This window comes from Falsiroseomonas sp. (assembly GCF_041690465.1).
Classification (GTDB): domain Bacteria; phylum Pseudomonadota; class Alphaproteobacteria; order Acetobacterales; family Acetobacteraceae; genus Falsiroseomonas.
Genome location: NZ_JAWLHG010000002.1, coordinates 334070 through 378277, shown reverse-complemented (window position 1 = coordinate 378277; position 44208 = coordinate 334070). Strand labels below are relative to the sequence as shown.

Below are 44208 nucleotides of genomic sequence, written 5' to 3'. Positions count from 1 at the left end.
CTGCCTGGGCTGGGGCGGGATGACGCGGTGGCTCGGGTTGTTGGCGGGGGCGCTGCCGCCGCGCCCCCGCCGGGGAGCTTGAAGCTCCCCGGACCCCCACGCTCGTTTATGCCCGGAAGGGAGGGGGGCACTTCGGCCCCCCTCCCTTCCGGGCATGAAAGGAATGCAGGTCCAGGAGCCTCAGGCTCCTGGCAGGGGGTGCAGGGGGACAGCGTCCCCCTGCAGGCAGCTCGCGCCAACCGCCGTCATCTCGCCCTCGCCTTGCCGCGGCTGGCCGTGGAGCGGCTGGGTGGGCGCGGGCCGGTGCTGGTCTGGCGTGGTGTCGGGTCGCGGCGGGAGGTGGTGGCCGTCGGCGGCGTCGCGGGCGTGCGGGTCGGCCAGGCCTTGTCGGATGCGCGGGCGGTGGCGCCGGAGGCCGCGGTGGTGGAGGCCGATCCGGCGGCGGATGCGGCGATGCTGGAGCGGCTGGCGCTCTGGGCGATGCGCTTCTCTCCGTTGGTGGCGGTGTCCGGTGGCGATGCGCTGGTGGTGGATGTGACGGGCGTGCCGCATCTCTTCGGCGGCGAGGATGCGCTGTTGCGGCGCACGGTGGAGGGCCTGGCGCGGCTGGGCGTGACGGCCTGCGGGGTGGTGGCGGGCGCGCCGGGCGCGGCGTTGGCGCTGGCGCGGGCGGGTGTCGCGGGCGTGGTGCCGGCGGGCGGCGAGGCGGCGGCGGTGGAAGGGCTGGGGCTGTCGGTCCTGCCGGTGGCGCCGGAGGTGGTGGCCGCGCTTTCCCGCATGGGCCTGCGGCGGGTGGGCGAGGTGCGGCGGCAGCCGCGCGGTCCCCTGGCGCGACGCTTCGGCGCGGCGCTGCTGCGTGCGCTGGACGAGGCAGCGGGCGAGGTGTCGGCGCCGATCTCGCCGATCCGCCCGCCGCCCGATCTCTGGGCGGCCCGCGAATTCCTGGACCCGCTGGTCACGCGGGAGGGCCTGGACCGCGCGGTCGAGGGGCTGCTGCGCGCGCTCTGCCGCAAGCTGGTGGAGGCGGGGCGCGGTGCGCGGCGGGTGGTGCTGCGCGCGCACCGGGTGGATGGCGCGGTGCAGGAGGTGGCGGTCGGCACCGGCCTGGCCTCGCGCGACCCGGCGCATCTCGGCCGGCTCTTCGCGGAGCGGCTGGAGAGGCTGGAACCCGGCTTCGGCTTCGAGCGGCTCATGCTCGGTGCCGAGGTGACGGAGGAGATGGCCGGCGCCCAAGGGGCGTATCTCGGCGGCGTCATGGGCGGCGTCCGGCAGACGGAGGAGCTGGCCCGGCTGTTCGACCGGCTCGGACAGCGCGTGCAGGTCTGGCGGCTCGCCCCGGCAGCGAGCCACTGGCCGGAGCGCGAGGCGGTGCGGGTCTCGGCGACGACGACGGTGGAGGTCCCGCCGGGCTGGCCGCGCGCGCCGCGTCCCCTGCGGCTGCTGCGGCGGCCGCTGGAGGTGGGTGCGATGGCCTTGCTGCCCGATGCGCCGCCTTCGCTGCTGCGGCTTGGGCCAAGGGGATATGAGACGGGCCATCGGGTGCGCGCCGCCGAGGGGCCGGAGCGGCTGGAAGCCGAATGGTGGCGCGACCGGCCGGACCGGCCCGGTCGCGACTATTACCGGGTGGAACTGGCCTCCGGCGCGCGGCTCTGGGTCTGCCGCTCCGGCTTCGGGGCGGCGGCGCGGTGGTATGTGCATGGGCGGCTGTGATGTCCGCCGGGCACGCTTTTGTGGAGTTGGGGGCCCTCTCGAACTTCACCTTCCTCGAAGGTGCCTCGCATCCGCGCGAGATCGTGGTGGCGGCGAAGGCGCTCGGCATGCCGGCGGTGGGCATCGCGGACCGCAATTCCGTCGCCGGCCTGGTGCGCGGGATGGTGGCGGCGAAGCAGGCCGGCATCCGATACGTGCCGGGCATCCGGCTGTGCCTGGACGACGGCGCGGAGTATCTCGCCTGGCCCACCGACCGCCCCGCCTGGTCGCGGCTGACCCGCATGCTCTCCGAAGCGCGCATGGCGGGCGAGAAGGGCGAGACGCGCCTCAGCCGCGATATGCTGATCGCGCAGGCCGAGGGCAGCGTGATGGCGTGCATCCCGCCCGCGCAGGTCACGCCGGATTTCGCGCGGCGGCTGCGCGCCGATGCGCTGGCGCTGAAGCACCGGCTCGCGATGCCGCTGTTCTGCGCCGTGGACCATCGCTGCCGCGGCGACGACCAGGCCAGGCTGGATGCGCTGGCCGCGATCGGCCTGCCGCTGATCGCCGCAGGCGGCACGCGCTACCACGTCGCGTCGCGCCGGCGCGTCGCCGATGTGCTGAGCGCGATCCGGCTTGGCTGCACGGTGGAGGAGCTCGGCTACCACGCCGAAGCGAATGCCGAGGCGCATCTGCTGCCGCCCGAGGAGGTCGCGCGCCGCCTGCCCCGCCATCCCGAGGCACTCCAGGCGACGCTGCGCGTGGTGAAGGCCTGCCGCTTCTCGCTGGAGGATCTCTCCTACGAATATCCCGACGAGATCCTCGATCCCGGCCGCACGCCGCAGCAGACGCTGGAAGCGCGCGTCGAAGCGGCCTGCGCGGAACGTTGGCCGGATGGCGTGGCCCCGAAGGTCGCGCGCCAGATCGCGCATGAGCTGCGCCTCATCGCGCAGATGGACTATGCCGCGTATTTCCTGACGGTGCATGAGATCGTGCGCTTCGCGCAGTCGCAGGGGATCCTCTGCCAGGGGCGCGGCTCGGCGGCGAATTCGGCGGTGTGCTACGTGCTCGGCATCACCGCCGTCGCACCCGACAAGCACGACCTGCTGTTCGAGCGATTCATCTCCGCCGCGCGCGACGAGCCGCCCGACATCGACGTGGATTTCGAGCACGAACGCCGCGAGGAGGTGATCCAGCACATCTATGCCCGCTACGGCCGCGACCGAGCCGCGATCACCGCGACGCTGATCCGCTTCCGCGAGCGCAGCGCGATCCGCGAGGTCGGCAAGGCGATGGGCCTGACGGAGGACGTCACCGCGCGCATCGCCAAATCCGTCTGGGGGGCGGGCGAGAAGTCGCTCGCCGAGATCGCCGCCGACAACGGCCTGCGCCCCGATGCCGATCCGCGCATCCGCTTTGCGATGGAGATCGCCGAGGAGATCCAGGATTTCCCGCGCCACCTCGCCACCCATGTCGGCGGCTTCGTCATCACGCGCGGCCCCCTGGTGGAGCACACGGTGGTGGTGAAGGCGGCGATGGAGGGCCGCACCACCATCGAATGGGACAAGGACGACATCGAGGCGCTGCGCATCATGAAGGTGGATGTGCTGGGGCTCGGCATGCTCACCTGCATCCGCCGCGGCTTCGACCTGATCGCCGGCGCCGGCGGCCCGCTTCTCGCGCTGCACACGGTGCCGCAGGACGACCGCGAGACCTACCGCATGTTGAGCCGCGCGGATTCGCTCGGCGTCTTCCAGGTGGAGAGCCGCGCGCAGATGAACATGCTGCCGCGGCTGCGGCCGCGCGAATTCTACGACCTGGTGATCCAGGTCGCGATCGTGCGGCCCGGCCCGATCCAGGGCGACATGGTGCATCCCTATCTGCGCCGCCGGAACGGCGAGGAGGAGGTGTCGTATCCCTCGGAGGAGCTGAAGGGCGTGCTGGGCAAGACGCTCGGCGTGCCGCTGTTCCAGGAGCAGGCGATGCAGATCGCCATCGTCGGCGCCGGCTTCTCGCCCGCCCGCGCGGACCAGCTGCGGCGCGCCATGGCGACCTTCCGCAATACCGGCGAGATCTGGAAGTTCCGCGAGGATTTCTGCGGCGGCATGGTGTCGCGCGGCTACAGCCAGGACTTCGCCGAGCGCTGCTTCCGCCAGATCGAGGGCTTCGGGACGTACGGCTTCCCCGAGAGCCACGCGGCGAGCTTCGCGGGCCTCGTCTATGTCTCGGCCTGGATCAAGCGCCACCACCCCGCCGCCTTCGCCGCCGCGCTGCTCAACAGCCAGCCGATGGGCTTCTACGCGCCGGCGCAGATCGTGCGCGATGCGAAGGAGCACGGCGTGGAGGTGCGGGCGGTGGATGCCGTGTGGTCGGACTGGGACTGCACGCTGGAGGTCGCGCCCTCCCCCGCGCTGCGCCTCGGCCTCCGCCTCATCGCCGGCCTGAAGCAGGAGGATGGCGAGGCGATCATGCGCGCCCGCGCCGAAGCCCCCTTCCGCGACATCCCCGACCTGGCCCGCCGCGCGCGGCTCGACCGCGGCGCGATGGATGCGCTGGCCCGCGCCGATGCGCTGCGCAGCCTCGCCCCCGGCCGCCGCCACGCGCTGTGGGAGGCCGCCGGCGTCGAGGCCCCGCTGCCGCTCTCCGAGGCGCAGGACAACGCGCAACCGCAACTGCCACCCGAAACCGCCGGCGAGGAAACCGTGCTGGACTACGCCGCCACCGGCCTCTCGCTGCGCCGCCATCCGCTCGCGCTGCTGCGGCCACGCCTGCGTGAGCTCGGCGGCGTGGATACGCGCGCGCTGGACGCGGCGCGGCAGGGGCGCTGGGTCAGGGTGCCTGGGCTCGTCCTGGTGCGGCAGCGGCCGGGCAGCGCCAAGGGCGTGGTGTTCTTCACCGTCGAGGACGAGTTCGGCACCGCCAACCTCGTCCTCTACCCCGACATCGTCACGCGCGACCGCGCCGCCGTGATCGGCGCCCGCCTAGTGCTGGCCGAGGGCCGCGTCGAGCGGATGGAAACCAGCGAGGTGCCGATCATCCACCTGGTCGTGCGAAGGCTGCACGACTGGTCGAAGCTGCTCGACGGCTTGCATGCGCTGGAGGATGCCAATTGGGACCGCGTGCTGGCCAATGCCGACGAGGTGCGCAGCCCCAACCTGCACGACCCGCGCGATCCGACCGTGCGTGCCGGCAAGAAGAGCGCCGCCGCGATGCCGCCTTCGCGCGACTTCCGATGAGAAGCTCAGCCCGACCGGCGCACCAGCACCTCCACCGATGTCAGTCGGCCGGCGAGATAGCTGCGCGCCGTATTGGCCTGCAGCTCCACCGACCGCTCCGCACCCATGAAGACATGCCAGCCGAGCGCCGGCAGGCCGTTGCGTTCCAGCCCTTCCAACAGCTTGCGCTGCGAGGCCAGCGCCGCCTCAGTGCGATCCTCGAACCGCAGAATCTCGAAGCCCGCCGCCAGCACGTCCTGCCTGGTCTCCTCCGGCGACGAGAGGAAGCTTGCAGCCGGCGTGCTGGCCCAGGGCAGCGGATAGAAGGGCGCGCCCTCCGGCCCCGCACCGAGGCAGGAGACGGCGAAAAGCCCGCCAGGCTTCAGCACGCGCAGCGCCTCGTGGAAGAAACGCGCCTTGTCGGCGATGTTCATCAGCACGTTCTGCGAATAGGCGCGGTCGAAGCTCGCCGCCGCGAAGGGCAGGTCGATCGCGCTGCCCTCAAGGATGCGCACGCGCGCGCCGAGGCCAGTCGCGGCATTCAGCGCCTCCGCGGCGCGGCAGAAGGCCGGCATTAGGTCGATACCCGTCACATGGCAGCCGAAGCGCGCGGCCATCCAGCGGGCCGGGCCGCCGATGCCAGAGCCGATGTCGAGGATGCGCTCACCCTCCTGCGGATCGAGCCGCGTGGCCATCTCCGTCGTCGCGGCCGGGCCGCGGCCATGGAAGTGGTCGAGCGGCGCGAGCGCCTCCGCCGTGACCGGGACATCGGCGCCCTGCGCGGCCCGCAGCGCCGCGAGGATACGGCCCGCGATATCCTCGCTGTCGTAGTGCGACGACAGGGGATCCTGCGACATCGTCCATGCCCTCCGAACGGACACATGTAGCCAGACTGGCCGAAGGACCAGCAAGGATCGAGAACCCGCGGAGCGCGCACGCCAGATTTGCGAATCATTCGCACTTGCAGTAATCTCCCGCTACGGCACAGGGAGACCCCTTTCATGGCGACACGCGGCCTGCCCGCCTGGCCCTATATCGGCGCCGATCCCGAGGATCTGCCCCAGGCCGAGCGCCTGCTGGTCGACGCCGCCCGTGCCTGGGCGGCCGCCTGCCGCCGGCGCGAGCCGACCGTGCCGGCGCTGCGCCGCCTGCTCTCCACCGAATCGGCCGAAACCGCCGCGCCGGCCCTGGACGCGATGCTGCGGGCCCTGGCCGAGGCGCATCCGCTCACCCTTGGCTGCCCGCTCTGCCCGCGCCTGGTCGGCGAGGAGCCGCCGATGCTGCTGATCGCCGCCCTGGCCCAGCGCGGGCCGCGGCGCGAGGCGCTGGCCTGCCTGCTGAACCGCATGCCCGGCACGCTCGGCTACACCGCCATGGCGTCGGCCATCCATCTCGGTTGCGCCTTCCGCCAGGCCGGCCTGCGCTTCGCCGATCCCTGGGACGCGGCGAAGACTGCATGACAGCCGGCGCCACGCCCGCCTATGCGGGCGCATGGACCGACGCATTTGGCTGCTGACCTGGGCGCAGTTCGCCTCCGCCACCGGCGCCTATGCCTTCACCGGCTTGCTGGCGCCGCTCGCCTCGGACCTCAGCGTCTCGCTGGCGACGGCAGGGCAGCTCACCGCGGCCTATGCGCTGACCTATGCGCTGGCGGGCGCGCCGGCCGCGGCGCTGACCGCACGCTGGGACCGGCGCGGCCTGCTGGTGCTCGGCCTCGGCCTGGTCGGCGTGCTGAACCTGGCGACGGCGCTGGCGCCGGACTTCGCCACCATGCTCGGGCTGCGCGTCGCGGCCGGGCTGGCGGTGACCATCGTGCTGCCCGGCGTCGCCGCCTCGATGATCGCGCCGCCGTCGCAGCGCGCGAAGGCGATGGCCACCGTGCTGGCCGGCCTCACCCTCGCCTTCTCCTTCGGCATCCCGCTCGGCACCGCGATCGGCGGCTGGTTCGGCTGGCGCGCCTGCTTCGTGTTCGGCGGCGCGATCTCGCTGCTCGCCGCCGTCGCGGTGCGTGTCGGCCTGCCGCCGCTGCCCTCCACCGACCGCGGCGGCGCGGGATCGGTGGGGCGGATCCTGCGGGCGGACATCCTGATGGTGCTGGCGACCAGCCTGCTGGCCTTCTCGGGCCTGTTCTGCGTCGCCGCCTATCTCGGCCCGATCGTGACCGCGACCACCGGCATCGAGGGCAGCGGGATCGGCGCGATCCAGATCTTCATCGGGCTGGGCAGCATCCTCGGCATCCTGGTCGGCGGCCGCGCGGCCTCGGGCGGGCCGGGGCTGGCGAGCGGGCTGATGCTGCTGCTGGCCGGGGCGCTCGGTGGCTATTCGCTGCTGCTCGCCTTCCCGCCGGCCGGCTGGCACGCGGTGCCGCTGGCGCTGGTCGTGTTCTCCGGCTCGACGGCGCTGTTCGCGCTGGCGCCGATCATGCAGATGCGGCTGGTGGACCTAGCGCCGCAGGATCGGGCCGTGGCGCTGGCCCTCAACGGCGCGGTGGCGCTCGGCGGCCAGGGCATCGGCGCGGCCTATGGCGGGGCGGTGATCGCCGCGGCGGGGCTGGCCTGGACCGGGGTGGCGGGCAGCGTGCTGGCGCTGGCCGGCGCCGCGCTCGCGGCGCGGGCGTTCAGCCGACGCTGAGCACTACCAGCGCCGGACCGGCCCGCAATCCAGGTGCACGAAGCCGTCGCGGCGATAGAGGCCGACGCCGCCAAGCTGCAGGTCCGCCGCCTGCCGCGCCACCTCCATCGTCACCCGCCCCGGCAGCCGGCAATCGGCGGCCATGCCCGACATGTGCAGCGACACCTCGGAGACGCGACGGCTGCGCCGCGCGTTGCGCTGGTTGGTCTCGGGCGTGCGGTAGCCGCTGATCACCTCGTAGGGCTCGTCGCTGCCCACCGTCTCGGCGACCGTCGCCATCACGTCGAACAGCCGCGGATCCATCGGCGTGAGCTCGGCCGCCGAGAGGTCGCGGAACACATGGTCGAGCTGGCGCAGCGCCTCCTTGTCGTACTGGCCGTCGCGCCAGTAGACGCCGGAGAAGCTGTCATTGGTGAAGTTGCGCCTGACCCGCAGCACGCGCTCGCTGCGCTGCGCCAGCGCCGGCGGCGCAGCAACAAGGGCGGCCGCGCCCACCGCCGCGGCGAGGAAGCCGCGCCTCGGCAGGACCTGCTCGGCGCCGCAGCACGGGCAGAGCGCGCCATGCCCAGGAGCCCCGGCCATCAGCGCAGCACCCCGGCATCGGCCATTCGCGCCGCCGGCGGCGTGTCCAGCGCGCGGACATAGGCGGCATCCAGCCGGTAGATGTCGGGGCGAACCCGCACGGTGCCGCCCGCCTCGACGGCGACCGTGGCGTAGCGCAGCAGCACCGGCACGGTCTGACGCAGCCCCACCGCGCCGGTCACCCGGCTGGCGATCGCGCGCTCCGCGCGCGGCACGTCCCAGCCCGGCGTGCCCTCCAGCAGCATTGCCATCAGTTCCATCGGCCGTTCCAGCCGAATGCAGCCGGAGGAGAAGGCGCGGTCGGGGCGGCGGAACAGATGGCGATCCGGCGTGTCGTGCATGAAGATCGCGTCGTTGTTGGGCATCACGAACTTGATGCGGCCGAGCGCATTGGCATCGCCGGAATCCTGGCGGACGAAGAAGGGGAAGCGCTGGCGGTTGACCTGGCTCCAATCCACCTCGCGCGGGTCCACCTCCACCCGCTCGCCGGCGACCACCTGGAACAGGCGGAAGCCGCGCTCCATCATCGCCTGCGGGTCACGGCGGAAGCGCGGCAGCAGATCCTCCCGCGCGTTGCGCTCGGGCACGCCCCAGGGCGGGTTGAACTGGATCGCCGTCATCCGCACGCGCAGCATCGGCGTCTGCCGGTCGCCGCGGCCGACCACCACTGCCATGCCGAGGATCTCGCGGCCCTCCTCCAGCACCGAGAGGCGGTAGGTCGGGATGTTGACCTCGATGCGACGCCCGCCGGGCTCGGGCGCGGCGGCGCGACGCATGTCGAGCGCGACGCGGAGCTGGTTCACGCGCTCCGTCGCCGGCCGGTTCAGCAGGCCGAGGGAGATGCGGCCGACGCGCCCATCCACCTCGATCCCGTTCGCCGCCTGCCAGCGGCGCACCGCACCCTCGAGCGCCGGGTCGTAGAGCGCGCCGGCATCGGGCGCCGCGGCCAGCGCCGCATCCTCGGCGGCCAGGCGGGCACGCAGCGCCGGCACCCGCGCTGGGTCGGTGCTGCCGGGCTCGATCGTCGCCTCCCCCGGGATGGTGGCCCAGCCGCGCCGCGCCAACTGCTTCGCCCGCGCCAGCTCGGCCTTCAGCACGGCGGCCTCCGGCGGCAGCAGGGACGCACGCTCGATCACCGCGGCGGGCTCGGCGGCGGTGGCGAGTTCGGCCTGCCAGCGCTCGATCCCGAGCGCGGCGGCGTCCCGCCGCAGGTCGGGCCGCCCCGGCAACTCCTGCACCCGGCCGGCGAGCAGATCGTGCAGCGCCAGCGCGGCGGAGCGGTGCAGCGCGACGCGGTAGGCTTCCGGCGCGGCGGCGGCCAGCGTCTGGTCGGGAATGGCGTAGTGCGCCGGGTCGAGCCCGTCCGCGTCCAGCCGGCGCAGCCGGTCGGCGAGGCGCGCCTCCGCATCCGGCGGGGCGCCGCCGGCGGCTGCGCGCGCATCGGGAATGAACCGCGCGGCGGCGAGGCCGAGGGCGGCGGCGAGCAGGGGTCGGCGGGCCGTGGGCATCCGCGCGAGATAGCCGGCGGCTGCCCCGCTTGCCAAGCTTTTAGCGCCCTCCGGAGACGTCGAGCACCGCTCCGGTGACGTAGGAGGCTGCGTCGGAGGCCAGCCAGAGCACCGCCTCCGCCACCTCCTCCGGCGTGCCGAGCCGCTTCATCGGCACTGTCGGCACGATGCGCTCCACCCGTTCCGGGACGCCGGCGGAGGCATGGATGGCGGTGTCGATCATGCCCGGCGCGACGGCGTTCACGCGGATGCCTTCGCCGGCGAGTTCCTTGGCCAGGCCGCGCACCATGGCATCCACCGCGCCCTTGCTGGCGGCGTAGTGGATGAACTCGAAGGGCGCACCGAAGGCCGGCGCGCGGGAGGAGATGCAGACGATGTTGCCGCCGCGCCCGCCGCGCGAGCCCGCCATCCGCCGCGCCGCTTCCCGGCAGGCGGTGGCCAGGCCGAGCGTGTTGATGGCGAAGACGCGCTGCCAGGTGGCGTCGGTGCTGTCGAGGAAGCTGGAGGCCGGGCCGGTGGTGCCGGCATTGCCGATGAAGGCGTCCAGCCGACCGAAGCGGGCATCGCAGGCGGCGAAGGCGAACGCGGTGGCCTCGGGGTCGGCGGCATCCGCCTGCACCAGCTCCACCGCGGCGCCGGCGGCCCGGCAGACGGCGGCGGTCGCCTCTGCGGCGGTGCGGTCGCTGCCCCAGGTGAGCAGCAGGTCATGGCCCCGCGCGGCGGCGAGCCGGGCCACCGCGGCGCCGATCCCCTTGCCTGCGCCGGTCACCAGCATCACGGATCGGCTCATCCTCATCCCCCTCCGCGCCCCCCGGCGCCATGTCGGAATTCTTTACAACGGCCAGCGGCGCCAGGGGGAGCTTTCCGGCAAAGCCTTGAAAAACAAGCTCCCGGTTTCGTGGCACCAAGTTTGCTTCGCTCTCAACCGACGATAGAATCGGCGTTGCGAGACGCCTCGAACGACAAAGGCAAAAAGGCATGCTCCGTTCGCTCATTATGGCCCTGCCACTGGCCCTCGGCCTCGCTGCCAATGCGTCCGCGGCGAATTTCAGCTTCAGCTACCAGACCAGCCAGGGCCTGATCGAGGTCGACCTCGTCGGGGACCTGCAGCCCGACAACAACACCTTCATCGTCAGCGGCCTGACCAGCGTGATGTTGGGGGGCAGCTTCGCCTTTCCGGCGACCTTCGTCGGTTCGAGCGACGTGGCGATCCTCGGCGAGCCACAGGGGCTGAGTGGAAGCATCGCCGCGCTCGTCACCCTCGACGGCAGCGCGATGGATATCTCGATCTGCGAGGATGCCAGCTGCTTCGACGGCTTCCAGATCTCGGCCGGCAACCTGGTCGAGGGCTTCTTCGGCTTCGGCTATCCTATCGTCTCCGCCTCGGGCAATGCCGGCGACGTCTTCGAGCCTTTCACCGTCGGTCGCAGCACCTTCACCGCCGAAACCGACGCGGTCGCCGTGCCGGCACCGGGCGGCGTGGCGCTGTTCGGTCTCGCCCTGGTCGGCTTCGGCCTGGCCACGCGCCGCCGGGCCTGAGCCGGCCCGACCCGCTGCGGGCCGCCCGGCCCGCATCCCGACATATCCGAAAGCCGGCGCGGCCCCCGCGCCGGCTTCTTGCATTCGGCGAAGGGCGCTAGGCTGGACGCACAAACTGCGCTTCCGGGAACCGTCCGATGCCTGACCCGAGCCTCCGCCGCGCCCTCGATGCCGGCGAGTTCATCCTCGCCCCCGGCGTGTTCGACATGATCTCGGCCAGGGTGGCCGATGGGATGGGCTTCAAGGCGCTCTACGCCACCGGCTTCGGCACCGTCGCGTCGCATCTGGGCGTCGCCGATGCGGGGATCGCCACCTACACGGACATGGTGGGGCGCATGGGCACCATCGCCCGCGGCTGTCGCACGCCGCTGATCGCCGATGCCGATACCGGCTACGGGGGTTTGCTGAACGTGCGACACACCGTCGCCGGCTATGAGGCCGCCGGCGTCACCGCGATCCAGCTCGAAGACCAGGAAATGCCGAAGAAATGCGGCCACACCCCCGGCCGCCGCGTCATCCCCGCCGAGGAGATGGCGCTGAAGATCCGCGTCGCGGTGGAGACCCGCAAGAGCCCGGACTTCCTGGTGATCGCGCGGACCGATGCGCGCACCTCGCTCGGACTGGAGGAGGCGATCCGCCGCGGCAAGATCTTCGCCGAGGCCGGCGCCGACGTGATCTTCATCGAAAGCCCGGAATCCGAGGCCGAGATGGCCGAGGTCGGGAAGCAGATCAGCAAGCCGCTGTTTGCCAACATGGTGGAGGGCGGCCGCACGCCGATCCTGCCGGCCGAGAAGCTGCACGCCATGGGCTACCGCATCGCGATCTACCCCGCGGTCGGCTTCCTCGCCGTCGCCGCGGCGCTGGAACGCGCCTACGGGCAGCTCAAGCAGGACGGACATTCCAACAACCTGCCGGCCGAGGCCTCCTACGGCTTCGGCCGCATGTGCGAGCTGATGGGCTTCCCCGAAGTCTGGGAATTCGACCGCAAATGGGCGGAGATCGCCGGCAACCTGCCGAAGGCGGCGGAGTGAGCGGCGTGCGGCAGGTCAAGGCACTGCTGTTCGACACCTTCGGCACGGTGGTGGACTGGCGCAGCGGCGTGGCGCGGGAATCGGCGCCGTTCCTGGCGAAGCATGGCGTCGCGATGGACCCGGTCGCCTTCGCGGTGGCCTGGCGCAAGCGCTACCAGCCCGCGATGGAAGCCGTCCGCACCGGCCAGCGCCCCTTCGAGCGGCTCGACGTGCTGCACCGGGAGAACCTGGAGGCGACGCTGCGCGACGCCGGCGCCGACCCCGCCGCCATCCCGGAGGCCGACCTCGCCGCATGGAACCGCGCCTGGCACCGGCTGGACCCCTGGCCGGACGGCATCGCCGGCCTCGCGCGGCTGAAGACGCGCTTCATCATCGCGCCGCTGTCCAACGGCAACATCGCGCTGCTGCTGAACATGGCCAAGCGCGCCGGCATCCCCTGGGACACGGTGCTGGGCTCGGAGGTCGCGCAGGCCTTCAAGCCGACGCCGCAGGCCTATCTGCGCACCGCAGAGGTGCTGGGGCTCGAGCCGGCCGAATGCATGATGGTCGCCGCCCACAACCGCGACCTCGCCGCCGCAAGGCGCTGCGGCCTGATGACCGGCTTCGTCGCGCGCCCGACCGAGCACGGGCCGGGACAGACCACCGACCTGGCCGCCGAACAGGATTGGGAGGTGGTGGCCACCGACTTCATGGACATGGCCGACAAGCTCGGCTGCCCGGCTTGATCCGGGGGCACGGCGGCGCGTAAGTGCCGCCATGTCCTTCCCGCACGACGACAAGGCCTGGGCCGACACCGCCGACTTCCTGCGGGCGCGGCTCGATGCCACCGACCGGATGGTGGCGCCCGACCCCTTCCGCTTCGCCTTTCCCCGCGCCATCCGCTTCTCCCAGACCCGCGGCGAGGCGCCGAAGGGCTTCGACTGGGTGGTGGTGCACAAGGGCGAGCTGGCGCGCATCCCGCGTCCCTTCCTGCTCGCCCTGGCCACCGCCACGGTGCCGGTCTTCGCCAACGAGGTCTTCGTCGTCTTCTCCGCCGCGCCGCCCGGCGACCTTATCGACCTGACCGAAAGCGACCACGTCCGCGCCTTCATGGCGGGCGTGGAGGCGCTGCCACCCGACCTCACCCCCGGCCCGGCGAGCTTCGCCGGCGGCGGCGCCGTCACCTCCGTGCGGGTGCCCTCGGGCGAGGCTGCGGCGCCGGTGGTGCGCGCCCCGCGCAGCCCGCGCCCGGCGCGCGAGCCGGGCGAGGCTCCGCCGCGCCCCTGGCTCGCCGCGGGTGGCGTTCCCGGCACGCTGCGCGAGCGCGCCTTCCAGGAGGAGCTGGACCGGCTGGTCGCCGACTACTTCGGCGATGGCGCCGGGCTTTCGGTGCTCGATATCGGCTGTGGCGGCGGACGCCTGGCGCCAGTGCTGACCGCGGCGACGCAGCTGGTCGGCGTGGACATCGCCGCCGCCCCGCTGGCCCGCGCGCGGGCGCGGCACGCGACGGTGCCCGGCTGCGCCTTTGCGCGGATGGACGCCGCCCGGCTCGGCTTCCCCGAGGCGAGCTTCGACGCCGCGCTGATGCTCGACATGCTGGATGCACTGCCCGACCCGGCGGCGGCCCTGGCCGAGGCGGCGCGGGTGCTGGCGCGCGGGGGGCGGCTGATGGTGACCGCCACCAACAAGGACAGCCTGCCGCTGCGCGCGCTGCGGCGCCTGGCACTGCCGGTGCCGACGAGCGGTGTCAGCGTGCAGGAACTGGCCGGGATGCTGCGCGCGGCGGGGCTGGCGCCCACGCGGATGGACGGCATATTCCTCTCGCTCGGCTGGGCGATGCCCGGCGCCGGCAGCGCGCTCGGCCCGCTGGAGGAGGATCCGGAATTCGTCGAGGCCGCGCGCGTGCTCGGCCGCCGCTGCGGGCCGGACCATGCGCTGGCCATCTGCATGATGGCGCGGAAGGGGTAGTGCATATTGCGAGCGAGAAAAGGTTTCCGCTATGCGCGGATGAGGCCCGCTATCGCGGAACGGCGCTCAGCGCCATCCACCTGCTCGGCGATTGAGGCGCCCCATGCTTGACGCGCTTCGGTATGGTCGAAGCCGGGTTCGTCGGGGTCCTTCCCCGCTTCGCGCGCCAGCAGTCTTACCCCTAGCATAATCGGAAGCGTCTGCAGCCGCCCCCGGTAAACGTAGTCAAGGGTGAGTCCTGGCAGTTGCTCGCACAACTCGACCATTGCTTCCTCGGCTGGAAAGTTCGGCTTCTTCGCAGACGAACCTTGTTCCCAGACGTAATAGGCGCCCCGACCAACGCTGAGCGCCTCCGCCATCTGTGGCTTCGTCAGCCCCAACTCAGCGCGCACCGCCCGCAATCGGCGGGCGATGTCGTCCACGGATAGCCTCGCCATCGGCCGGTTCCCGAACGCTCCCTACTCCGTGCGAATGCCGCCGGCGCGGATGATCGGCGCCCAGCGATCGAACTCGCTGCGGATATGCGCGGCGAATTGCTCGGGCGTGCCGCCGACCACCGTGCCGGCCTGGGTCTCGAAGATGCGCTGCTTCACCGCCTCCATCGCGGCGATCCGGCCGAACACCTCGTTGATCCGCCGCACCAGCGCCGGGTCCATGCCGGCCGGCGCCACGATGCCGTGCCAGACCGCCACCCGGAAGCCAGGCAGCACGGTCGAGATCGCGGGCGCATCGGGCAGCAGCGGCGTGCCTTCCGGATTGCCGATCCCGAGCGCCTTGGCATTGCCCTGCCGGATCTGCCCGATCCCGGAGGAGACGGTGGGGAAGCCGAACTGCGCATCGCCGCGGATCAGCGCCGTCACCATCTCAGCACCCGAACGGTAGGGCACATGCACCATCTGGATGCCGGCCTCCTTCAGGAACAGCGCCATGAAGAGGTGGCTGCCATTGCCGTTGCCGGCCGAGGAATAGGTGAAGCGGTCGGGCTGCGCCTTGGCCTGCGCAATCACCTCGCGCATGTCCTTCGCCGTCACCGAGGGATGCGCCATCAGCACCGCCGGCAGGTTCACCAGGTGGATGATCGGGGTGAAGGCGGTCATCGGATCATAGGCGAGGTTGGGATTCAGCTCCTTGCCGATCGTGTTGGCCCCCACATCGGCCATCATCAGCACCGACCCGTCCGGCCGCTCGCGCGAGGCGGCGAGGCCGGCGATGGTGCCGCCGGCGCCGGGGCGGTTCTCCACCACCAGCGTCTGGCCGCCGGTCACCTCCGGAAAGCGGGCCGCGACGGTGCGGGAGAGCGTGTCGATCGCGCCGCCGGCGCCGAAGGGCACGATCAGGCGGATCGGCCGGTCCGGCCAGCTGGCCTGGGCGCGGCTGCCGGCCGGCCAGAGCGCAGGCGCGGCCAGGCCGCCTGCCAGCGCGAGCAGATGGCGGCGGCGAAACGGATGAATCACGGAAATGTCCTCTCGACGTGGACGTCGGCTGCAAAATGCTTCGGCAGGCGCTTGCGCGCAACCGAGGCTGCCGGTGTAGTACCAGTTGGTCGCGGGATTCGTAACGGCGGATGACCTGGTCGATTGTTGCGCACGAGCCGTCCACCGGTGCCTTCGCGGTCGCCGTGACGACCTGCGCCTTCGCGGTCGGCGCGTCCTGTCCCTTCGTGCGGGCGGGCGTGGGCGCGGTCTCCACCCAATCCATCACCAACCGCTACCTCGGCCCCGCGGTGCTGGACGGCATGGCGCGCGGCCTCTCCCCCGCCGCCGCGATCGAGGCGGCGCTGGTGGGTGACGAGGGCAAGGGGCTCCGCCAGGTCCATGCGGTGGACCGGCACGGCCGCAGCGCCGCCTATACGGGGGCGAATTGCGTGGAGTGGTGCGGCGAGATCACCTCGCCGGGCGTCTCCTTCGCCGGGAACATGCTGGCCGGGCCGGCCGTGCTGGCCGACACCTATGCCTCCTTCGTCACCCATGCCGAGCTTCCGCTGGCAGAGCGGATGCTGCTTGCGCTCGATGCCGGCGATGCGGCGGGCGGCGACCGGCGGGGCCGGCAATCGGCCGCGCTGGTGCTCGCGACCACCGAGGATTTCCCCGACATCTCGATCCGGGTGGACGACCACAGCCATCCGCTCGACGAGCTCCGGCGCCTGTACGAGATCTGGCTGCGCCAGCGCGCGCCCTATCTGCGGGACCAGCCCAGCAAGGCGCGCCCCTCCGGTACGCATGACCTGGACGTGCTGGAGGCGCGCTGGGCACGGCAGGGCAGCAGCCTGAAGTTCCGCCGGTAGAGCAGATCGCCGGAGGGCGGCCTCGCCCGGAGGCGTGAATCTGCTCTACAAGCAACAGGCCAGGGCCGGCTGGACGCGGCCGCGCGGCCGCCGCAGGCTGCGCCCTTCCATGCGCGCCCCCTGGATCGCCCCGCTCGCCGCCGCGCTGCTGATGCAGACGGTCGGCTCCTTCATGAACCAGGTGGTGCCCGTGGTGGCGCCCCGCATGACCGCCGATCTCGGGCTGCCGGCGGCCATGGTGGGCAATTTCTCCTCGCTGACCATCCTCGGCTCGATCCTGTTCCTGCTGTTCGGCACGCCGCTGGTGGCCGCCTTCGGGCCGGCGCGGCTGCTGCAATGCGGGGTGCTGACGGGCGCCTCGGCGCTGGCGCTGGCCGCGCTGGGCGAGATCTGGCTGCTGCCGGTGGCGGCGCTGCTGCTCGGCATCGGCTATGGGCCGAGCGGGCCGGCGGGCAGCCGCATCCTGCAGGCGACGGCACCGCCGCGGCACCGGGTGCTGATCTTCTCCATCAAGCAGGCCGGGGCGCCGGCGGGCGGGGCGCTGGCCGGGGTGGTCGCGGCGCAGGTCGCGGCCCAATGGGGCTGGCAGCCGGCGTTGCTGACGGGAATGGTGCTGGCCACCGGCGCGGCGCTGATCATCCAGCCCATGCGCGCGCAGCTGGACGCCGAGCGCAACCCGCGCTTCCGCATCCGCGAGGCCTTCACCCTGCGCCGGCTGGCGGCACCGGTGACGACGCTGCGCCTGCATCCGGTGCTGCCGCCGCTGACATTGCAGGCGTTTGCGTTTGCCGCGCTGCAGGGCAGCCTGTTCTCCTTCACCGTCACCTGGCTGGTGGAGGCGCATGGCTTCGCGCTGACGACGGCGGGCGCGCTGTTCGCCACCATGCAGGTCGCCGGCGTGGTCGGGCGCCTGGTGCTGGGCTGGGCCGCCGACCGGCTGGGCGATGCGGTGCGCAGCCTGACGATCCACGGGCTCTGCGCCGCCGGGCTCGCGGCGCTGTTCGTGCTGGCGGCACCGGCCTCTCCCTGGCCGGTCGCGCTGGGGCTGGCGATGCTCTGCGGCTTCACCTCGGCCTCCTGGAACGGGATCTTCCTGGCCGAGGTGGCGCGCGTCTCGCCGCCCGACCGCGTGGCGGAGGCCTCCTCCGGCGCGATCATGCTGTGCTTCCTGGGCTACCTCTCGGCGCCGAGCGCCTTTGCGCTGGCGGTGATGACGACCGGCAGCTGGACGCTGCCCTTCCTCGGCGCGGCCGGGCTGCTGGCGGCGGTTTCGCTGTTCGTGCTCGCCTGGCGGGCTGCGCGCGGCGGCGCGGCGGGGTAAAGCCCCGCCATGGCAAGGGAGGGTTCCATGGCGGTCGCGCTCGGCATCGTCGGCTTCGGCATCATGGGGGAGCGGCTGCTGCGCGCGGCGCTGAACCACGACCCCGCGGTGATCCGCCTCTCGGGCGTGTGGGATCCGTCGCCGGAAGCCGCCGCGCGGCTGGCCGAAATCGCGCCGGGGGTGCCGATGCTGGGCAGCGCCGCGGCCGTCATCGAGGCCTGCGATGCGCTCTACGTCGCCTCGCCGCCATCCTCGCACATCGCCCATGCCGAGGCCGCCTTTGCCGCCGGCAAGGCCGCCTTCCTGGAGAAGCCGCTGGCCGCCGACCTCGCCGCCGCGCGGCGCTTCGTGGCCGAGGCGGAGCGGCGCGGCGCGCGCGCGGCGGTGAACTTCCCGATGGCGTCCTCGCCGGCCGTGGCACAGCTCTCCGCCTGGCGGGAGGGGATGGGGGCGCCGCGGTCGCTTTCCATCCGGCTCGCCTTCGCCACCTGGCCGCGCGGCTGGCAGCAGGGCGCGGCGGGGTGGCTCGCGAAGCGCGCGGAGGGCGGCTTCACGCGCGAGGTGCTCTCCCACTTCCTGTTCCTGACGCGCCGGCAGCTCGGCCCCATCACGGTGGTGACGCGCGACGCCACCTTCCCGGGGGGCGACGGCGCCGAGACCGCGATCCGCGCCACGCTCTCGGCCGGCGGCATCCCGGTGGAGGTGGAAGGCGCTGTCGGCACCACCACGGCCGACGACCACAACGAGTGGAAGCTGGAGAGCGAGGGCGGCGCGGTGCGGCTGCGCGACTGGTCCTTCGCCGAGAAGCTCGCGGTGGATGTCGGCTGGCACGCCGCGCCGGATGCGCTGCCGAACGAGAAGATGCGGCCGATGGTGCTGAAGGGGCAGCTCGACAAGGTGGCGGCGCTGACCCGCGGCGAGGCGCAGAACCTGGCGACGCTGCGCGAGGCGCTGGAGGTGCAGGAGGTCGTCGAGGAGATCCTCGCGGGATGAGGTTGGAGATCCTCGCGGGATGAAGTTGGAGATCCTCGGCGGATGAGGCTGCGCCGGCGCGACCTTCTGCCGCTGCTGCTGCTCGCCGCGCCGGCCGCGGCGCAGGACCGGCTGGCGCCCGTCACGCCGGACACACCCGAAGGCGCGGCGCTGGTGGAACGGCTGCGGGGCGGCGGGCTGGTGCTGTTCTTCCGCCACGCCGACACGCGCGGCGAGCCCTGCGATTCCAGCTACCGCATCGGCGACCGCGCCGGCCAGCGCAACATCTCGCCCGAGGGCGTCGCGCAGTCGCGCCGGATCGGGGAGCGGCTGGCCGCGCTCGGCATCCCGGTGGCGCGGCCGGTACTGGCCGGGCCGGTCTTCCGCGCGCGCGACACGGCGGAGCAGGCCTTCGGCGCGGCAGATGTGCTCGTCACCGACAGCCTGCTGGCCGACGACTACGCCGGCGGCCGCCTGGCCTGGGTGCTGGCGGAGCATCGCCGCCTGTTCTCCGAACCGGTGCCGCGCGGGGCGAACCGCGTGCTGGTCGGCCACCGCACTCCGGCGATCATGGTCGCCGGCCAGGCGGTGGGCGGCCGCGCCTTCCCGGAGGGCGCGGCGCTGGTGATCGAGCCGGCCGGCGGCGGCTTCCGCGTGCTCGGCGTGTTGGACCTCGCACCGCTGCCGGGGGGCGGCTTCCATGCCTGCGGCTGAGCCGCAGGCGCGCCGGCGCTATTCCGGCCGCATCATCAGCGCATTGAATCGACGCTCCGGCCGCGGCGTGATGTGGATGCCGCGCCGCGCCGCGTAATCCCAGGACGGATGGAAGACCGGGATGATCGCCACATCCTCGAACGCCGCCTCGATCGCCGCATGCAGCTTGGTCTGCCGCTTCTCCGGGTCGATCTCGCTCAGCGCCGCCTGGATCAGCGCGTCCACCTCGGGGTTGGAGTAGCGCGTGCGGTTGGCCGCGCCATAGCCGCGCCCGGCCTCGAAGCTGTGCACCACGGCGCGCGGGCCCTCGCCGGCCTCGTTGGTGCCGTACTGCGCGATGAAGGCCGAGTAGGTCTGGCGCGAGGCCTGGCCGAAGAACACCTGGCCGGCAACGCCGGCCACCTCCGCCTGCAGGCCGATACGCGTCCACATCTGCGCCACCGCCTGGGCGATCTGCGCATCCTTCGGGTAGCGGTCGGTCGTCGCATGCAGCGTCAGGCGGAAGCCCTGCGGCACGCCGGCCTCGGCCAGCAGGGCGCGGGCGCGGTTCGGGTCGAAGGGGGTCGGGCGCAGATTGGGGCTGGTGCCCTGGATGCTGCTCGGCAGGAACTGGCTGGCCGGCGTGGCGCTGCCTTCCATCAGCCGCTGGGTGATCGCCTCGCGGTCGATCGCCATGGAGAGCGCCTGGCGCACCCGGCGGTCGCGCAGCGGGTTCGGCAGCGGCTGGCCGTCGCGGCCGGCAACGAAGGGGCTCTCGGCGCGCGCCGAATCCAGCGCGATGTAGTGCACCACCGCCGCCGGGCCGCTGAACAGCTGGAAGCGCTGGTCTCCGGTGATGCGCGCCTTGTCGGCGGTGGGCACCAGGTCGATCGCGTCCACGTCGCCGGCCAGCAGCGCGGCGACGCGCGAAGGGTCGCGGGTGATGGTGCGCAGCTCCACCCGCTCCCATGGGGCGCGGTCGCCCCAGTAGGTGTCGTTGCGCGTGATCGCCAGGTTCTCGATGTTCCGCCAGCCGTCGAAGCGGTAGGGGCCGGTGCCGTTGACGCGGCCGGCGTTGAAATCCGCCGTGGTCTGGTTCGCATCCTTCTCCGCCAGCAGCAGCACGCGCGCGACGTCGAGCGGCAGCGTCGCGGTCGGCGTGTTGGTGATGATGCGGATGCGGTGCTCGCCGAGGATCTGCACTTCCTTGATCGGGCGGATGAAGGGCGTGAACAGCGCCGGGCTGTTCGGCACCGTCGGCACCCGCGCATAGGTCGCGGTGATGTCGCGCGCGGTGAAGGGCGTGCCGTCGTGGAAGCGGACGCCCTGGCGCAGGTCGAATTCCCAGGTGTTGGCGTCCACCAGGCGCCAGGCGGTGGCCAGCGCCGGGCGCACCTGCAACTGCTCGTCGATCTGGGTGAGGCCCTCGAAGATCTGCGGATGGGCGGAGCCGGCGGGGAAGCCGTTGAAGAAATGCGGGTCCATGGTGTTGAGCTGCAGCGCCGTGCCGAGGGTCAGCGTCTGCGCCCCAGCCCCGCCCGCCGTCAGCGCCAGCGCGGCCGCCATCAGGATGCGCTTCATCCGTCCTCTCCCTGTCTCGTCATGCGCATCCTGCCGCAGGCCGGATGGACGCGCCACCCTCTCCGATCCTAGGCTTGCCGGCAGGGGGAACAGGCATGGCGAAGGCACCACGGATCGCGCTCGGCGGCTTCATGCTGGAGAGCAACGGCCACGCGCCTGTGGCGACCAAGGCGGAGTTCCAGGCTGCCTGCTGGCTTGAGGGCGCCGAGCTTGCAGCCGACCTGGCGACACCCGCGCCACGTGGTCCCACCGGTCTCTCGGGCTTCGTCAAGGCGATGGATGCCGGCCGGCCGTGGGAGCCCGTGTACACCTTCGCCGCCACCGCCGGCGCCTCCGGCAACATGGAGCAATCGGCCTTCGACGAGGTGTGCGAGCGCATCACCGCAGGCATCCGCGCGGCGATGCCGGTGGATGGCGTGTTCCTGGCGCTGCATGGCGCCGCGACCGCAACCGTGGACCGCGACCCCGACGGCACGCTGCTGCGCCTGGTGCGGGAGATCGTCGGGCCCGATGTGCCGGTGCTGGCAACGCTCGACCTGCACACCAACGTCTCCTGGGAGATGGTGAAGCAGTCCGACATGCTCTGCGGCTACATCACCAACCCGCATGTGGACCAGGCCGAGCGCGGCGCGGAATGTGCCGCGGTCATGCGCGCGATGCTCGGCGGCATGCGGCCGCACATGGCCTTCGTGAAGCTGCCCTTCATTCCGCCCGCGACCAGCCAGAACACCGCCTTCGGCCCCTATGCGGAGGCGATCGCGTACGGGCAGCGCTTCCTCGACCATGAGGTGCTGAACGTCTCCATCGTATCGGGCTTCTCGCTGGGCGACACGCCGAAGAACGGGCTGTCGGTGATGGTGACCACGCGCACCGATGCGCAGCGCGCGCAGCAGGTCGCGAGCGACATCGCCGCCTGGATCTGGTCCACCCGCGCGAAGTGGGTGACCAATCTCACCAGCCTTGAGGACGCCACGCGCATGGCGCTGGAGGCCGGGCGCGATGCGTCGAAGCCTTCGCTGCTGTTCGCCGATGTCGCCGACAATCCAGGCGGCGGGGGGCGTGGCAACACCACCTACATCCTGGAAGCCTTCGTGAAGGCGGGCGTCGAGGGCGCGGTCTTCGGCATCCACAACGACCCGGCACTCGCCGCGGAGGCACATGCGAAGGGGCTCGGCGCACGTTTCCTCGCCCGCTTCAACCGCGACGAGACCAACGCCTTCTCCAAGCCCTTCGAGGCGGAAGCGGTGGTCGAGGCGCTGTCCGACGGCACCATCGTCGGACGGCGAGGCATCTATGCCGGGCGCAGCGTCTCCACCGGGCCGACGGCACTGCTGCGCATCGGCGGCGTGCGGGTGGCGGTGGTCACGCAACGCCGGCAGCTGGCGGAGCCGCGCATGGTGGAATCGCTCGGCGTGGACCTGCGTGCGGTGCGCGCGCTGGTGGTGAAGTCGCGCGGGCATTTCCGCGCCGGCTTCGACGACATCTGGAGCAACGACCGTATCATCGAGGTGGACGTGCCCGGCCTGACGACCGTGGTGCTGACACGCGTGCCCTGGCGTGAGGTGCCGCGGCCGATCTACCCGCTCGACCCCGAGATGCAATGGACGCCGCCCACCCCGGCGGAGGTGCAGGTGCGCGGCTGACGCCCGCCACGAAATCGCCAAGCTGGTGCCAGCCATGCGCCCGGATTCCACCGTTGCCTCGCCAGAAGGCACGGATGGAAGGATCTCCATGCTCCAGTCACACGCCCCGGACCGCGAAAGTTGCAACGCCCTGCAGGACCGCGTGATGCGGCAGAGCTTCGTCGTCGCGAAGCTGCAGCAGGATGGCTTCCCCGGCGAGGTCCAGGCCGCGAGGCGCATGCTGCGGATGCTGGAAGCGAAGCTGGCGATGGCGCAGCGGCGCTGCGAACCGCGCCGGACACCGTGAGCCAGCGCGACCCGGCCTTCGACCCAAGCGCCCATCGCATGCTGCGGGAGCAGCGATGGTTCGAGGATTTCCGGCTCGGCGAACGTTTCCCGCTGCCCAGCCGGACCATGACGGAGGCGATCTTCCTCGCCTTCCAGGCGGCGAGCGGCGACAACCACCCGATCCACTACGACCGCGAATACTGCCGCGCGCGCGGGCTGCCGGACATGCTGGCGCATGGCTACCAGGTGGCGATCCAGACCGCGGCGGGCGCCGGGATCTTCCCGCATCTGGTGGAGGACTCGCTGAAAGCCTTCCTGGAACAGTCCAGCCGCTTCCTGCATCCGGTCTTCGCGGGCGACACGCTCTATCCGTGCCTCGAAGTGGATGAGCTCACGCCCAACCGCACCACCGGCGTGGTGGGGCTGCGCAGCACCGTCCACAACCAGGGCGGCGTGCTGGTGCTGGAGGGCCGGCATCGCTACCTGCTGCGCCGACGTGCGGGGTGACGTGGGGGCGCATGGCGCGTTAGCCTCTCCCGCATGCCGACCATCGCCTCGATCCAGGCCTTCCCGATCCGCAGCGACCTGGTCGGCGGCCCGCCGCGGACGAAGCCGCGGCGGCCGAGCTGGAACGGCACGGCCGAGGTCGCAGGACCGATGGCGCGGCATGCGCGGTTCAAGGTGGATCGCACCATCTGGCGCCCCTCCTGGCCCGGCGTCGGCTGCCTGGTGACCGCCAGCGACGGCACATGGGGCTTCGGCATCACGCGCTATGCCGGCCCGGTGATCCCGACCATCGAAGGCCACCTCGCGCCGCTGCTGATCGGCGAAGACGCGATGGCGACCGAGACGCTGTGGGACATGATGGCGCGCATGGCCTCGCCCTACAGCGCGGCGGGCCTGGCTGCCTATGCGATCAGCGCGGTGGATCTGGCGCTGTGGGACCTCAAGGGCAAGCTGCTGAACCAGCCGGTGTGGCGCCTGATCGGCGGGCCGGCGCGGCCGCATATCCCGGTCTATGCAACGGGCGGTGACACCGACTGGCACATGGAACTCGGCTTTCGCGCCACCAAGCTGCCACTGCCGCACGGTCCGGCCGACGGGCTGCCGGGGCTGAACGCGAACGAGGACCTCGTCGCCCGCACGCGCGAACTCATCGGCCGCGATGTCGAGCTGATGCTGGATTGCTGGATGGCGCTCGACGTCGAATACGCGGTGCGGCTGGCCGAGCGCCTGCGCCCCTACGGGCTGCGCTGGATCGAGGACTGCCTGATCCCGGAGGATCTGGACGGGCAGGAGGCGCTGCGCCGGCGCCTGCCCTGGATGGGTCTCGCCACCGGCGAGCACTGGTACATGCCGCCGCCCTTCCTGCACGCCGCCGCACGGCGCGTGGCGGATGTGCTGCAGCCCGACATCGCCTGGGCCGGTGGCCTCACCGCGCTGCTGCGCATCCACGCCATCGCGGATGCGGCGGGCATCGCGGTGATCCCGCATGCGGGAATGAACACGCCATACGGCCAGCATTTCGGCTTCGCCGTGCCCGGCGCGCCGATGGGCGAGATGTTCATCGGCACCGCGCCCGGCATCCCGCTGGAGGAAACGCGCCTGTTCCCCGGCATGTCCGTGCCGCGGGACGGCATGCTGGTGCCGAGCGACGCGCCGGGCTTCGGCCTCGGCGCCACGCTCGACGATATAGCGGCGATGAAGCCGTGACGGAGGAAGAGCCATGCACATGACACGACGCGGATTGCTCGCGGCCGGCGGCGCGCTCGCGCTGCCCGCCCTGGCGCGAGCGCAGGACGGGCCGGTACGGATCGTCGTGCCCGCCCCGCCGGGCGCCTTCAACGACGGCTTGGCGCGACTGCTGGCGGATCGGCTGCCCGCGGGGCTTGGGCAGAACGTCGTGGTGGACAACAAGGCCGGCGCCGGTGGCATGATCGGCACGCGGGAGGTGGTGCAGGCGCGGCCGGACGGGCGGACCATCGGCATCGCCAACACCGCGACCATGGCGATCAACCCACATCTGTTCAGCAATGCCGGCTATGACCCGCTGACGGACCTGACCCCGATCTGCGGCAGCGCCGAGATCATGATCGTGATGGTGGCGACGCAGCGCGTGCCGGTCTCCACCGTGGCGGAGCTGGTGGCGGCGGCGAAGGCGCGGCCCGGCGCGCTGAACTACGCCTCCGCCGGCATCGGCGGCAGCACCCACCTGGCGTTCGAGCTGTTCAAGCTGCGCGCCGGCGTGGACCTGACGCATGTGCCCTATCGCGGCGCCGCGCCGGTCGCCACTGCGCTGCTGGCGCGCGAGATCGACGTCGCCTTCGAGGGCGTGCCGCTGATGCTGCCGCACATCCAGAACGGCACGCTGAAGCCGCTCGCGGTCTCCGGCTCGTCGCGGCATCCGGCGCTGCCGAACGTGCCGACGATGAAGGAGGCGGGGATCAACTACGAGATGGCGATCTGGTTCGGCCTGATCGCGCCGAACGGCGTGCCGGCACCGATCCTGGCGAAGCTGGAGGCGGAGACGCTGAAGGTGATGCGCGACCCGGCGATGGCCGAGCGCGTGGCGAGCCAGGGCGCACGCGTGACGCCCCGCAGCGCGGCGGAGTTCGGCGCCTTCATGCGGGCGGAGAACGCGAAGTTCGGCGAGGTCGTGCGCACCGCGAACATCCGGGCGCAGTAGCCGCCCGCACCAGCCCCTCGGGCGCAACAAACGCGGCATGGGGCGGCGCGTTGCCGCCCCATGCCGCGGCCGCTACGCACCCCCGCCTTCCTGGTCGGCTTCGCGCTGGGGGGCTTCTTCGACGGGATCCTGTTCCACCAGATCCTGCAATGGCATCACCTGCTCTCGCTCTGGGCGCCGGCGGAGACGCTGGAGTTCCAGGTGCTGTGGGACGGGCTGTTCCACGCCGCGCACTACGCCATCGCCGCGGCCGGGCTGTGGCTGCTCTGGCTCCGGCGCGGGGTGGCGGGCGAGGCCGGTGCGGGACGTCTGCTCGCCGGCTGGGCCGCGCTCGGCTTTGGCGCCTGGCACCTGCTGGATGTTGGGCTCATCCACTGGGTGCTGGAGATGCACCGCGCGCGGATCGACGTGGCGAACCCGCTCGCCTGGGACATGATCTTCGTGGCGCTCGGCATCGCCGGTCTGGCGATCGGCTGGCTGTTCCTGCGCCGGCCGGGTGGCAGCGCGGGCGGCGCCGTCGCCGCGGCGCTGGCCGGGCTGCTGCTGGTCTCGGCGCCGGTGGCGGCGCTGCCGCCGCGCGAGCCCGACCCTGCCGTCGCGGCGCTGCTCGAAGGCCGGATGCTGCCGGCCTTCTGCGCGGGCTGGACGATCTACGCCGCGAGGTAGCGCGCCGCGCCCTCGGCCAGCACCTCGGCGCCAAGCGCGAGGTCTTCCTCCTTGGTGTCCTCCGCCCAATGGTGGCTGATGCCGCCGATGGAGGGCGTGAACAGCATCGCAGCCGGCATGATGCGCGCGAGATACTGCGCATCGTGCCCGGCGCCGGACGGCATGGATTGCCAGGCGCCGGGCGCCTTGGCTTCCGCCGCCTCGCAAAGCGCCTGCTGCATCGTCGGGTCGCAGAGTGCAGGGGTGGAGAGGCTCACCGCCTCCAGTGCGCAGGGGCATTTCTCGCGGCGGTTGCTCTCCTGCACCAGCGCGCGCAGGCGGTCCTCCATGCGCGCGATGATCGGCTCCTCCACGTCGCGCAGCTGGAACAGCACCTCGGCGCGGCCGGGAATGATGGAGGCGGCGCCGGGCTCCAGCGTCATGCGTCCGGTCGTCCAGGTGCTGCGCGGGCCGCAGACCAGCGGGAAGTTGCGGTCGATCTCGGCGAGCAGCCGCACGGCGGAGAGACCGGCATCCCTGCGCTCGGCCATGGTGGTGCCGCCGGCATGGTCCTGCATGCCGGTGAAGACCAGCTTCCACTGGCGGATGGCGACGATGCCCGTCACCACGCCGACGCGCAGGCCCGCGCTTTCCAGCTGCGTGCCCTGCTCGATATGGATCTCGAGGAAGCCCTTGTGGCGCCCCTTCTCCCACTGGATGCGCGGCCGCCCTTCCAGCCCGGCCTCGCGCAGCGCCTGGCGGAGCGGCTTGCCGTGGTAGCGGTTGGCGAGGCGGTCGATCTCCGCCTCCTCCAGCTCGCCGATGAAGCTGCGGCTACCGATGAAGCCGCCGTAATGGCCCTCCTCATCCGCCCAGGCGGCGACATCCACCGGCAGGCCGGCGCGCGCCAGCGCCAGCCCCGCGACAACGCCAAGCGCGCCGTCCAGCCAGCCGGCCTCGTTCTGGCTCTCGATATGGCTGCCGACCAGCAGATGCGGGCCGGGGCCCTTGTGGCGCCCGATGACGTTGCCGACGCCATCCATCACCGGCTCCAGCCCGATCTCCTGCATCTTCGCCATCAGCCAGCGGCGGCTTTCCATGTCCTCGGGCGAGTAGGTCGGGCGATGCACGCCGGTCTTGAAGGTGCCGATCTTCCGCAGCTCATGCAGGTCGGCGAGGAAGCGGGCGGTGTCCACTTGCGGCATCAGGGTGAATCTCCGGCTTCTGGGCGGCGGCGCGCGGCACGCGCGACGATGGCGCGCCGCGCCGCCGCATCGGCGTAGGGCCAGGCGGCGATCTCGTCCAGCGTGCGGAAGCAGCCGGTGCAAAGCGCGCCAGCGGCATCCAGCGCGCAACGCTTCACGCAGGGCGAGGCGATGTCGCTCAGGTGGTCAGGCCCCCATCCACCACCACGGTCTGCCCCGTCACCATTGCCGCGCCGGCCAACAGGAACACCACCACTTCCGCGATGTCCTCCGGCGTGCAGCGGCGCTTGAGCAGGGCGTTCTCGATGCTGTGCTTCCGCTGCTCCGGCGTCCATTCGATCATCCAGGTGGAATCCACGGCGCCGGGCGCGACGGCGTTCACCCGCACCTCCGGCGACAGGCCGCGGGCGAGGTTCTTGGTCAGGCTGATCACGCCCGCCTTGGTCGCGCCATAGGCCATGGAGGAGCCGGGCGAATTGATGCCGGCGATGGAGGCGATGTTCACCACCGCGCCATGCGCCGCCTTCAGCGCCGGCGCCGCAGCCTTGGCGCAGCGGAACACGCCGAGCAGGTTCACCTCGATCACGGTGTGCCACAGCGCTTCCGTCAAGCGATCCAGCTCGTGCGGCGCGACGCTGGTGCTGGTGCCGGGCGTGCCGGCATTGTTCACGAGGTAGTCGAGCCGGCCGAGATCGGCGGCGGCCTTCTCCACCATCCGCGCGCAATCGGTGGCATCGGCGACGTTGCCGGGTGCGGGGAGGATGCGCGCGCCGGTCATCGCATGCAGCTTCGCCACCGCCTCCGGCCCGCGCGGATCGTCGGCGAGAAAATTGATCGCCACCGCCGCGCCGCTCTTCGCCAGCATGGTGGCGGTGGCGAGCCCGATGCCCGAGGCGCCGCCGGTGACCAGCGCAGCCTTGCCCTTCAGGTCGTAAGTCAGCATTCCGGACTACTCCTGCACCCGCGTGGAACCCGCCATCGTGCCGATCTCGCGCAGCGCCTTCTTCAGCGCCATCAGGCGCCGGTCGCGCGCGGCCATCAGCTTCGCGGTGTCCTTGTCCCAGTCGTAGTAGCCCGCACCCGCCATCACGCCGGTGCGCCCCGCCGCCAGCAGCTTGTCGAGCGTGTCGCTGTTGCTGCGCGGCGGCGGCGGCTGGTAGGTCGCGTTGCGCAGCGCGTGCTGCAGCAGCGGCAGGCCGGTGAAGTCCGCCTTCGCCATGATGGCGACGATCGGCAACCGCAGCGCCAGGCCGTGCACCACGGCAGTGTCGATCTCCTCGGGCGTCGCCACGCCCTCGTCCAGCAGGCGATAGACCTCGGCGGCGATGGCGGACTGGATGCGGTTGGCGATGTAGCCGGGGACGAATTTCTGCATCACCAGCGGCACCTTGCCCATCGCGGCGACGAGTTCCGCAGCCCAGTCCACGATCGCCTTCTCGCATCGCGGGCCGCCGACGATGTCCACCAGGTCCACCAGGTAGGGCGGCGTGTACCAGTGCATGACCAGCGATCGCGACTGCCGCCGCTCCGGGATCAGCGGGAAGGGATCGAGGTAGGAGGTGTTGGAGGCGATCACCGCGTCGCGTGGCGCGATGCGATCCACCTCCTCGAACAGGGTGCGCTTGGCGTCAGGGTTCTCGACGATCGCCTCGACGATCAGGTCCGCGTCCTCCAGCGTCTCGGCCAGCACCGGCAGGCGCGTCACCTGGCCGTGCAGCCATTCCGCGGTGCAGCCCGAAGGCGCCTCCCCGGCCTCGACCAGCGAAGCGAGCGCCGTCTCCATCAGCTCGCCGGCCTTGTCGAGCATCGCCATGGAATTGTCGGTCAGCCGCACCTCATGCCCGCCCAGCGCATAGACCAGCGCCAGCGCGTGCCCCATCGTGCCGGCGCCGAGCACCGCGACCTTGATGGCCATCTCTCACTTCTCCCCAGGGATGGAGGCTTCGGGCGCGCGCGCCTCGATGTCGGTGCGCACATCGAGCACGACGGTACGATTGGCGGCGAGTGCCGCGCGCAGCGCGGGAGCGATCTGATCCGGCGTCTCCACCGTCACGCCTTCCACGCCGAAGCCACGCGCGATGGCGGCGAAATCCGCCGTCTCGCCGAAGCGCAGCAGCTCCGCGGCGGCGGCGTTGTCGTTGCCGGCCATGCGCCGGACATTCGGCCAGCCCTGGCCGAAGCCGCGGTTGTTGTTGATGACGACGACCACGGCGAGGCTGAGGCGCCGCGCCGTCTCCAGCTCCGCCAGGTGGTAGTGGAAGGCGCCGTCGCCGGTGAAGCAGACCACCGGGCGGTCCGGGGCGGCGCATTTGGCGCCGAGTGCCGCGGGGAAGGACCAGCCGAGCGAGCCGGCGGCGCGCAGGTAGGTCTGGCCTGCGCCGTCGAACTCCACCAGCGTGCCGGTCCAGATGCCGGAATAGCCGGTGTCGGCCACCAGGATCGCATCGGGCGGCAGCGCGGCCGAGAGCTCCGCGCAGAGCCGCGCGGGGTCCATCGGCACCGCCGCCGAGGCGAGGCGTGGCGCCACCTCGTCACGCCAGGCGGCGATCAGCGCCTGCGATTCCGCCAGGAAGGAGCGGTCGCGCCGCTTCTCGACCAGCTTCGCCATCGCCGCCAACACGGCGCGCGGATCGCCGAGCACGGCGTGCTCCGCGGCGTAGCTGCGATCGAACTCCAGCGGATCGGCATCCACCTGCACGATGCGCGTGCCGGGCGCCGGCACCCGCCAGTGATGCGTCATCTGGTCGCCGGTGTCGCAGCCCACCATCAGCACAAGATCGGCCGCGTGCGCGATGCGATTGGCCGGCGGCGCGGAGTAGCTGCCCACGACGCCGCAATGCAGCGGATGCGTGGTTGGCACGAGGCCGCGCGCACCGAGCGTGGTGAGGATCGGCGCGCCCAGCGCATCGGCCACCGCCAGCAGCTCCGCGCCGCAGCCGGACTGCGCCGCACCGTCGCCGGCAACCACCACGATCCGCTTCGCGCCGGCGAGCGCCGCCGCCGCGGCCGCGACCGCCTGCGGATCGCCTTCCGGCCGATGCCGCGGCACGCGCATCGCCGAGAGGTCGGCGGGCGGCGCCGCCACGCTGCCCTGCTCGATCACCTCCGCTTGCAGGCCGGCGAGGTCCAGATGCACTGGGCGCGTCGGCACCGAGGCCGCCGCCGCCCAGGCCTGGCGCAGCAGCCGCGGCAGGTCGGCGGCGTCGGCGACCTCGGCGGCGAACTTGGTCACCGGCTGGAACAGCGGCGCATGCGCCACTTCCTGGTAGGCATTGCGGTGCTGATGCGCCGTCACCTTGCGCCCGGTCATCGCGATCACCGGCGTGCGCGCCAGGAAGGCATCCTGCAGCCCGGAGGCGAGGTTCGCCGCGCCCACCGACTGCGCCGCCACGATCCCCGGCCGGCCGGCGATCCGGGCATAGGCATCGGCCATGTAGACCGCCGCCTTCTCGGTATGCGCCAGCACCGGCTTCACGCCATGGCGCGACAGCGCCAGAAGCGTCGGACGCAGCACCGCATCGACGAAGAACACATGGGTCTGGCCTGATGCGGCAAGGCTTGCCGCCAGCCAGTCGGCGCCGGTCACCGGCATTGCAACGTTCCCTCCGCTGAACCAGGCCGCGATGGACGGGCGGCCAGTGTGGCCGTTAGCCTGCCCGCCGGCGCCCGGGCGGACAAGCCGGGCCGAAGGGAGAGACGTTCATGTTGCGCACAGCCATGGCGGCCGCGCTCGCCGCCACCTTCGCGCTTGCCACGCCCGCCGCGGCGCAGACGACGCTGGTCATCGGGTTCCCGGCCGGTGGCGCCACCGACATCATCGCCCGGCTGATGCAGCCGGTGCTGGCGGAGGCGCTCGGCACCAATGTCGTGATCCACAACCAGGGCGGCGCCGCCGGCACCATCGGCGCCAACAACGTCGCCCGCGCCCGACCGGATGGCAACACCATCCTGCTGACGCCGGCCGGGCCGGTGGCGATCCAGCCGCATTTCCGCAGCAACCTGCCCTATCGCACCGCCGATCTCGCGCCGGTCTGCCAGGTGGCGGACAGCCCGGTGGTGCTGATGACCCAGGCCAGTTCGCCCTTCCGCACCGTGGCGGACGTGATCGGCGCGGCGCGGGCGAAGCCGGGCGAGGTGCCCTTCGCCTCCACCGGCCCCGGCACCATCCCGCACATCGTGATGGTGGCGCTGACGCAGAGCGCGGGGGTGCGGATGAACCACATCCCGTTCCGCGGCTCGGGCGACGTGATGCTGGCCTTCCAGCAGGGCCAGGTGCAGCTGTTCGCCGACCAGACGCCGCTGATCCGCCAATACGACCTGCACCCGATCGCCACCTTCACCGAGGAGCGCCTGTCGGACTTCCCCCGGACGCCGACGCTGCGGGAGAGCGGGCACGACATCGTCTATTCGATCTGGTCCGGCCTCTACGCGCCGGCCGGCACGCCGGATGCGACGCTGGCACGGCTGGAGCAGGCCTGCGCGCGCACCATGCAGGCGCAGCCGGTAGTGGAGGGCTTCGCACGGGTGAACCAGCGCATCCGCTATCGCGACCGCGCCGCCTTCACCGCCTTCACCAATGCCGAGAGCGCGAAGTTCCGCGACCTGGTGCAGAGCACCGGCATCCGCGCCGCGGAATAGGCCTGCATCTTGCGGGCCGATTCAGACCTGCGGGCCTGGCGGCCCTCCGGTCATCGGACCGCCTCAACTCCCGCGATAGGTCGCGTAGGACCAGGGCGAGCAGAGCAGGGGCACGTGGTAATGCCCCTGCCCGGCCTCCAGCCGCACTGCGATCGGCACCACGTCCAGGAAGCCGCCGCCGCCGAAATAGGCGCCGATATGGAAACGCAGCTCGTAGCGGCCGGGGAGGAAATCGTCGGGCGTCAGCAGCGGCGTGTCGGTGCGGCCATCGGCATTGGTGCGCCGCTCCGTCACCTTCACCGCGCCGGCGGGATCGATGCGCCACAGCTCCACCTTCACCCCCTGGGCGGGCGCGCCGGCGGCGGTGTCGAGGATGTGCGTGGTCAGCGCCGAGGGCCTCGCCATGGTCAATCCGTCCTCGCTCCGGCGGCGATCCAGGCAAGCAGCTTCGCGCGCTCATCCTCGGTGATCTCGGTCACGTTCCCGGGCGGCATCGCCTCGGTCGCCACCTGCTGGCGCATGGAGGGCGCCCAGCGACGGAGCTGCTGCGGCGTCTCGAGCATCACGCCCTTCGGCGGCGCGGCGAAGGCCTCGTCGGTCGGCCGCGCGGCGTGGCAGGCGGCGCAGCGCGCCGCGGTGATCGCATGCACCTCGGCGAAGGTCGGCGCATCGCCCTCGGCGAGCTGCGGCCCGCGCGCGGGGGCGAGGGCCAGGATCATCCCGACCACCACCACCGCCGCCACCGCCGGCAGCGCCAGCTGGTTGCGGCCGAGTTGGCGGGCGACGAAGAACTGCCGCACCAGCGCGCCGGCCAGCGTGATGGCCAGCAGCGCCACCCAGTTCCACTCGCCGCCCCAGGTCATGGGGTAGTGCGGGCTGATCATCAGGAACAGCACCGGCAGCGTCAGGTAGGTGTTGTGCACGCTGCGCTGCTTGCCCCAGCGGCCGTATTTCGGATCGGGCTCGCGGCCCGCCTGCATCGCCGCCACCATCTTCCGCTGGCCGGGGATGATCACCATGGCGACGTTCGCCACCATGATGGTGCCGGTCATCGCACCCACCTGCAGGAAGGCGCCGCGGCCGGAAAAGATCTTGCATGCGATGAAGGCCGACGCCACCAGCAACGCCACCATCGCCAGCGACAGGCCCTTCTCGTTCTCGCCGAACTTCGACCGGCAGAGCAGGTCGTAGATCACCCAGCCGCCCACCAGCATCGCCGCGCTGATCGCCACCGCCGCCCAGGCGGGAATGTCCAGCACCGCCGGGTCCACCAGGTAGGTCGAGGCATTCGCCCAGTAGATCAGCACGAACAGCGAGAAGCCGCTGATCCAGGTCCAGTAGGCCTCCCACTTGAACCAGTGCAGCTTCTCAGGCAGGCGCTCCGGCGCCACCGCGTATTTCTGCTTGTGATAGAAGCCGCCGCCATGGATGGACCATTGCTCGCCCTTCACGCGCGGGTTGCCGTTGCGCGGCGGGTCGAGCTGGTTGTCGAGGCCGATGAAGTAGAAGCTGGTGCCGATCCAGGCGATGCCGGTGATCAGGTGCAGCCAGCGGATCAGCAGGTTGGCCCAGTCGGCCAGGTAGGCGAGGTCCATCCGGGTCCCGGTCCTTCGGCGCGGCGGGCGCCCGCGCGGCGTGGCAGGTTGCGCTGCAACAATCGCCTCCCGGCCCGCCCGCCACAAGGGCGGCATGGCACGCCAGGTTGATGCGCGGCGCGCGGGGCGATTCGACGCCGGACGCGGCCGACCCTAGGATGCCCGCCTCAACCATGGAGCGAATCATGCGCACCCGCCTGCCAGGCCTTGCCCTCGTGGGAGTCCTCTCGGTCGTCGGCGCCGGCGCGCTCGCGCAGGCCGAGGCCGAGCGGCGGCTGGACTCGGCCATCGCGCGGCTGCGTGCCGCACTCGGCCCGGACAGCCGGCTGGAGATCGGCGGTCGCAGCGTGGACCCCGTGAGCGGCCACGCCACGCTGACGAATGTCGTGCTCACCCAGGGCCCCAACCAGCTCACCGTGCCCGAACTGCGGCTGGCCGAGGTCAGCGAGGCGCGGATCGGCCGGGCGGAGCTGCTGCGCAGCGTCTATCGCGGCGCCGAGGGCGCCACCGGCCAGGTGGCACGCGTGCTGCTGGCGGGCATGCCGGTGCCGGTGGAAGGCAAGGCGCTCGACATGACCAACCTCAGCTTCGAGGCGCTGGAGGTCGAGGCGGTGCGGATGGACGACCCCGCCAAGGGCGCGCTGCGGCTGGAGCGGCTGGAGGTGCGGGACTTCACGCCGCAGGCTGTCGGCGCCGGGCTGCTCAACGGCTTCGAGTTCCGCGACCGTGCGGCGGATGGCCAGATGATGCGCCTCGGCCGGGTGGAGCTGGCGTCGGTGACGCTGCCGATGCGCGCCGGCGATTTCGACGCCGTGGCCTTCCGCGCCGGCCGCATCGCGGTGGAAGACGCCGCGCTGCGCGATCCCGGCAGTTCGGTCAACATGGGGGTCGGCCGCCTGGCCTTGCGGGATTGGGTGCCGGGCCGCGTGACCTCGCTGGCGGTGGAGCGGCTGCAGCTTGCCACGCCGGCGGGCAGCCTGGGTGCGGTGGAGTTCAGCCTCGCCCGCTTCGATGCCTCCGGCATGGATGCGGCGCGCACGCTGGAGGCGGTGATGGGCGGCGTGCAGGTGCCGGACCCGCAGCCGGGGACGCCGCAGCGCGTGCTTCTCGAAGGGCTGGAGGCCAGCTGGGAGGGGCAGCCCGTGCTCACCCTCGCCCGGCTGCTGACCGAAGGGAGTCTGCAGGAGGGTATCGCCCGCGGCGGAATGGCGGCCGAGGGCCTGCGCGTGGTCCCGCCCGCCGGCAGTGCCGACTGGCTGGAGGCCCTCGGCTACCGGGAGATCGCCGGCGGGCTGGAGCTGCGCGCCACCGCGCCGCGCGCCGGCGGACGGCTGGACGTCGCCCCCTTCCGCATCGGCTGGGAGCAGGCCGGCTCGCTGAGCCTCGCGGCCCAGGTCGACGGCATCCCCGGACTGCCGGCCGAGGGCGCGGCGGTGGACCCGGACGCGACCGCGGCGCAGCTCACCGAGGCACGGCTGGCGGGGCTGACCCTGGCGCTGCGCGACCAGGGGCTGCTCGGCCGCGTGCTTGCACGCCAGGCACGCGAGCAGCGGATGCCGGAGGCGCGGCTGCGCGAGCAATGGGCGCAGATGGCGCTCGCCATGCCGATGCCGGGCGAGCGGCCGCAGCGCGGCCAGCGCGGCGGCCCGCCGCCGGCGCCCTCGAAGGGCAGCGTGGCGCCGTCCAAGGGCGCCGCGCAGCAGGCCGCCCCGGCGCCCGGCGCGGACCCGATGGCGCCGATGCGCCAGGCGATCGCCAGCTTCATCCGCCAGCCCGGCACGCTGGAGATCACGCTGCGCCCGCCGGCGCCGCTCGCCTTCTCGGAAATGGGCAGCCTTTCGGCCGGCGGGCCGGTGCAGGCGGCGCAGCGGCTCGGCCTGTCGATCGTCGCGCGCTGAGACGAACGGGAGCGGCAGGATGAGTGCCGGCGTGGCCCCCAATGCGGTGGCGGCGGTCAGCGAGGCGCGCCAGTGGGACCGCCTGATGCAGATGGCGCAGCTCGGCGCCATCCCGGGCGACGGCGTGAACCGCGCCTGCCTCACCGACCTCGACCGCCAGGCGCGGCGGCTGCTGATCTCCTGGGCGGAGGCGCTGGGGCTCGGCGTCTCGGTGGATGCGATCGGCAACCTGTTCCTGCGGCATGAGGGGACGGAGCCCGGCCTCGCCCCGGTGCTGGCCGGCAGCCACATGGACACCCAGCCGAATGGCGGCCGCTTCGACGGCATCTGGGGCGTGCTCGCGGGGCTCGAGGCGGTGCAGGCGCTGCGCGAGGCCGGCATCGCCACGCGACGCCCGGTCGAGGTGGTCGCCTGGACCAACGAGGAAGGCGGCCGCTTCGCGCCGGGCTGCATGGGCTCCATGGCCTATGCCGGCTTCAAGCCCGCCGATGCCTGGGACGCGGTGGCCGACAATGACGGCGTCACCTTCGCCGCGGCGCTGCGCCAGCATCTCGCGCTGGAAGCCGACATTCCGCGCCGCGGCCTCGGCGTGGTGGATGGCGTCGCCCCCTTCGCCTATGTCGAGCCGCATATCGAGCAGGGACCGCGGCTGGAATCGGGCGGCCTCGACATCGGCGTGGTGGACGGCATCCAGGGCAGCCGCTGGTTCCTGGTCGAGATCTTCGGCCGCACCGACCATGCCGGCACCACGCCCCTGGCGATGCGCAAGGACGCGGTGCAGGACATGCTGCGCGCCATCGCCGCCTTGAACGAGCTGACCCACGATCCGGACGACGTGCTGCGCTTCACCGTCGGCCGCATCGAGGTGAGCCCGAACTCCCCCAACACGGTGGCCGACCGCGTGCGCTTCACCATCGACCTGCGCCATCCGGACAGGGCGGTGCTGCTGGCACGCGGCGACGCGATCGAAGGCGTGGTGCAGGGTGCGCTCAGGACCTGCACCGCGACCGTGACGGAGCGCTTCCACGCCCTGCCCTCGCGCTTCGATCCGCTGGTGCCGGATGCGGTGGAGCGGGCCGCCGCGGCGCTGGGGCTGAAGGCGCTGCGCATGACCTCCGGCGCATTCCACGACGCGCAGTTCCTGGTGCCGCTGTGCCCGACGGGGATGATCTTCGTACCCTGCCGCGGCGGCGTCTCCCACCACCCCAGCGAATACAGCGAGCCGTCCCAGCTTGCGGCCGGCGCGCGCGTGCTGACGGCGGTGCTCGCCGACCTCGCGAACAGGTGATCGGCGTGCGCGGTCCCTGAGGCGGCGCGCAGGCCGCCGCAGGAGGTGTCGGCGCGGCGGGTTTTCGGGCAGACTCCCACTGTGGGAGTTGCGGGGTTGATGGACGACAGCAAGCGGGTGGCCGGGCTGATCCGCGACTACATCGCGCGGGAGCGGATCTCGCGCGAGGAGTTCGCGCACCGGACCAGGCTCGGCAAGTCGACGGTGGACAAGCTGCTGACCGGGCTCTTCTCCGACCGCACGCTGGCGGTGGTGGAGGGTGCGACGGGGCTTGCGCTGCGCTCGGCGCCATCCGCGCCGGCGCCCTCGCCGCTGGCCGAGGGCCCCTCCATCGCCGTGCTGCCCTTCACCAACATGAGCGCCGACCCGGCGCAGGACTACCTGGCGGACGGCATCACCGAGGACATCACCACCGACCTCTCCCGGCTGCGCTGGCTGTTGGTGATCGCACGCAATTCCACCTTCACCTACAAGGGCCGCGCGGTGGATGTGCGCCAGGTCGGGCAGGAGCTGGGCGTGCGCTACCTGCTGGAAGGCAGCGTGCGCACCGCCGCCGGGCGCATCCGCGTCTCCGCCCAGCTGTTGGAGGCGGATACCGCCAAGCACATCTGGGCCGAGCGCTTCGACCGCGAGATCGGCGACATCTTCGCGGTGCAGGACGAGATCACCCAGAGCGTGGTCGCCGCGATCGAGCCGCATCTCTACGCCGAGGAAGGCCACCGCGCCGCGCGCCGCCCGCCCGGCAGCGTGGATGCCTGGGGGCTGGTGGTGCGCGCGATGGGCCTGATCATGCGTGTCGGGCGGCAACAGAACGAGGAGGCGCGCGCGCTGCTGGCGCAGGCGATCGCGCTCGATCCCGGCTATGCCCGCGCGCATGCCTGCCTGGCCTGGGCGGTCTGGTGGGCGACGCATCTCTACTGGTGGCCTGACCGGCAGGAGGGCCACCGCGAGGCGATGCGCCACGCCGAGGAGGCCGCGGCGCTGGATCCCTCCGAGCCATGGGGGCGGATGATGCTCGGCCTCTGCCTCAGCACCTCGCGCCAGCATGCCCAGGCGCTGGTGGAGCTGCGCGCAACGCTGGAGCTGAACCCGAGCTTCGCGCTGGGCCATACGGTCCTGGGCTGGGCGTTGCTGCGGGCCGGCCATTTCGACGAGGCGATCGCCGCGACCGGCAAGGCCGTGCGGATGAGCCCGATGGACAGCTTCGCCGGCTTCTACACGGCCACCCATGGCCTGGCGCTGCTCGGCGCACGGCGATTCGCGGAGGCGTTGCCGCAGCTGCGCGCCTCGATCGCCGCCTTCTCCGAGTATTCCGGCCATTACAACACGCTGATCAGCTGCTGCGGTCATCTCGGCCTGATCGAGGAGGCACAGCCCTTCATCGCCGTCCGCAACCGCATGGTCCCGCCGCTGCGCGTCAGCGCGGTGCGCCGCAGCCTGGACGGCTTCGCCCATTGCGAGGTGTTCTGCGAAGGGCTGACGAAGGCGGGGGTGCCGGAGGAGTGACGTAATTTCATTACGCGCCGTCAGGCGACGCGGAAAGCGCCGGAAAGCTCTGGAAAAGCCCGGCGATGGGCACGGAAAGCCTGATGCGGCAGTTTCCGAGCATCCCGCAGGCCGTGCGGGAGACGCGGAAGGACTCCGGAGGACCCGGACCATGCAGATGATCGTCGGTCGCCGCCCAGAGGCGCAGGCACAGCCCGAGCAGACCACCACGACCGTGCGCGGCATCAGCGACCGCGCGCGCGTCGAATCCGAACGGCGCCTGGTCGGCCGCAAGCCCGAGGCCGAGCGCCGCGAGGCCGAGCCCGCCGCACCGCTGCGCGACGCGGCCTGACCGCCATGGACACCCACCAGCCCGTCGCTGCCGGCGGGACGGCCGGGCGGTCCGTCATGTTGCGGCCGGGCGAAGCCGGCGATGCCGAGGCCTGCGGGCGAATCATCCACGATGCCTTCGCCGGCATCGCGGCCGCGCATGGGTTCCCGAAGGACATCGCCTCGCGCGAGGCCGGGACCGGGCTGGCGCGTGCGCTGCTCGGCGATCCGAAGACCTTCGCCGTGGTCGCCGAGATCGATGGCGCCGTGGTCGGCTCGAACTTCGTCGGCGAGGGCGACGAGGTGCGCGGGGTGGGTCCGCTGACGGTCGATCCCGCCTGGCAGGGCGCCGGCCTCGGGCGGCGGCTGGTGCGCGCCGTCCTGGACCGCTCGCATGGCGCGACCAGCGTGCGGCTGGTGCAGGACGCCTTCAACACCCGCTCGCTGTCGCTCTACGCCGCGCTCGGCTTCGAGGTGAAGGCGCCGCTGTTCCTGGTCAGAGGCAAGCCGCAGGGCGAGTTGCCGGCCGGGGCCGAGGTGCGGCCGATGACCGAGGCCGACATCCCCGCCTGCGACGCGCTCTGCCACTCGGCGCACGCCATGGCGCGGACGCATGAATTGCGGATGGCCGTGCAGCACCTCTCGCCCATGGTGCTGGAGCGGCGTGGCCGCATCCTCGGCTACCTGACCGCGCCCGGCTGCTGGCCGATGAACCATGGCGTCGCGGAGACCGAGCAGGACATGGCGGGGCTGCTGGCCGGCGCGGCGGCGGCGCAGCGCGCGCCGGTCTCGCTGCTGCTGCCGGGCCGGCAGGCGGGGCTGCTGCGCTGGTGCCTGTCGCAGGGCATGCAGGTGGTGAAGCCGATGACGCTGATGTCGCGCGGCGCCTATCGCGTGCCGGCGCGCTGCTGGGTGCCCTCGGTGCTCTACTGAGGGCGCGTTACCGAGGGGTGCCGGGGAGCAACCCGAGCCGCGCCAGCTCCGCCGCCAGCGTCGGTGCGTCGCGGAAGTGGTGGGCGCGCATGCCGACGGCCTCCGCCCCGCGGACGTTCTTCTCGCTGTCATCCACGAACAGGCAGCGCGCGGCGTCCAGCCCGTTCCGCTCCAGCAGCACGCGGTAGATCGCCGGATCCGGCTTGATCAGCCGCTCATGCGCGCTGACCACCACGTCGCGGAAGCCGCGCAGCAGGGGGAAGCGCACGGCGCTCTCGGCGAATTTCTCGGCGGAGAAGTTGGTGATCGCGTAGAGCGGCACGCCGGCGGCGCGCAGCGAGTCCAGGATGGCGGCGGTGCCCTCCACCTCGCCGGGCACCATCTCCTGCCAGCGCTCGGAATAGGCGCGGATCAGCGCGTCGTGCTGCGGGAACAGGGCGACGCGCTCGGCGATCGCTTCGGCCCAGGTGCGGCCGCGATCCTGCTCGATGTTCCAGGCATCGGTGCAGACCTCGGCGAGGAAGCGCTCCATCTCCGCCTCCGCCTCGAACAGCCGTCGGTAGAGGTGGCGGGGATCCCAGCGGATCAGCACGTTCCCCACGTCGAACACCACGACATCCACGCCCATGCGAACCCCCGGGTTGCGGAGGCATATCCTCCCGCCCCGGGCCGCAGGGCAAGCGGGCTTGCCCGGAGGGCGGCACGCGGGCAGAAGGCGGCCCTCCCCCGGATCTCCCCGCCCGATGAACGACCGCATCTCGCTCGCCAAGGACCGCATCCGCATCCTGCTGCTGGAGGGCATCGCGGACAGCGCCGTGGAGCTGTTCGGCCAGGCCGAGTACGTCACGATCCAGCGGGAGAAGCGCGCGCTGGAAGGCCAGGCGCTGATCGAGGCGGTGAAGGGCGTCCACATCCTCGGCATCCGCTCCCGCACCGAGGTGACGGAGGAGGTGCTGGAAGCCGCCGACCGGCTGATGGCCATCGGCTGCTTCTGCATCGGCACCAACCAGGTGGACCTGCGTGCCGCCGCCAGGCGCGGCGTGGCGGTGTTCAACGCGCCCTTCTCCAACACCCGCAGCGTCGCCGAGCTCACGCTGGCCGAGGCGGTGATGCTGCTGCGCGGCATCGTGGACAAGTCCAACGCCGCCCATGCCGGCGGCTGGGACAAGTCGGCGGCGAATTCCTGGGAGATGCGCGGCAAGACGCTCGGCATCATCGGCTACGGCAACATCGGCAGCCAGCTCTCGGTGCTGGCCGAGGCCTTCGGCATGCGGGTGCTCTACCACGACCACACCTCCAAGCTGCCGCATGGCAATGCGCACCAGGCCGCCAGCCTGGCCGACCTGCTCGCGCGCTCCGACGTGGTGACCATCCATGTGCCGGAGACGCCGGAGACCATCGGCATGATCGGCGCGGCCGAGCTCGCGCACATGAAGCCCTCCGCGGTGTTCATCAACAACGCCCGCGGCACGGTGGTGGATGTGTCGGCGCTGGCCGATGCGCTGCGGGAGCGGCGGATCCTGGGCGCCGCGGTGGACGTCTTCCCCGAGGAACCGAAGCGCAACGGCGAGGCCTTCGTCTCCCCGCTGCAGGGCCTGCCCAACACCATCCTCACCCCGCATATCGGCGGCAGCACCGCCGAGGCGCAGGACCGCATCGGCATGGAGGTCGCACGCAAGCTGGTGGAATACAGCGACAGCGGCGCGACGGTGGGCGCGGTGAACCTGCCGCAGGTGCAGCTGCCGCCGCGCCCGAACGGCGCGCGCTGGACGCATCTGCACCGCGACGCGCCGGGCATCCTCAGCCGCATCAACGAATGCTTCGCGCGTCGCGGCGTGAACATCGCGGCGCAGTACCTGCAGACCGATTCCGAGCTCGGCTATGTCGTGGTGGAGAGCCTGGAGGCCCGTGCCGACGCGGATGCCATCCTGGCCGAGCTGCGTGCCCTGCCCGGCACGGTGCGGGCGCGGCTGATCTACGAGCGCGGCTGATCCCTCATACCAGCGGCCAACTTCGGTGACCGTTGGTATGAGCCTTGTTGTGCCCTCAGGCGCCGGGCGGCCGCGCCGCGGCCTTGGCTGCGCGGCATAGGCCGCGGGCCGCATTCGCGGCCTCGGCATCGGTCGAGGACCGAGGCCGCCCGTGCAAGCCCGGCCGCGGCGGGCGCCCGGGCGCTCCTACGATTCCGGCACCAGAAGGCTGGAGTGGATCCAGCCCCAGGGCCCGGCGCTGTCGCCGATCCGCAGCCAGCCGCCGAAGCGGCCATAGACGCGCAGGCTCAGGCCCTGCGAGGCGATGCGCGTCACCTCGCTGTTGTTGTTCGGGCCTTCGCGGACATTGGCGGCGATCACCGTGACCACGCGCCCGGGCCAGGGCGTGGGGGGCGGCTCGCCGACCGCCGCTGCGTTGGCGGCCGGCGCGGCGGCACGGCCGGGGTCGGGCGGGTCGGCCGATGGCGGCAGCGCGGAAGGCAGCGCGGGAGGCACCGGGACGCCCGCCGCCGATGCGTTCGCAACCGGCGGGATGGCGGGGAGAAGGCGCTCCGGCGCGGCTACCCGCACAGGGGCAACGGGTGTGGCCGGCGCGGCAGCCGGTTCCGATCCGGCGATGGCCGGCGACGCCTCCGCCAGCGCGGCCGGGGACGGCGGGATGACAACCGAGACCGGCTCCGCGGCCACCACCCGGATGGGCGCGGGCAGATCGGCCGGCGCCGGGGCGGCGATCGGCGGCGCTGGCACGGTTGCCGCCGGCATGGGCGGCGGCGGAGGAGTCGGCGCCGCGGCCCGGGGGACGGGCGCCAGCGGCGCCGAGGCGGCCAACTGCACCGGCGCGGGCGGATCGGCGGATGCGGCTGCCGCGGGCGGCGCCGGCGCTGTCTCCGCCGCTGCGGGGGGCGCTGCATTCGGCTGGCCGGTGGCCGAGTCTGGCGGCGCCGCGGCGGCCGCAACCATGGGGGCCGCCGCTGAGGCCGCAGGCAGCTCGGCTGGCCCGAGGGGGATGGCGGCCGGGGACGGTGCCGCCGGCGAAAGGACGAGTTCGGCTGTGGGGCCCGCCACCGGCTGCCCCGGCAGGCTCCAGCGCCCCTGCTCCAGGGCCCCCATGCCATAGACCGCCAGCCCGGCGATGGCGCCGAAGCCGAGCAGCACCAGCGGCAGCCGGTCACGCCCGCCGGCTGCGGGCGGCGGCGGGGCGGGTGTGCTTGCCGCCATCGGCACCGCGACCGGCGGCACAGGCGGCGCAGCGGAAGGGGCTGGCGCAGCAGATGGCGCCGGCGGTGCGGCGGCGGCCGGCGCCGGCGCGACGGGCGGCGGCAGGAGCGCCCCTGCCGCCTGCGCCGCGGGCTCGCCGAGATTGGCCCTGGCCCAGCGCTCCGCCAGCGGCAGCCGGGCCTCGGCGGCCGGGGCAGGCCGCGGCTCCGGCGCGGCAGGAGGCGGCAACCAGCTCGGCAGGCCCTGCGCCGCGGCAGCCCGCGCCTTCACCCAATGGGCGCCACCCCGGCGCAGCCGCGCGCCGACATTGAAGAAGGCGACCACGTCGTCGAGGCGGCCGTTGTAGACATAGCCGCGGCTCTGGCCGCCGACCGCCACGCCCTCCTCCGCCGCGCGGCGCTGGAACTCCTCGGGCAGGACGCTGCTGATGCGGAACAGCAGCCGCGCATGGGCATTCAGCCGGGCGGGCTCGGCACCGGGGAAGCGCACCGGCTCGCCGCCGCCGCCCGAGACATGCAGGTTGAACAGCAGCGCGTCGCCATCCCCGGTGCGCTGCGACATCAGGCGGGCGGCGACGGCCTCCACCTCGGCCGGGCTGCCATCGGTCGCCTCGCCATCGGTCACGTGCAGCACGGTCGGCGGGAAGGACTCCGGGTGCTCGCGGCACCAATCCGCCAGCAGTTCGCCGGCCATGCGCAGCGCCGCGCACATCGGCGTGCCACCCGAGGCCTGGGGGTCGAACCAGACCGGGAACTGGATCTCCGATTCGACCAGCCCGCCGATGCCGTCCGGCACGCGCTTGCGCCGCTTCTCCACCCGCATCGGCCGCTGCGCCAGGGCACCGAGCTCGCAGAGATGGCTGCCGGCCAGCGCGCCGCCGAAGCCGGGGCCGACCCCGCCGCCGGAATAGGCGATCACCCCGACATCCAGGCAGTTGCGCACGCCCTCTGGCCCCCGGAACCGCAGCACCAGGTCCATCAGCGTGCGGTTGAGCACATCGGCCAGGAAGCTGGCCTTGGTGACGCCCGGCTCGAGATCCTCCGACATGGAGCCGGACTGGTCGATCACGAACAGGATGCAGGTCGGCGAAGCCTCACTGATCTCAGCGGCGTATGCCATCGGTCCCGCCCCATCCGCCCCGCCCCGCAACTTCGGCCCATCGAGTCGGGGGGATGACCAAAAAAAGCGGCGCGCGCTCGCCCGTCAAGACAGTTGCGCAGCCGGCGATCAACCGCCGGAGCGGGGCTGCTCGGCGGCCGACGGCCAGCGCAGCTGGTTGCCCGGCAGCGTCAGCCGGCACTCCAGCCCTTCCGGCGGCCAGTCGAACCGCACCACGCCGCCAAGCTGGCGCTCCACCGTGTTGCGGATGACGGAGGAGCCGAAGCCGCGCCGC

General features: G+C 72.5%; 42 protein-coding genes (1 of these 42 running past the window's edge). 25 read left to right on the top strand and 17 right to left on the bottom strand.

The genetic code is table 11. The annotated features are described in order from the left end of the window. Window positions 1-198: 198 nt before the first annotated feature. Both ACESM1_RS03880 and ACESM1_RS03875 read left to right on the top strand, forming a co-directional pair. Window positions 199-1710, top strand: a complete 1512-nt coding sequence (locus ACESM1_RS03880) for a Y-family DNA polymerase (RefSeq protein ID WP_372617896.1) — start codon at window positions 199-201, stop codon at window positions 1708-1710. Continuing rightward, a complete protein-coding gene (locus ACESM1_RS03875; protein ID WP_372617895.1) occupies window positions 1710-4925 on the top strand; it encodes an error-prone DNA polymerase in 3216 nt (1071 codons plus the stop codon). Before ACESM1_RS03880 ends, ACESM1_RS03875 begins: the two co-directional genes overlap by 1 nt. A 5-nt stretch (window positions 4926-4930) precedes the next feature. Here ACESM1_RS03875 and ACESM1_RS03870 read toward each other — a convergent pair whose 3' ends face one another. After that, on the bottom strand, window positions 4931-5761 hold the full coding sequence (locus ACESM1_RS03870) for a class I SAM-dependent methyltransferase (protein ID WP_372617893.1): 831 nt from the start codon (window positions 5759-5761) through the stop codon (window positions 4931-4933). Window positions 5762-5905: 144 nt separating this feature from the next. On the opposite strand from ACESM1_RS03870, the gene ACESM1_RS03865 reads away from it, so the two are divergent. Both ACESM1_RS03865 and ACESM1_RS03860 read left to right on the top strand, forming a co-directional pair. Then, window positions 5906-6364 carry a hypothetical protein gene (locus tag ACESM1_RS03865; protein WP_372617892.1) on the top strand — a complete coding sequence of 153 codons (459 nt, stop codon included), beginning with the start codon at window positions 5906-5908 and terminating at the stop codon, window positions 6362-6364. A 31-nt stretch (window positions 6365-6395) separates the two neighbouring features. Further along, complete coding sequence (locus ACESM1_RS03860; protein WP_372617890.1) at window positions 6396-7535, top strand: MFS transporter; 1140 nt, start codon at window positions 6396-6398, stop codon at window positions 7533-7535. Between the two features lie 3 nt (window positions 7536-7538). On the opposite strand, the gene ACESM1_RS03855 is transcribed toward ACESM1_RS03860, so the two are convergent. The 3 genes from ACESM1_RS03855 to ACESM1_RS03845 are packed head-to-tail and all read right to left on the bottom strand — an operon-like array spanning window position 7539 to window position 10415. After that, complete coding sequence (locus tag ACESM1_RS03855; protein WP_372617888.1) at window positions 7539-8117, bottom strand: DUF882 domain-containing protein; 579 nt, start codon at window positions 8115-8117, stop codon at window positions 7539-7541. Next, window positions 8117-9661 (bottom strand): murein L,D-transpeptidase, encoded by a 1545-nt coding sequence (locus ACESM1_RS03850; protein WP_372617886.1) that lies wholly within the window; start codon window positions 9659-9661, stop codon window positions 8117-8119. The genes ACESM1_RS03855 and ACESM1_RS03850 overlap by 1 nt, the downstream gene beginning before the upstream one ends. Before the next feature lie 4 nt (window positions 9662-9665). Beyond that, a complete protein-coding gene (locus ACESM1_RS03845; protein WP_372617884.1) occupies window positions 9666-10415 on the bottom strand; it encodes an SDR family oxidoreductase in 750 nt (249 codons plus the stop codon). 188 nt (window positions 10416-10603) lie between these two features. Here ACESM1_RS03845 and ACESM1_RS03840 point away from each other — a divergent pair, with 188 nt between their 5' ends. From ACESM1_RS03840 to ACESM1_RS03825, 4 genes are all read left to right on the top strand, one after another. Continuing rightward, window positions 10604-11164, top strand: a complete 561-nt coding sequence (locus ACESM1_RS03840) for a hypothetical protein (RefSeq protein ID WP_372617882.1) — start codon at window positions 10604-10606, stop codon at window positions 11162-11164. Between the two features lie 137 nt (window positions 11165-11301). Then, a complete protein-coding gene (locus ACESM1_RS03835) occupies window positions 11302-12195 on the top strand; it encodes an oxaloacetate decarboxylase (protein ID WP_372617880.1) in 894 nt (297 codons plus the stop codon). Between the two features lie 5 nt (window positions 12196-12200). Further along, window positions 12201-12920, top strand: a complete 720-nt coding sequence (locus tag ACESM1_RS03830; RefSeq protein ID WP_372617878.1) for a haloacid dehalogenase type II — start codon at window positions 12201-12203, stop codon at window positions 12918-12920. Between the two features lie 31 nt (window positions 12921-12951). Further along, window positions 12952-14142: a class I SAM-dependent methyltransferase gene (locus tag ACESM1_RS03825; RefSeq protein WP_372617876.1), complete on the top strand. Its 1191-nt coding sequence runs from the start codon at window positions 12952-12954 to the stop codon at window positions 14140-14142. A 29-nt stretch (window positions 14143-14171) separates the two neighbouring features. Here the strand turns inward: ACESM1_RS03825 and ACESM1_RS03820 are convergent, their stop codons facing one another. Together ACESM1_RS03820 and ACESM1_RS03815 are read right to left on the bottom strand one after the other, a co-directional pair. Then, complete coding sequence (locus ACESM1_RS03820) at window positions 14172-14564, bottom strand: helix-turn-helix domain-containing protein (protein WP_372617874.1); 393 nt, start codon at window positions 14562-14564, stop codon at window positions 14172-14174. A 36-nt stretch (window positions 14565-14600) separates the two neighbouring features. Beyond that, the gene (locus ACESM1_RS03815; protein ID WP_372617872.1) at window positions 14601-15596 is read right to left on the bottom strand and encodes a Bug family tripartite tricarboxylate transporter substrate binding protein; all 996 of its coding nucleotides are present in this window, start codon (window positions 15594-15596) and stop codon (window positions 14601-14603) included. A gap of 110 nt (window positions 15597-15706) precedes the next feature. Here ACESM1_RS03815 and ACESM1_RS03810 point away from each other — a divergent pair, with 110 nt between their 5' ends. From ACESM1_RS03810 to ACESM1_RS03795, 4 genes are all read left to right on the top strand, one after another. Next, on the top strand, window positions 15707-16426 hold the full coding sequence (locus ACESM1_RS03810) for a DUF1028 domain-containing protein (protein ID WP_372617870.1): 720 nt from the start codon (window positions 15707-15709) through the stop codon (window positions 16424-16426). A gap of 109 nt (window positions 16427-16535) precedes the next feature. Then, a complete protein-coding gene (locus ACESM1_RS03805; RefSeq protein WP_372617868.1) occupies window positions 16536-17747 on the top strand; it encodes an MFS transporter in 1212 nt (403 codons plus the stop codon). Between the two features lie 27 nt (window positions 17748-17774). Next, entirely contained in the window at window positions 17775-18740 is a 966-nt protein-coding gene (locus ACESM1_RS03800; RefSeq protein WP_372617866.1) for a Gfo/Idh/MocA family protein, read from the top strand. A 42-nt stretch (window positions 18741-18782) separates the two neighbouring features. Continuing rightward, window positions 18783-19433: a hypothetical protein gene (locus ACESM1_RS03795; protein WP_372617864.1), complete on the top strand. Its 651-nt coding sequence runs from the start codon at window positions 18783-18785 to the stop codon at window positions 19431-19433. An 18-nt stretch (window positions 19434-19451) separates the two neighbouring features. On the opposite strand, the gene ACESM1_RS03790 is transcribed toward ACESM1_RS03795, so the two are convergent. Continuing rightward, on the bottom strand, window positions 19452-20993 hold the full coding sequence (locus tag ACESM1_RS03790) for an ABC transporter substrate-binding protein (protein WP_372617862.1): 1542 nt from the start codon (window positions 20991-20993) through the stop codon (window positions 19452-19454). A 95-nt stretch (window positions 20994-21088) separates the two neighbouring features. Between ACESM1_RS03790 and ACESM1_RS03785 the strand changes: the two genes are divergently transcribed. The 6 genes from ACESM1_RS03785 to ACESM1_RS03760 all read left to right on the top strand — a co-directional run bounded on the left by ACESM1_RS03785 (window position 21089) and on the right by ACESM1_RS03760 (window position 26255). Further along, on the top strand, window positions 21089-22636 hold the full coding sequence (locus ACESM1_RS03785; RefSeq protein ID WP_372617860.1) for a M81 family metallopeptidase: 1548 nt from the start codon (window positions 21089-21091) through the stop codon (window positions 22634-22636). Between the two features lie 88 nt (window positions 22637-22724). Further along, on the top strand, window positions 22725-22922 hold the full coding sequence (locus ACESM1_RS03780) for a hypothetical protein (RefSeq protein ID WP_372617858.1): 198 nt from the start codon (window positions 22725-22727) through the stop codon (window positions 22920-22922). After that, complete coding sequence (locus ACESM1_RS03775) at window positions 22919-23410, top strand: MaoC family dehydratase (RefSeq protein ID WP_372617856.1); 492 nt, start codon at window positions 22919-22921, stop codon at window positions 23408-23410. The genes ACESM1_RS03780 and ACESM1_RS03775 overlap by 4 nt, the downstream gene beginning before the upstream one ends. 33 nt (window positions 23411-23443) lie before the next feature. Then, window positions 23444-24616, top strand: coding sequence for an enolase C-terminal domain-like protein (locus ACESM1_RS03770; protein ID WP_372617854.1), 1173 nt, complete (start codon window positions 23444-23446; stop codon window positions 24614-24616). Window positions 24617-24635: 19 nt separating this feature from the next. Further along, on the top strand, window positions 24636-25589 hold the full coding sequence (locus tag ACESM1_RS03765; protein WP_372617852.1) for a Bug family tripartite tricarboxylate transporter substrate binding protein: 954 nt from the start codon (window positions 24636-24638) through the stop codon (window positions 25587-25589). Between the two features lie 60 nt (window positions 25590-25649). After that, entirely contained in the window at window positions 25650-26255 is a 606-nt protein-coding gene (locus ACESM1_RS03760) for a DUF2243 domain-containing protein (protein ID WP_372617850.1), read from the top strand. Here ACESM1_RS03760 and ACESM1_RS03755 read toward each other — a convergent pair. Genes ACESM1_RS03755 through ACESM1_RS03735 form a run of 5 tightly spaced genes read right to left on the bottom strand, consistent with a single transcriptional unit; the run spans window position 26240 to window position 31031 of the window. Next, complete coding sequence (locus tag ACESM1_RS03755; protein WP_372617849.1) at window positions 26240-27439, bottom strand: Zn-dependent hydrolase; 1200 nt, start codon at window positions 27437-27439, stop codon at window positions 26240-26242. The two genes, ACESM1_RS03760 and ACESM1_RS03755, sit on opposite strands and share 16 nt — an antisense overlap. Then, entirely contained in the window at window positions 27439-27597 is a 159-nt protein-coding gene (locus ACESM1_RS03750) for a DUF1289 domain-containing protein (protein ID WP_372617847.1), read from the bottom strand. The genes ACESM1_RS03755 and ACESM1_RS03750 overlap by 1 nt, the downstream gene beginning before the upstream one ends. A gap of 20 nt (window positions 27598-27617) precedes the next feature. Next, window positions 27618-28382: an SDR family NAD(P)-dependent oxidoreductase gene (locus ACESM1_RS03745; protein WP_372617845.1), complete on the bottom strand. Its 765-nt coding sequence runs from the start codon at window positions 28380-28382 to the stop codon at window positions 27618-27620. A 6-nt stretch (window positions 28383-28388) separates the two neighbouring features. Further along, window positions 28389-29354, bottom strand: a complete 966-nt coding sequence (locus ACESM1_RS03740; protein WP_372617843.1) for a 3-hydroxyacyl-CoA dehydrogenase family protein — start codon at window positions 29352-29354, stop codon at window positions 28389-28391. A 3-nt stretch (window positions 29355-29357) separates the two neighbouring features. Further along, entirely contained in the window at window positions 29358-31031 is a 1674-nt protein-coding gene (locus ACESM1_RS03735; RefSeq protein WP_372617841.1) for a thiamine pyrophosphate-binding protein, read from the bottom strand. Between the two features lie 110 nt (window positions 31032-31141). On the opposite strand from ACESM1_RS03735, the gene ACESM1_RS03730 reads away from it, so the two are divergent. After that, window positions 31142-32077 carry a Bug family tripartite tricarboxylate transporter substrate binding protein gene (locus ACESM1_RS03730; protein WP_372617839.1) on the top strand — a complete coding sequence of 312 codons (936 nt, stop codon included), beginning with the start codon at window positions 31142-31144 and terminating at the stop codon, window positions 32075-32077. A 63-nt stretch (window positions 32078-32140) separates the two neighbouring features. Here the strand turns inward: ACESM1_RS03730 and uraH are convergent, their stop codons facing one another. Together uraH and ACESM1_RS03720 are read right to left on the bottom strand one after the other, a co-directional pair. Continuing rightward, entirely contained in the window at window positions 32141-32482 is a 342-nt protein-coding gene (gene uraH, locus ACESM1_RS03725; protein WP_372617838.1) for a hydroxyisourate hydrolase, read from the bottom strand. A gap of 2 nt (window positions 32483-32484) precedes the next feature. Next, complete coding sequence (locus ACESM1_RS03720; RefSeq protein WP_372617836.1) at window positions 32485-33672, bottom strand: urate hydroxylase PuuD; 1188 nt, start codon at window positions 33670-33672, stop codon at window positions 32485-32487. 185 nt (window positions 33673-33857) lie between these two features. Between ACESM1_RS03720 and ACESM1_RS03715 the strand changes: the two genes are divergently transcribed. The 5 genes from ACESM1_RS03715 (at window position 33858) to ACESM1_RS03695 (ending at window position 39606) form a co-directional block, all read left to right on the top strand. Then, a complete protein-coding gene (locus ACESM1_RS03715) occupies window positions 33858-35570 on the top strand; it encodes a hypothetical protein (protein ID WP_372617834.1) in 1713 nt (570 codons plus the stop codon). Between the two features lie 19 nt (window positions 35571-35589). Continuing rightward, window positions 35590-36858, top strand: a complete 1269-nt coding sequence (locus ACESM1_RS03710) for a M20 family metallo-hydrolase (RefSeq protein WP_372617832.1) — start codon at window positions 35590-35592, stop codon at window positions 36856-36858. A 99-nt stretch (window positions 36859-36957) separates the two neighbouring features. Then, window positions 36958-38364: a tetratricopeptide repeat protein gene (locus tag ACESM1_RS03705; RefSeq protein WP_372617830.1), complete on the top strand. Its 1407-nt coding sequence runs from the start codon at window positions 36958-36960 to the stop codon at window positions 38362-38364. A gap of 151 nt (window positions 38365-38515) precedes the next feature. Beyond that, the gene (locus ACESM1_RS03700) at window positions 38516-38695 is read left to right on the top strand and encodes a hypothetical protein (protein ID WP_372617828.1); all 180 of its coding nucleotides are present in this window, start codon (window positions 38516-38518) and stop codon (window positions 38693-38695) included. A 56-nt stretch (window positions 38696-38751) separates the two neighbouring features. Continuing rightward, window positions 38752-39606, top strand: coding sequence for a GNAT family N-acetyltransferase (locus ACESM1_RS03695; protein WP_372617826.1), 855 nt, complete (start codon window positions 38752-38754; stop codon window positions 39604-39606). 7 nt (window positions 39607-39613) lie between these two features. Here the strand turns inward: ACESM1_RS03695 and ACESM1_RS03690 are convergent, their stop codons facing one another. Further along, window positions 39614-40234, bottom strand: coding sequence for an HAD family hydrolase (locus tag ACESM1_RS03690; protein ID WP_372617825.1), 621 nt, complete (start codon window positions 40232-40234; stop codon window positions 39614-39616). Window positions 40235-40349: 115 nt separating this feature from the next. Here ACESM1_RS03690 and serA point away from each other — a divergent pair, with 115 nt between their 5' ends. After that, window positions 40350-41597 carry a phosphoglycerate dehydrogenase gene (gene serA, locus ACESM1_RS03685; protein WP_372617823.1) on the top strand — a complete coding sequence of 416 codons (1248 nt, stop codon included), beginning with the start codon at window positions 40350-40352 and terminating at the stop codon, window positions 41595-41597. Window positions 41598-41783: 186 nt separating this feature from the next. Here serA and ACESM1_RS03680 read toward each other — a convergent pair whose 3' ends face one another. Both ACESM1_RS03680 and ACESM1_RS03675 read right to left on the bottom strand, forming a co-directional pair. Next, complete coding sequence (locus ACESM1_RS03680) at window positions 41784-43934, bottom strand: SH3 domain-containing protein (RefSeq protein ID WP_372617821.1); 2151 nt, start codon at window positions 43932-43934, stop codon at window positions 41784-41786. A 108-nt stretch (window positions 43935-44042) separates the two neighbouring features. Then, on the bottom strand, window positions 44043-44208 hold the final stretch of the coding sequence (locus ACESM1_RS03675; RefSeq protein WP_372617819.1) for a PAS domain S-box protein. It continues 2651 nt past the right edge of the window; only the last 166 of its 2817 coding nucleotides appear in the window; its start codon lies beyond the right edge, outside the window — the gene reads right to left on this strand; the stop codon is at window positions 44043-44045.

Coding starts and splice junctions, on each gene's coding strand:
- ACESM1_RS03780 (WP_372617858.1), top strand. CDS start 22,725: ATGCTCCAGTCACACGCCCCGGACCGCGAAAGTTGCAACGCCCTGCAG.
- serA (WP_372617823.1), top strand. CDS start 40,350: ATGAACGACCGCATCTCGCTCGCCAAGGACCGCATCCGCATCCTGCTG.
- ACESM1_RS03695 (WP_372617826.1), top strand. CDS start 38,752: ATGTTGCGGCCGGGCGAAGCCGGCGATGCCGAGGCCTGCGGGCGAATC.
- ACESM1_RS03755 (WP_372617849.1), bottom strand. CDS start 27,439: ATGCCGCAAGTGGACACCGCCCGCTTCCTCGCCGACCTGCATGAGCTG.
- ACESM1_RS03870 (WP_372617893.1), bottom strand. CDS start 5,761: ATGTCGCAGGATCCCCTGTCGTCGCACTACGACAGCGAGGATATCGCG.
- ACESM1_RS03825 (WP_372617876.1), top strand. CDS start 12,952: ATGTCCTTCCCGCACGACGACAAGGCCTGGGCCGACACCGCCGACTTC.
- ACESM1_RS03745 (WP_372617845.1), bottom strand. CDS start 28,382: ATGCTGACTTACGACCTGAAGGGCAAGGCTGCGCTGGTCACCGGCGGC.
- ACESM1_RS03845 (WP_372617884.1), bottom strand. CDS start 10,415: ATGAGCCGATCCGTGATGCTGGTGACCGGCGCAGGCAAGGGGATCGGC.
- ACESM1_RS03835 (WP_372617880.1), top strand. CDS start 11,302: ATGCCTGACCCGAGCCTCCGCCGCGCCCTCGATGCCGGCGAGTTCATC.
- uraH (WP_372617838.1), bottom strand. CDS start 32,482: ATGGCGAGGCCCTCGGCGCTGACCACGCACATCCTCGACACCGCCGCC.
- ACESM1_RS03810 (WP_372617870.1), top strand. CDS start 15,707: ATGACCTGGTCGATTGTTGCGCACGAGCCGTCCACCGGTGCCTTCGCG.
- ACESM1_RS03715 (WP_372617834.1), top strand. CDS start 33,858: ATGCGCACCCGCCTGCCAGGCCTTGCCCTCGTGGGAGTCCTCTCGGTC.
- ACESM1_RS03730 (WP_372617839.1), top strand. CDS start 31,142: ATGTTGCGCACAGCCATGGCGGCCGCGCTCGCCGCCACCTTCGCGCTT.
- ACESM1_RS03855 (WP_372617888.1), bottom strand. CDS start 8,117: ATGGCCGGGGCTCCTGGGCATGGCGCGCTCTGCCCGTGCTGCGGCGCC.
- ACESM1_RS03800 (WP_372617866.1), top strand. CDS start 17,775: ATGGCGGTCGCGCTCGGCATCGTCGGCTTCGGCATCATGGGGGAGCGG.
- ACESM1_RS03690 (WP_372617825.1), bottom strand. CDS start 40,234: ATGGGCGTGGATGTCGTGGTGTTCGACGTGGGGAACGTGCTGATCCGC.
- ACESM1_RS03760 (WP_372617850.1), top strand. CDS start 25,650: ATGCCGCGGCCGCTACGCACCCCCGCCTTCCTGGTCGGCTTCGCGCTG.
- ACESM1_RS03705 (WP_372617830.1), top strand. CDS start 36,958: ATGGACGACAGCAAGCGGGTGGCCGGGCTGATCCGCGACTACATCGCG.
- ACESM1_RS03805 (WP_372617868.1), top strand. CDS start 16,536: ATGCGCGCCCCCTGGATCGCCCCGCTCGCCGCCGCGCTGCTGATGCAG.
- ACESM1_RS03720 (WP_372617836.1), bottom strand. CDS start 33,672: ATGGACCTCGCCTACCTGGCCGACTGGGCCAACCTGCTGATCCGCTGG.
- ACESM1_RS03795 (WP_372617864.1), top strand. CDS start 18,783: ATGAGGCTGCGCCGGCGCGACCTTCTGCCGCTGCTGCTGCTCGCCGCG.
- ACESM1_RS03765 (WP_372617852.1), top strand. CDS start 24,636: ATGACACGACGCGGATTGCTCGCGGCCGGCGGCGCGCTCGCGCTGCCC.
- ACESM1_RS03740 (WP_372617843.1), bottom strand. CDS start 29,354: ATGGCCATCAAGGTCGCGGTGCTCGGCGCCGGCACGATGGGGCACGCG.
- ACESM1_RS03790 (WP_372617862.1), bottom strand. CDS start 20,993: ATGAAGCGCATCCTGATGGCGGCCGCGCTGGCGCTGACGGCGGGCGGG.
- ACESM1_RS03860 (WP_372617890.1), top strand. CDS start 6,396: ATGGACCGACGCATTTGGCTGCTGACCTGGGCGCAGTTCGCCTCCGCC.
- ACESM1_RS03700 (WP_372617828.1), top strand. CDS start 38,516: ATGCAGATGATCGTCGGTCGCCGCCCAGAGGCGCAGGCACAGCCCGAG.
- ACESM1_RS03865 (WP_372617892.1), top strand. CDS start 5,906: ATGGCGACACGCGGCCTGCCCGCCTGGCCCTATATCGGCGCCGATCCC.
- ACESM1_RS03840 (WP_372617882.1), top strand. CDS start 10,604: ATGCTCCGTTCGCTCATTATGGCCCTGCCACTGGCCCTCGGCCTCGCT.
- ACESM1_RS03710 (WP_372617832.1), top strand. CDS start 35,590: ATGAGTGCCGGCGTGGCCCCCAATGCGGTGGCGGCGGTCAGCGAGGCG.
- ACESM1_RS03785 (WP_372617860.1), top strand. CDS start 21,089: ATGGCGAAGGCACCACGGATCGCGCTCGGCGGCTTCATGCTGGAGAGC.
- ACESM1_RS03680 (WP_372617821.1), bottom strand. CDS start 43,934: ATGGCATACGCCGCTGAGATCAGTGAGGCTTCGCCGACCTGCATCCTG.
- ACESM1_RS03875 (WP_372617895.1), top strand. CDS start 1,710: ATGTCCGCCGGGCACGCTTTTGTGGAGTTGGGGGCCCTCTCGAACTTC.
- ACESM1_RS03735 (WP_372617841.1), bottom strand. CDS start 31,031: ATGCCGGTGACCGGCGCCGACTGGCTGGCGGCAAGCCTTGCCGCATCA.
- ACESM1_RS03770 (WP_372617854.1), top strand. CDS start 23,444: ATGCCGACCATCGCCTCGATCCAGGCCTTCCCGATCCGCAGCGACCTG.